This window comes from Aquamicrobium terrae, assembly GCF_052978165.1.
This window is the reverse complement of record NZ_JBRKLZ010000002.1, coordinates 1-53,850: the sequence shown is the minus strand read 5'-3', so window position 1 is coordinate 53,850 and position 53,850 is coordinate 1. Positions and strand designations below refer to the sequence as shown.

Here is a 53,850-nt window from a genome sequence, read left to right as displayed (position 1 = left end):
TGGACGGTGAGGGCAGGGCGCTGAGCCTCAGGAAGGAAGCCGTCGGCGATGCGCTGTTGGTCGTGAATTTCAATTTCACCACCTGCGAAACCATCTGCCCGGTCGGCAACGTGGTCATGAAAGCCATAGACGACAGGGCGAGGACCGAGGTCCCCATGCCTGTGCGGCTGCTCTCCATCACCATCGATCCGGCGCGCGACACGCCCCGGAAGATGCGCGAGGCGGCCAGGGAGGCCGGCGCCAGCGCACAGTGGCTGTGGTTGACCGGCGCACCGGCCGACATCGACCTGCTGCTCGGCCGCTTCGATGCCAGGGCGGCGGACATCCAGTTCCACGATCCGATGTTCTTGATCGGGGATGCGCGAAGCGGGCGGTTCCGCCGCATTGTCGGTCTGCCGAAGCCCGAGCGGGTTCTGGAGGAATTGCGCGGGTTCGCCTCTTGAGGTGTGCCTTCGCTGCGCTCGGCTTCTTCGCGGCATGCGGCGCGGCGACCGCAAACGAGGTCGACGCCGGCCGCGCCATCTTCGAAACGGGCGTCGGCGTCACCGCCAGGATCATGGGAATGGATCTTCCCGGCACGGGCTTCGCCTGTCGCCGGTGCCACGGGCTTGACGGGGCGGGTGGACGGGAAGGGGCGACTGTCATGCCAGCCATCGGCTGGGACAAGCTCGCAGCGCCTGTGGCCAGCCGGCCAGCCTACACACCGGAACTCTTTCGCAAGGCGCTGGAGACGGGCATTTCCCCATCTGGCAGAGCCCTGGATGCGGCAATGCCCCGTTATCGCCTCGATGGCGCACAGGCAGATGCCCTAATGGCCTATCTCATGGCGCTTCCCGCTATCGAACGCCGCGGTATCGAGGCGGATGCCGTCCATCTCGGCGTGCTTTCCACGCCGCGCTCGCAAGCGCTCGCCTCCGCTTATGCTGGCGCGCTTGAACAGGCGCTTGCCGAGCGCATACCAGCGCACGGCATCTTCGGCCGCACGGTCAAGGTGCGGCCGGTCGGGGTCGCGGCCGGCACGGACCTGAAGACTGCGGTGGAACGCAGCCCGGTCGTCGCCATGATCGGCCTTGCGCCGGCCGACTCCGGTCTCATCGCGGACCTGCTCGGCGACGGGATGCCGGTATTGTTCCCGCTTTTCCCACTCGCGGGCACCGAGGACCGGGATCTCGCACACGGCCTGATGGCCGACTGGCCGGCTGTGGCCGACGCAATCGCGCTCAGGATCAAGGCCGACGGCCGGAGCGATCTTATTCTCGCGGCGGGCGATGCCGGCGACGGGCGTCTGGCCGCGCTCGCCGCAGCGCTGACGAGGGCGGGGGTATCCTACCGGCTGGGGGATGATCTGTCGGTTGGCATGGCGAGCGCCGTGCTGCTGCTGCCAAGACCCGGCGCTGCCGGCGCATGGATTACGCGGCTGCGGCGCGATGCTGTCCTCTACGGCATGGCAGAGGATTTTGTCGCCTTGCGCGTCCGGCTCAATGGGGCCGGAATCCGTTACAGGCTGGCGGTGCAAGGCACCAGCGTCGCATCGATGGCAGCAACGGCGCAACTGGGCGCACTTGAAGCCCACGCCCTCATGGCGGCCGACCTCTTGCACGGGCTTCTCCTGTCGGCGGGCCGCGACCTGCGCCGAGCCACCTTGCTGGCAGGATTCCGCAACTTGCGCCGTCAAGCGGCCCCTAACCTCCTACTTGACTATGCCACCCATCCGGGCAGCGGAACGGCGGCGGTGGAGTTTATCGTGGAATAATTTGATGTAATCCGTTGCCCGGCGGCGATACAGTCAGCGGACAGCGATCCCTCATGCCGACCAACCCCACTTGCGCCTAGTGCGGAGAGGATCGGGCTGAATTCGTTGTTCTGACTATCTGACGTCATCTGTTCTTCCTGTTTTCATCAGAAATTCGGCTCTCACGCACATTTGCTGACATGCGGCTCCTACGATGTGCCGATCAGTCGTGCTTGCAGCAGATCGAGTTTTGCTCTCCCGTAGATCTGGCATTTAATGAGCTTCAAGCGTGTGATCTGGCCATTTGACCACGGTGAGATGATTGCGTTTCTTACAGCGTCGAGGTCCTTTTCCACGCCGCTGGCAAACGATCCGACCAGGCTATTCTGGGCAGCTTCCAGCCCCTCGTCGAGCCTTCGTGCTGTCTTCGAGCGGATCATGGACTGGAAGTCACCAATGGCCATGCGGGCGACAACCACTTCAGGGACGTTCACCTCGATTGCCGCCACCAGTATTGCTTCGGATTTTGCAAGCTCAACGCGTGCGGTGGTCATGAGCCGGGCGATGATTCGCGCCGATGGTGTTCTAGCGAGCCCACTCTGATTGGCCTTTTCCGCAAGGCGTCGGCGTTGAGCCCATTGCGAGATGACGTCGCTCTAGCCTGAAAAACCCTTCGCCTTGATCTCGCGCCAGAGTGCCAGGGCGTTCCGCGCCCCTTCCGCCCAGCGACTGTCGAGCCACGGCGCCATGGACGCCTGTTGGTCGTGAAAATCGACACTATCCAGCCTGATCTCACCTATGATCCTGCCGTGAACCTCGATTACCCAAGCATGACAATGATCAATCAGCCTTTGGACCCAACGAGCCGCACTGTCTCTTGTTGAGGCTTACCGTGCTTCGGCAAACATTTCGATTACTTCGGCATGATTACCTAAGGAAATTCGAGCTTCCACGTCGTCGACGGAAGCCTGTCGCAGCTTAAGATATTTTCCTTTCAATAAGCTCGTCATGGTTTCGCTCCAGGGGCATCATTCATCCCGTTTCGTGAAAAGGCGCAGAAGGTGACCGCTTGAGAATGACGTGCTCGCGAGCATTTTCAGCTCCAGCGCCTTCGGCAGATCGAGGAATAAGGGTTTTCCGCCGCCATATGCGACGGGATTTGTGATGATTGCGAATTCGTCGATGAGATTGGCCCTCACGAGTGATTGAGCGAAGCTGGCGCCTCCCCACGCAATAATCTCGCCATCGTGCTTGCGTCGCAAAGACGCGACCTCGCTGGCCAAATCGCCACTCGCGATCGTGCTTTCTGGCCAGTCGGCAACCTTTAGCGTCTTGGAGAAAACGACCTTCGGAATATCGTTCATCGGAGCGGCGTAAGGGTCTTTCGATGTTGGCCAGACCGTCTTCATTTCCTGATAGACAACCCGCCCCATGATATGTGTGCTTGCATGCGAAATCCGGTCGAGTTTCCAACGCTTCAACTCTGGAGGTTCCGGCATCGCGCCGACGGCCATGCCATCCGGCTTTACAACATATCCGTCGAGCGATGCTGTCATGATCAACGTGACCTTTGACATTTGAACCTCCCTTTGGTGTCTGTAGTGACAAGACGAATGACAACCACGCTCTTCGACATAAGACTGGAATTTTGTCCGCGATGGTCTTTCCTCAACCTCGCGCCGCCCAGATGGTGATCAGCGCGATAGGGCCAAAGATGACCCACTGGATGAGGTCCCACGGATTGCCGAACCAGGCGAAGCTGAAGCCAAGGCAGAGCAGGGCGAGGGCAAGGTAGTGCCCGCCGATGAACCAGGCCAACGGCATACGCCAGGCCGGGCGATAGGCGGCGACCAGCATTCCGATGGCGCCGATCGCGGCCAGCAGTGCGATATCGTACCAGACGATGTCGAGCACCGCAGTGACTTCAGGGGGCAGGTCAGCAGCGTAAAGCGGCACCATCACCTCGGTGTTGCCACTGACGAAATGATAGACCACCGCCGATCCGCTCAGGGCAGCGCCCAGCAGCAGGCCATAGCGCCGCATCGGGGCGACTGACGTGGGGGTTGGCGTGTCGATGTCCGTTCGGATGGCCATGATCTGCCCCTATTCAATACGGTGCCGTATGGTACGTGAATAGTTGCGCTGAGTCCATACTTATGCGTATGGAAGTCGAAAATGACGCAGGAAACCCATGGCCAGACGCAATACGCTGCAGCCGAAAGACTGGATCATCGGGGCGACCCGCGCTTTGGCCGCGGGCGGAGTGGACGCGGTGTCGGTCGAAGGCATCGCCAAACAACTCGGTGCATCCAAGGGGTCGTTCTACTGGCATTTCGCCGACCGGCCGGCGCTACTTCAAGCGGTGTTCGATCTGTGGGAACGCGAAGGGACGGCCGATCTGATCGAGCGGGCCGAGGCCGTCGCTGACCCGGCCGAGGGCCTGCGAGTGCTGGCGAGAGATACCCTGGATGCCGAAACCAACGGTATCGATGTGGCGCGAACCGAAGCAGCGATCCGCGCCTGGGCCTCGCGCGACCCCGCTATAGGCAGACGCTTTGCCCGCATCGAGGACAACCGCACGGCGTTTCTTGCCCAGCAGATCCGTGCACTGGGTTATGACGAAGTAACGGCTCTGCGACTGAGCAAGGTGGTGCATCTGGCCGTGGTGGGGCTGTTTGCCGCCCGTGCATCGGGGTCAGCGCTGGCCGAGGACGAGACGCTGACCTTCATGGTTGAGTGGCTGATCGCCGATGCGCCGGGCAAGGGGCGTCGAAAGTAGCACTGCGATCGCATCGCATCATGAGCATGGTCGCCGCTGTCGTGGCCCATGCCGAGGCAATTCCCGCCAGATCGTCGGCCAGAGAACGGCTGGACGTGAGTGGAAGAACGAACCCGCTCGCGCAGGATGGGCGGCAATGTTGAAATCCCGACGATATGGCATGGCGGCTCCCCGTTGACTCCCTGCCGCTCTTTTCGTTGACTAGACTGATGAAAGACAAGCCCTTTCATAAACCAGTAGTCGTCTCCCCGCGCTTCGGACACCTCCGCCAGATTCGGACGGTTGCCGAAGCGGGCAGGGTGCTTTTGCACGAATGGCCGGAAGGCTTAAACCCGAAGAAAAACAACCAGGCTGCCAAGATCATCATTGAAACCCTCCGGGGAAATCGGAAACCGTCCGAAGCGCGAAAAGCATTGATCGATGCGGCTCAGGCAGCCGGCATCCTGATCGACGATGGCCAAAATGACGGCCATCAGATCGCGGCCGAGTAGCAGATCTCAGCCTCCGGAGTTGACGCAGTCCATTTCGATTTCGACCAGCCAATCAGGATCGATGAACCGGGAGACTTGCACGAACGTGCAGACGGGTCGGATCTCACTGAAGACTTCGCCGTGCGCACGGGCCGCTTCGCGCCACTGATCGATTTCTGTCAGCATGAGGCGGGTTCGGATTACTTGGTCCAAATGTCCGCCGGCCTCCGTGATGGCCTTAGCTGCAATCTCCAGACATAATTTCGTTTGGGCGTAGACATTTCCCTTGTGTTCGGCCTTGCCATCCGGTCCGATTGGTGCAGTTCCTGCCACTGCAATGTGAGGCCCAACTCTTACGGCACGGCTGAAGCCGATCTCCGGTTCAAGCGGCGATCCCGAAGAGACAAGTTTGCGCTGTTCCATCTTCCAACCTCCTCCCTACCTCTATGCCGACCGCACGATCCCAGATGTAACATCCAGTTCCGCAACCCCTGTGTCGAGATCAGGCGGTTCCTCGGGAAAGACGACGACCCCACGCTCGACGACCTGGTACGCGTTGGCCTCTACATCAAGGGCGAGGGTGACTTCACGCCGGGCTTCGAGGAATGGATGAAGCGGGCCGGCGGGATCAGGAATCCGCCCACGGTCAGCGCCATCCGTGTGCTCGGCCTCGAGATCGAAGCGACGGCGGTGCTGAAATGATCAAGTCACCAAGCGACAAAAGGCTGACCTGCAAGCAGCAGCCGATGCCGCAATTCGTGCGCGAGGTCCTTGAGGCGTGCGAGCTCGTCGTCAAATACAGCGCGCGGCCGAGGATGTGATAATTAAGCAACTCTTAGAGCCTCGCCTGGTTGCGGTACTGGAGCTCATGTCGGAGCGAAGGAAATCTGCCTGCGCTCGGTAGTGTTACCGAACCTTTGTCGCGGCGAGTTTCTTTCTCCGCTATCGTTTCCGGCTCGCGTGCTTCAGGCCGTTGCCGCCTTGCGGTTGCGCTTTGCGGGTGCCGGCTTCTCCGCTTCTTTAGGCTTGCGGCCAAGGCCCATTGTCTTGGCCAGTGCCGAGCGGGCAGCCGCATAGTTCGGTGCAACCATCGGATAGTCAGCGGGCAGACCCCATTTTGCCCGGTACTCCTCCGGCGTCAGCCCGTAATGCGTGCTCAGATGACGTTTCAGCGACTTGAACTGCTTTCCGTCCTCGAGGCAGACGATGTAGTCCGGTGTGACCGACTTTTTGACCGGCACGGCAGGCTTGGGTGGTTCAGGTGCTTCTTCAACCGCTCCATTGATCCGGCTCTTTAGCGCCGTATGGACCTGATCGATCAGGGTAGGGAGGTCCGCGACTGGAACCGGATTGTTCGAGACATAGGCCGACACGACGTCGGCGGTGAGTTCGATGAGATTGTCCGGTTGGTTTTGATTGTTCTGGGACATGAAGGCTCCATGGAATTGACCCGACCTACGAGGTCCGGTCTCTATACATAGAGATAAGTGAAAGCAAAAGTCTTATAATCAGCCAGGCATCGACAGGTCTGCACTTTTGTCGATGGCAACGCAATCCGCCGTTGTGCGCACATTGATGCGTTTGTCCTTGGCATAGCCTTGCGCCGCAATCGCCACCAGGTCATCCCCGGCGCGGATGGGCCGCTACCACCAGCCATCGCGTAGCGACCATCCCGCCCTAATCGCGATCTCCGCATCCAGGCTGTCGGGGCGCAGGTTTGCAACCTTGTGCCCGGTGTGTGCATCGGGTGAGCACCTGATCAGATGATTGCGCGCCTCGATGAGTGCTGCCTGTCTGGTACCGGCAAGGATGAGCTGATGGAAATAGTGAAGGGAACGCCGGTGCGGCGTGATATATGCGATCCTGACCTGAAAAGCCGCCACGCCTGTTCCGATCTCCTCCAGCATCTGTTCTGAAGATCGAACACGAATGCAGAATAGCAAGGGCCCGGTCTGAGCTTCGCCCGTACCGCGCTGTTTGCCATGAGCCAGCCCGACGAGGTGGACAACAACGAAATCCTGTTCCACCCAACCGCACACGCGATGTGATCGGCTGGAAGGCAGCCAAAGCCACCTATCCACCAGCATTATCGAACTCAAGGAGCTCGCGGAAATCCAGGGCCTGTGTCAAGAGAAGGGACCTTGTGTTTCGGCCATCAGTTCTCCACCTGAAGGTTCCCTATCCGCTCAACCTGCCTGGGCAGGTCTGCCTTGATATGCTCCGGCAGGTCCTCGGCCTGAGAAAAGCTAGCAATTCTGTCCAGAAGGGCAGTTGCCTCGGCAGCACGCTCAGCTAGCATTTGCGCTTCTGCTAGGATGAGCCAACGATACAGGTGGAATATTCGCGCGTGCGGATCATCAGGGGCAGGGCCATCGGCTCCGCCGAGGCGTTCGATGACCATCTGCAAGGCCCGCTTACTGGCAGAAGCACCGCGAACGATCTTGCCGGCAAGGCTGATCTGCATGCCCTCATCGTCGCCAAACTTATCTGCGACAGCGGAATAAAAGGCCAATGCGTCTGCCTCCCGATCCGAAAGACTGCTCAGAACATCGAGCTTGAGCAGAATGAATTGCCTGTCGTTGACGACTGAGGGCGTTTCATGTTCGGCATTGTCGATGATGGCTTGTGCACTCGCAAGGTCGCGGATCACCATGGCTTCGGTCAGTTCGCGGACGGTCTTTAAAATCCGGTTATATTCTGGGGTGTTCGTCTCGGCCCATTGCTTGCGTGCAGTCTGAACGTCCCAGCGGCCTGCACGGATGTCGGAAAGAACCTCCTTGATGGCGGATGGATCGCCTATCCAGGCGACAGTGCTGTTCTCATCAACGATAAAGCCGGCCGGAACGCCTTGCTGGCCGCTCGCCTCCAGCCAGTTTCGTGTCACCGACCCGCGGGATAGTACCGAAGGTTGAGTTGGCTGCTCTTCCAGAGCCAGAATAGCCGACGTGGCCAGTTCGTGCGCTGCTTTTTCTGTACGATCCACATCACGGGTGTACACCGCCACGCCATAGCACGGGACATCGATTGCGTTCGTGAACTCTGCGGTCTCGCTGAGAAGAGGCAGGCAGCCGGCACAGCCTGCGTTCCACAGGATGACCACGCTCAGGCGGTCGAACCTCACGCTGAAGATGGGCTCGTGGTTGAACACACGATCGAGTTTCAGTTCGGGAGTACGATCCCCGGGGAGCAGGCGTGTCGTTGTTCCGGTGGCTTTTCCCCACATTCCGCCTGTCTGATGCATATCGTCCTGCCTCTCTTTGCAATTGCACCTGGTTGCTGGCATCTTCTTGCGCGTCGCGAGCCAAAGACCCGCTCAGCGAGCTTTCTACAAGTTAGGGTAGCATTCACGTCGGGATTGCCAAGGCGTGATCATACTACCCGATCATGGCTGATCGCACCCCAAGAGAACCTCATTTCGTGGCCGATGTTGACGATCTGCTTTGCGATAAAGCCACCTCAACAAGCTGCGCCAATGCAACCTTCAGACGAGATCACTCGGCCACCTTCAGATGGACTTTGGCCCCAGTGTCCCCGATGACCCTCCTTAGCGATGATAAAAATGGGGGCGGTTCATCTCGGCCGTTGTTTCGATGGTTGGCGCAAAAATAGCAATGGCCTTGGGGTGGACCTTGAAATGGGCGAGGGTCGCGGTCACGATCTCCCCGGCCGCGCTTTGTAGGTGCGGACTTTTCCACTTCCCTAGGCTTACGGCCAAGGCCCATGGTCCTGTCTAGTGCTGAGCGGGCAGCGGCGTAGTTCGGCGCAACCATCGGATAGGTGGCAAGAAGCAAATTTTTGCAAGCTTCTGAAGGTTGGCGCACCGTACCTTTCCAGGGACAGCAGGCTGCCTTAATCGACGATCCGTTCCAGCGCCTGTACGTCGGTTATCCACATTGACCGCCCCTGACGGCAGATCACGCCTGCCTTCTCAAACCGCGCCAACAGTTGCGCCACGGCCTGGCGGGTGGAGCCAACCATCATTGCAAGCCGCTCCTGCGAATGGTTGCTGCGTATCTCGATAACCTTAGCCCCCGGCGCGTTGGCATGATCGGCAAGGCTCAGCAGCAGGAGCGCAAGGCGGCCCGCGACCGGCGTCGTGCCGACGACCTGGGCGATCTTGGCGTAGAGCACGGCCTTGTAGCAGAGCCCGTCGATCAGCCCGAGCGCGAGGTTAGGCATCCGTGCGATTAGATTCTGGAGCACGTCCGGCGTCAAGAAAAGTGTCATCGAGTTCTGTTCGGCCACCGACGTCCACATGTTGTCGCCGCCGCCAAGAACCTGCGGCGCGCCGATGAAATGTCCTGGCGTCCAGTAGGCTAGCGTGAACTCTTTGCCGCCAGGGGATGTGTAGAGGGACCGGATCTTACCAGACTTGATGATGTGTATCCCCCTGTGCGGCTCGCCCTGGTGGAACAGGAATTCGCCCTTCCGGAAGCTGCGGATTGCAGCAGTCTTGAACAGTGCGCTCTTCTCGTTGCCGTCGAGCCTGTTTGTAATGTCAGGATTGCCTGCGACCTCGGCATTCGGGTCGACAAGGAACTCGGGCGTGCTCTGGAGATCATCACTTGCCATGGCCTCTCACTCCCACAATCCCGAACATGAAACCACCGGAGTTAACGTCGAAGTCGTCACGATACTACGCCAGACGAACCAGGTAGAAAATTCCGCAGCCGAGCATTGTGAAGGATATCAACGGACGCAGCGCCGAAACGTTCAGGCGTTGCGCGTAAAGTGCGCCGCAGAGCGAGCCGACGATCACCAGCACGGTGATCGGCACCGCAAGACGGTAGTCGATAGCACCGATCGTCATGTTGCCGAAAGCGGCGAAGCCGCCGATCGGCAGTTGGATAGCCTGCGCCATTCCCACCGATCGTTTCGATCCGAACCCAATATAGGACAGTATGGGAATGAGGATGAGCGGCCCACCAGTCCCCGAAAGGGCAGAGCCAAGTCCAGTCGCCGCCCCGATCAATGCAAGCGTCCGGCGCGACAGGCGCGGATCGATCTCCGCCGGACGTTGTATCTCGACCGCCTGGAAGGAGAGGAGGAATGCCCCGATGCAGAAGATGGCGATCAGGAATTCCACCGCCTTCGACGGTATGAACGGCAGAAGATAGGTTCCCACAAGTGCTGTCAGCCCGGCTGGAAGCGCGATTATAGCCACGTCGCGCAAACTGACATGGCCCTTCCTTCCGAAGACGAGGCTTCCGATGACGCCCGAGAAGAACGTGGCCATCAGTGAGACAGGAATCACCTGGTGGACCGTATAGTTGCCGACCACAACCAGGGTCGGCACGAGTAGCAACCCCCCGATCGCCGTGGCCCCGATGAGGAAGGCGATTGTGAAGACACCAAGGCTGATTAGAAGCGAAAGTTCCATCGAGGCAGACTAATAAGGGTGGCGAATGGGTCGATGAGATTGCGACCGCGGGGCGAGGGCTCCGCCCGACGCGGAGCCACAGACGATGCAGAATGAGCGGACAGCATGCTGTCCGCCTCCAGGATTCGCCAATGGCTTCAGGAAGAACGGCCAGCGTTCACGGCTTGTCTTCCCTGCTCCGCAGCCTGTCCGTGGCCAGCGCGACAAGCAATGTTGCAACGATGATCACGGTCGTCAAAGCGTTCATTTCCGGCGTCACCACGAATTCAATCTGTTCCAGAATGAATGTCTGCACCGTGCTCACCCCACCGCCGATCACGAAGATGGTCGAGTTGATCTCGTCAAACGACACCGAGAACGTAACCAGCAGGCTGGCGACAAGTCCCGGCATGATGGCAGGCACCACGACACGGCGGAAAGCCGAGATGCGCGATGCGCCCAGGTCGAGTGCCGCCTCCAGCAGGCTCGGGCGAACCGAGAGAAAGGCGGTTGCCATGATTATCGCAGCGAAAGGAAAGCCGCGCACCACGTGGGCGATGGTGACGCTTAGATAGCCCAGCCTCATACCGATAAGATTGAAGAAGATCAGCAGCGATACACCGATGATCATCGGCGCCATGACGAGTGGAAGGTTGCCGAAAGACCTCAGCACCGTGACCCATGCCGCACGGCGCTGATGTAGGCCAAAGGCAAAGGCCGTTGCCAAGCTGGTCGACACAAGCGCAGCGGTGACGCCCACGCCCAGACTGGTCAGGACGGAGGAAAGCGCGCGGGGATTAGCCAACATCCCCGTATACCACTGAAGCGTATAGCCCGGTGGCGGAAACTCGGTCACCCGACCCGAACTGAACGAAACGAGCACAAGCGTCGCGAGAGGCAAGTAGAAGAAGATCAGCACCGCGAAAAAGAACGCGCCCTGTAGCCGATAATTTGTCGATTTAGGCGGCGTCATACCCGTGACCTCCCGACAAAGGACAAGCCCGCAACGCCAATCAGAAGCGCCACGCTGACAAGCGCGCCAAGCGCAGCTCCAAGCGGCCAGTTCGCCAGTTGCTTGAACTGGATTTCGATCAGGTTGCCGATCAGCACCTCGCTCGACCCACCCAGAATGCGGGGCGTGAGAAATGCGCCCAGCACCGGAAGCGCAACCAGGATCAGGCCGGTCGAAATGCCAGGCATGGTCAGCGGAAGCACGACGCGACGGAATGCGGAGAACGGCGTGGCGCCGAGATCCCGCGCAGCCGATATAAGCGACAGGTCTAGGGCCTTCAGCGATGCGTGAACGCCGAGGATCATGAAAGGCATATATATATGAACCAAGCCGATGATCACGGCGGTTCGCGAATAAAGCAAATCAAGGGGCTGACTGGTGATGCCGATCCCAGTCAGCGCCCAATCGATCAGCCCATTCGGTCGCAGCACCGCTATCCATGAGAAGGAACGGATTAGCAGACTGGTCCATTGCGGCAGGATAACAAGCAGCAGAAGCAGGGCCTGCCATCGCGGGGGTGCCTGCACGGCAATGAAGTAGGCGACAGGGTAGCCGACGAGCAGGCAGATGACCGAGACGGTCACCATGACCTCCAGGCTGTTGAAGATGCTGTTGTAGTAGAGCGGATCGGTAAAGATCAGCCGGTAGTTATCGAAGGTGAAGTCGGCAATCGGCAGCCCGGTCAAAACGTCTTGCGAATAGAAACTGTACGCGATCATGACCGTCATCGGCACAACAAGGAACGCCGCGAGGAAGAGTATCGGAATCGAAAGCAGCACGAGCCGACCGTCGCCCGCAGCCCGCGCACGGGCTGGTTTCAGTTTAGGGCCGAGAGATGTCGCAACCGCCATGTCAGACATCCTCCAGTAGCACGGCATCGGCGATGTCCCAGCCGACCTTGATCCGGTCGCCGGAAGCCGCACCCGAGGCAGTGGCAGGACCGGAGGCGCGAAGCATCTTGCCTTTCTCCAGCTGGAGGGCGTATTCAACGACCGGTCCTCTAAATGTCACGGTTTCGACGCGGGCGTCGAAGGTGTTTGCGCCGCCCTCGCCGATCCGCACCTTCTCCGGCCGAACAGAAACGCAGCAGCGCTGGCCTGCAGCCATTGCAGGCCGGTTGTCCGCAACCACGCGGATCGGCCCGCTCGGCGTATCGACCTGCACCAGACCGCTGCCGGCGTCTGCCGATGCCACGACCCCATCCAGAAGAGTTGTTTCACCTATGAAGTCGGCAACGAAACGGTTCGCCGGCCGATCGTAGATCGCGCGAGCTCCCCCGATCTGCTGTATCTCCCCACCCTTCATGACCACGATGCGATCCGACATGGTCAGCGCTTCTTCCTGGTCGTGTGTGACATAGATGAACGTGATGCCAAGGCGCTGCTGGAAGCTTCTGAGCTCAAGCTGCATCGCCTTGCGCAGCTTCAGATCCAACGCGCCAAGCGGTTCGTCGAGCAGCAGGATGCGCGGGCGCACCGCAAGCGATCGTGCCAGCGCCACGCGCTGCTTCTGCCCGCCGCTGAGTTGCCCCGGCTTGCGGTCAGCAAAGTCGCCAAGCCGAACCATGTCAAGCATCTCGGCCACGCGGGCAGCAATCTCGGTCTTGGCCATCTTGCGCTCGACCAGGCCGAAGGCAACGTTCTCGGCCACCGTCATATGCGGGAAGAGCGAGTAGTCCTGGAAGACCGTCGACACGTCCCGCTTGTTGGGGGGCAGGCTTGTGATCTCCTGCCCCCCAAGAATAACAACGCCGGCATCCGGGCGCTCAAAGCCGGCTATGATGCGCAGCGTCGTGGTCTTGCCACACCCAGATGGCCCGAGCAGCGACAGGAACTCCCCGTCGAAGGCCTCCAGACGGAGGGACTTGAGTATCTGGAAGGTGCCGTAGGCCTTCCTGATGCTTTCGAGACTGAGGATCGTCTGCGGTTTCTGTTCGTCCATCCGCTTACGCTCCTTGTTCTGGTGTGGGTCCAGGACAGTCATGTTCATGCCAGCTTCACCTCTGTCCAAAGCCGCTCGAGGCGCTGCGACACCTCCGGCGTGGTGAAGCGCCGCCAGTGATACTTCCAGGACGGCTCGATAACAAAGGACGCCTTCTTCTCACCCGGGATCAGCGCATTGGCCTTGTCGCTCATGACCACGGCGCCGTGGATGTCGGGAATTTTGACCATTTGTTCCGGCCGGAGAATGAAGTTGATAAACTCGTAGGCCATGTCCTTGTTCGGCGCGTCCTTGAGGATCGCCATCGTGTCGATGACCGCCGGCACGCCCTGCGGCGGAACGGCAATGCCGATCGGATTGCCGGACGAAGCCTGTTGCCGGGCGCGACCATCGACCCAAACGCCGGCGACCGCCTGCTCGGTCAATAGCATTTCAGCCATTTCCTCGTGGTTGCTCCAGTACTTGCGCACGAGCTTCTTCTGCTCCAGCAACGAGGCTTTCAAAGCGTCGTACTGGGTAGGCGTCCATGCACCTATGTCCTCGGTCGGAATATCCAACCGCGCTGCTGCCGTGAGGATCGGGATGATTGCCTCGTCCTTGGTCGACAGCCGGCCGGCAAAGCTCGGGTCCCACATCACATCCCAATTGGCTTCCGCCTTCGCCTTCTCCACGGCGTTTGTGTTGTAAGCCAAGGCGTTGATCGTGAGTGCGAATGGCAGGCCGTAGACCTGGCCGTTGACGGTGAGTTCCTTTTCGACAGCGCTCTTGCCGCTGTCGGAAAGGTTATCGAAATTCGGAATCCGCTTGAGGTCGAGAGGCTCCACCCGTTCGGCAAGCGCTGCACGCGTCATCCAGTCCATGCTCGGCAGGAACACGTCCCATTTCTCGCCGGCGATCATTTGTGACCACCATACGGGATTGCCGCTGTAGCTGCCGATGAAATTGACCTGTGCGCCGGTTTCCGCCGCAAAGTCCTTCATGATTGCCTGCATCGGATTCGTAAACCAGGAATAGACGAGCAGTTCACGAGCCTGCGCCCGCGCGCTACCCCATATGGCTGGCGTGGCCAGCGCAGCGGCAGTTCCCACTAGCATTGTTCTGCGTGATATTCTGTAAGATCGGTTATCGGACATTGCCTTGCTCCCTTTGGCTCCATGACCGGATACCCCTCGCACCCGGATCAGGTAGAACTGGACGGCCGCGGTGCGGCATATACGTAAACTGATATCAACTCCCTTGCGATGCACGACGTGATTGCTGTTTCAGTCTCGTCCCGTCTGCATCGGCTTATGCTGCCACGCCCATCCCCGGGCCGTCAGAAACCCAGCCGCGCCCAGACCCTTTTCCCGGCGGCATTGACCTCTTTTACTGCTGCGGCGACATCGATCGTTTTGACATTGCCCTTCTCGACTACCGTCTTGCCGTCGACCAGAACCATGTCCACGTCCTCGCCATTGGCCGCGTGAACGAGAAACTTGAACGGGTCGTAGACCGGAGCAGCCTTGGGTGTATCTGTCCTGACTATGACGATATCGGCCTTGCAGCCGGCCTTGAGCCTGCCCAGATCCGCGCGGCCCAGCGCATCGGCTCCGCCAACGGTCGCCATGTAGAAGACGTCTTCGGCACGACCTGCCGTCGCGCTGCTCTCGACGATCTTGCAGACCGTGGACGCCATCCGCATGTCGTTGAACATGTCGAAAGGATAGGTATCTGTGCCCAGGCATTGCCGGATGCCCAGTTCCTTGTATTTCTCGATCGAATTTATCACGCCGCCGCGCCGCGCCTTCACCCATGGCAGATGGCAGACTGTAGTGAGGCTGTCGCGTAGAGCTTCAATTTCGTGCCGTGCCATCGAAGCATGATTGCCGTCGCCGCTCATGATCTGGCCATGACCGATGATGAAATCAGGTCCGAGCAGCCCTGTGTCCATCATGTATTCGACGGTTGTCATGTTCATCGTCTCGCGGATCCGGTCGTATTCATGGATCGACTGTCCGCCATGGATCTGGATCGGCAGTCCGTGCTCATCCGCAAGGCGCCGCGTTTCTCGCAACATTTCAGGGCTGCAAGTGTCTATTTGGCCTGGCGCGAGCAGCGTACGCAGGCGATCGTCGTAGCGGCCATTCCAGTTCACGCAGAAATCTGCGCAGGCTTCGAAACGCGCCTGCCCCTTTGCACCATAGTCACCGTAATAGGTCGCGCCTTGACCGTCTCCCCAATAGTAGGATGAGCGGTAACGTGGCCCCGAGTAACAACGCAGCCCTGAGGCTCCCGCCGCTTCCGCGACGCGCTCCGTGATCGCGATGTCCCCATCGCCACCGATCTCGAAATCGTACCCCAACTCCACGACCGTTGTGGACCCCGTTCTGGCCAGGTCCGCGAAAACGCAATGCGCCGCCGCAAGCTGCGCATCGAGATCGGAAGCCTTCCGGACGGCCGGCAGCACCGTGTAGAGCGTGTGATAGTTCGGGGCGACCTTTGTCTCCGCCGGCGCCTGCGTCTCTTCCAGGTATCCCTTGGTGAAAAGCGTGTCGGTAACGTGCAGATGACTGTTTACAAATCCGGGAATTACCAGGCGACCGGTTGCATCGATTATTTCATCGACAGGTTCTCCCTCGTACAGCGAACCGACAAAGGTGATCAGATCGTCCTCGAAAACCACCGTGCCAGCCTCAATCGCCTGATGGCGAGACCCGTCCCAGGCAAGGATAGTTCCGTTGACGATGGCTTTCTTCATGGTAGACGCCTTCCTGTACTACGGGCTCCGAGGATGTGGCAGGCCACTGAACGGGCCTGCTCCGACAACTACACTGAAGGAGCCGTCAGGAAGCGAACAGCAAATATTTGCGCAGACTGATATTCCGTGACGTGGCCAGACAGGATCAGCAACGCTGGGGCGATTGTCACATCAGGCAAGCTTTGGGAAAGTGACGGGACAACAACGACATCGCGTTGTTAATTGTGCGTCCCGCTTCGAGCGCATGGCTAGCACATTGCGGGTCGAGAAGCTTGAGTGAATTCGGGCCACGCCTGGCAGCTTGGACAGTATCTCCTTGTGGATGAGTTCAAATTCGCCCGCATTGGCGACTTCCGCGCGCAGGAGATAGTTGGAGCCGCCGGTCATCAGGAAGCATTCGTGGATCTCAGGATATTTGCGCACCGCCGCCTCGAACCTGTCGATGTGATCTTCCGTCTGGCGCTCAAGCGTGATGTTGATGATCACCGCAATGGTCGCATCGTTGTTTCCGGTTCCCAGCAAGGTGGTATAGCCATGAAGCGCACACCGCGATTGGCCTCATCAAAGCTGCGGCTTCGATTCGGAAACTCAAGTCCCAAAAGATGGCTCCTCGCAGCTGGTGTCTGGGCAGCTAATGTCTGGAATGAGGGCCGCGGGAATTGCGGCTTTCAGTATCGATGATGAAACCGCAGTTCACACACTCCAGTTGAACATGTTTCCGGACCCAGGCGACGCGCTTCTTCTCTTCATGCCCGCATGCGGGACAGATCACGCCGATCTCGGCATTCTCGGACGGATTGTCCTTTCCCATCCAGATGTCTCCGCAGCCTTTCGGGAGGCCAGGCATTTGCTTGTTCAGCCGCTGCGTTCCCGGCGCTCTCCTGTTCGGACCGGTGCACGATCCTCCGGCTGGTTATTCAGACCAGCCGGTTGCGTTCCTTGATTTCGAGGGCACGGCGTCGGGTGCCCACCGTATCGTTGACGATGCGCCGACGGGCTTCCTTGCGTTCCTTCCCGCTTTCCGGTTTCCGGCGAGACTGCTTGCCCCCGGCAATGTCGGGTTCAAGCGTAGCGGGAATGACAGGAGCGTCGATTTCAAAACCTCTGGTACCTGCCTCCCGAAGAAGGGCAAGTTGCAAGTCGCAGTCGCTGACACCGAGGTCTGGAGACATGCTGCGAATGGCTTCCAGCGCCTGATGGCTCGCAAAGGGACGGGCTTCCGTTTGGCAGGCTTTCAGCAAAGTCTCGATTGCGACCCTCACGTCGCGGGGCAGGGCAGTTGGCAAATGAATGCTGGTCATTGGATCCTCCTTCCAGAAGGCGGGATAAGGAGCCTTCGAATGAAGGCTCAAGCTCGCGTTCATCCGTCCATGGCGACAACAGATAATGTAGGTCGGTTCCAGCCCGGCGGATCACTCGCCTATACGAGACATAGCCGGAGCCGGTTCCTTGCGTATGAACGGATCGTGCTTCTTGTAGCGCGAGAGCTTATACGTTTGCAGAATATTTACAATCGGACGCCCGATGAAATACGTCCCAGCGAGACTGTGATCGTTGAAAAATATCGAGAAGCCAGATTGTTTTCGGAAAGCCTTGCAACGAACACAATTAGACGATAGGTATTTGTCCATCGATCTTGCTGACGAACTTTGTTTCCGCGCTTCGGCGTTCTGACGATCTTCTCCTCTCAATTTCGAAAGACTACGGCGTTTGGCACTCGGCCAAGCGGCGACAATCTATGCCGATTTGAAAGGAAATCGCCATGAACACCGGTACAGTCAAATGGTTCAACTCCACCAAGGGCTTCGGGTTCATCCAGCCTGATAATGGCGGAGCCGATGCGTTCGTCCATATCTCTGCCGTGGAACGTGCGGGAATGCGCGAACTCGTCGAAGGCCAGAAGATTGGCTTCGAACTGGAGCGCGACAGGAAGTCCGGCAAAATGTCGGCTTGCAACCTTCAGGCTGCCTGACGGGATATCGCCTCTGGTCCTTGACCACGGATGTACTGGCACTGGCCATTGAGGCGAAGCGGAGAAGGTCGGGAATTTCCCGGCCTTTTTCATTTGTGCACCCGGCCTTTTTTCGTTTGTGCAAAGGAGTAGCGAAATGGACCACGACGCAGTCAATGCTGTTTTTGTACCGAAGCTCACCCGCATGGAAACCAAGGCGGACATATCGGCCCGCGTCGCCCGCGAGATCATGGACACGGAAGTCGCGCGGCGAAACGCCAAGACGGCGCGCCTGAGAGCTGCCCGTCTCGAAAGAGAGGCAGAAAACGCGGCGAATGGGACGACTTCTGCTGCTCTGCCGAAGTGGAAGAAAACTCTTCGGAAGTCTTAACCGGGGAAGCAAAAAGCTGCAGTCCTGGCGTCGATGGTCGCAGTTTCCCGATTATCCTCGCTCCACCCACCGAGTGTGGTAGTTTGACTGATCGGCAGTTTATTGAGGGCAGGAATACCCTATCTGTGTTTTTGCAGAGCATCAGGTTTTGGGCTGCCAACTGAAACGAACGATCTCGGAGCATTGATGAGCAACGTTGTTACCCTGCATGGCGATAAGCGCTGGAAGGCAGTTATCGAGTATCGCACCGATGAAGGCCCGAAATCTGTCGAGCATTATTTCGAGGAGATATCGGATCTCCACCTCATCATCGAACACGGACCGGACTGGAATGTCCTGATCCGCTGCACGGTCACTCTAAACCGCTCTGACGATGGCGAAGAACAAAACAGCGTCGAGAAAGCGCTGCGTGATGAGCGTATCAATTAACGAACTCTCCTGCCTTGTGCATCCGGCTGGATGAACCCAATACCTAGGTGAGTCCCAGCTTCTTCTTGAGATCGGCGTTTTCCTTGCGCAGATGGTCGGCCAGTTGTTTCTTCAGGCGCTCATTCTCTTTTTCGAGAGCCAGCAGGTCCTGCAGATCTCCGCCAGTCGATACCGGCGTCGGGGAAGCGGCCTTCTTCCAATGGTAATAGGTCTGCTCGGAGATACCAGCCTGCTTGACGGCGTTCCTGATGCTTTCGCCGCGGCCGACCGACCGATCGATCTGAGTCAGCTTCTGTGAGCGTTCCTTTTCGGAATAGGTCTTGCGCTTGCCCTTCACCGCGGCCGGAGCCTCGACCGCGTTCGCAGCCTGTTTGGCGCTGCTCTTGCGGGCCGGCTTCTCGGAAGCTGCCGTCTTCACCTTGTCAGCCTTGGCCTTCTTCTGGCGAGGGGCTTTCTGTTGCTCTTTAGGTGTCTCCACCTTGGCAGGCGCTTCGGCGACGGCCGGGACTACTTGAACTTCCTGAGGGTCTTCCATTAGATGCTCCGTTTGCGTTTGAATTCCTTCACCAGCATCGTTGTGTACCCGATCCGTGTCAACATGCCGTAAACCTTGATGTTGCGGCGTTTCAGCTTCGGCTGTTCTTCCACTGAAAGCTGCCAGGTCGACATCGCTCCACAGGGAGCGTCGTGTTTCCTGATTGTTGCCGCGCTTGCGTTTGATTTCGACAACAAATGATTGGATCTTGCGCCGCATAATCCTTCTCTGTTCTCTTTGTCTCACATTAAGGGAAGATCGCCTGCTCATGACGTTGGATGGCAACCGAACTTCAAGGTTGCTTATCGCATCAATGCACAATTTGCCAGTCTGGCACAGCGGGCCTCGCGAGACTGAAGACCTGCCAGAGCGTCAGAAAGCGTTCTTGTCCGTTTGAGTTGACTAGAGAAGCGGTGGGCATACAAGCTGGAGGATCGAATGGATCGACGGTTATTCCGGACGGGATTGCTGGGTCTTCCGGGAATTGCCAGCAAGTCTGCCTCCTGCAACTGGCTGGAATTGCAAAGCTCGACCGTCCGCTCCATGCGATTCTTTTGGACTGGCCGCAGAATAATATGTGCTACGGCCGTTCTACATCCGACAGCAATTTGAACAGGCAGTCTCCGGGGTTTGTGAGGGCGGGGAAGCGGCGGCAGGCGACGAGGCCGGGTCTGGTGAAGTTTATGGCTTGTGGGGGCCGATGCGGGCCGTCGATGGGATGGATGGCGCCCGCGCACTGGCCTGGGTGAACGCTGTCACCGATCTCGACGCAGGGCTCGAAGATGCCGCGACAGGGCGCGTATTCCCGAAGCACCCAATGTGAGGGCAGTTTCGACCGCAAAAGTTGCTGGCCTGCTTGGTCGATCAGGTGTTGTTCCGAGCGTTTTTTTGCCTCACTCATTGATCTTTCGTCCGATAGCTTGACGATTACGACTTAAGCACAAAGAGCAGCGGCGAAAGCAGCGCGCAGGTTGAAGCGATATCGGTCCTAAAGTCGATCATGGGTTGTGCGTGCTCTATGTGTCGGAGATTAGGGTGAGGTCTTTCAGATGCGCGTCGATGGCGTCCGCGACCGGCCTGGCGATCGGCAGCGCCTTCTTCGCTTCTGGCCATTCGTCGCGGAAGCGGAAGACGGTTTCCTTTGCGGTATCGACGACGAGCTTTTCAGACAGACGCGCCTTTGCAGCGAGATAGCGCAGTTCATCAAGCGAAAGCTCGCGCATCCGCTTCGTGCGGGCGTATTTGATGGCGGCGAACTCGTCGGGGATATACGGGATCGTCGATACGAAATCATAAGCGGGCGCAAGCGCCGCCGTGCGCCGGTCGGGATAGATCAGCGACCAGTTCTTGAGGTGCATGTCGGCGTTGCCGATCAGCGTGTTGAAGACGAGGCGGCGGATGAATTCGGCGGCGGCTTCGTCACCCGCCTCGACGCCGATCACGGCCGCGATATTGCGCGCGCTCGCCCGCTTGTATTTGTCATCGGGCCAGACGCCGAACACCTGCGCGAAATCCTCGATATGCACCGGGCCGCCTTCCGCGCGGTCGAAACGCCGGATGGCAAGCGCCCGGCCTTTGAGCCTGCCGATCCCTTCGGGCAGGCCGCCGATCGCGTCACTGTCGAGGAGCTGGAGCTCTGGCACGTCCATGCCGAGCCGGGCCGCAAGGCTCATCATCGAGAATTCGTTCTCGGGAACGCCGTCATAGAGCTGCGAGGGCAGCTTGACGATCCACGAGCCGCCGACGCCGTCCGCCGGGATCGTGAGACCGCCGCCTTTCCCCGCGTTCTTCACCGCCGAGAATTTCAGTTGCACACCCCCGAGCGAAAACCGCAGGGCGTTGGTCCGGCGCTTGCGGCGATTTTCCTCGTCGCCCTTATCCTTGAGGTCGGGCCACGCTTCGCCGTCCGCAGGAACGATGGTGAGCGCGCCGGGAAGATCGCGGCCGAGAACCCATAGGAGAAAGAACTCGCGCTTCTCGTTCACGCCAGCCTGCTCGGCGAGATAGGCGCGCAGCGGCCCCTCGGGCAGGAGGTTGGCGAAGAAGGGCGGCACCCTGACATTGACCGGCTTGAACTCTGTCAGGAGCTGCCCGAACTGATCCTTGAAGGACAGGCTCAGCGTCGGCCGCTCGGGATTGTCGATATACGCCTTGTCGAAGGCAAATAGCGTGCGGTCGCCCGGAATGAGAGTGAGCGTGCCGATCTTATCGCCATAGAGGCGCACATCGAGGATGGAAACGTCAGGCATCGTCCTCCTCCTCGTCGAGCTCATAGGCGGGGCGCGGCGCTTCCGGCAGCGCATGGGCGATCCTGTTGCGAAGCTCCCTTAATTGACGGGAGGCGCGCTCAGCGGCCGGGAGCGCGGCCGGGCCGGTGGGCAGTTTCAGGAGCTTGTCGGTAACGGCGCGCAGCGTATCGAGATCGGCTTTACCAAGCTGGAAATTCGCAAGCTCGCGCAGCGTCTGGTCAAGGCGCTTGAATTCGGTCGCCTCGGGATAGGCGCGGTTCAGCTTTGCGAGGGCGACCTGGGCGCGGTTGAGCACGGTCGCGCGCTGGCGGGCTTCCCCGGAAAGAGTCGTGGACGTGCCGCCGACCATAGCCTCGACGGCGGGCAGCAGCTTGCGCGGCACGAGCACCAGCTCGTAATTGAGCGCGCGCGCAAGCTCGACCAGGCTCGAAAGCCGGAGATCGGTCCCCCCGCTCTCGATTTTCGAGATATGGCTCTGCGGCACGCCGATGCGGGCGCTAAGGTCGCGCTGACTCAGGCCCGTCTGCTCGCGGGCGGTGCGGAGGGTCTGGAGAATGTCGTCGGTTGCGTAGGGCATGATATGTCTTTACATATCTAGAAATTAAATTGATATGTTTTACCATATCATAATTTCAGCATAATAGCAACCCTGATAGATATGTTTCTGCATATCTAAGAACGTCCCTGATCTACCAATACATATCAGTGTCAGCGGCCACAAATGCAACCATCCGGTAGCCGGGACAAATGCCTGAGGGCCATGCGTCCCCGGCCGAATGTCCAGCATGTGGCCTGGATCGGGCAACGCCCGGCGCAGATCATCTCATCGGTGATATGCTGGATTTAGGTGGTTTAGGATGAGGAAGGCTGAAGAAGCATACTGGATCAAAGACGGCTTCAAGGCTGAGCTGTACGAACAAGGTTTGCCGCGCCGAAGCCCATACTCTCCTCAATCATTCCGCAATTTACACGCCTCAGGGTAGCAGGATTCGGGCGCGTCATGAACGACGAAGCTGAAGGACAAGCTCGATGCCGAAATCGAAGGGGAAGAAGCCCGCAATAATGCTGCCGGATATAAAGCCCGGTAACTGGCGCGGTGAAATTCTCGGTAGCCGCACTGTAAATTTCGGGCAGGTTGTTCAGCCCGGCCCGCCGCGGCAATCCGTCGAGTTCACGTACATGATAATGCCTGCGGCCATTACCATGCCGGAGGCGCGCTTCACGTGGCTGGGCGTCATCATGATTATGACGCCAACTCCAATGAAGACCGAATTCCCCGATGCAGGCTGCCTTTTCAAGGCCAAGCATCTTCCTCCGCTGCACCTATCGCTTGAAGTCACACGCGGGCAATTTTCGGACATGCTACGGATGCTGGAAACGAAGCGCCTGAGGAATTTTTACTTCACTTTGGAGGATGAGCCGACGGTTCATGGCCGATCTACAGTTGGGGCATGTCAGCCACCCTTGCCGATGCGGCCGGGTAAACTATTCTCGGGCGATTTTAGAAAATAGGAATCGTCCATCCTACCCCTGTTTCCCGCGAGCTCTTCCCTATGCCTGTCGAACTCCATGAGCGCCTATCTGAATTTTCTTATGGATACGGAGTTACGAGGGAAGTCGAGCGGCGGCTGCGGCAACAAGGGCTGAGGGCAACACCGTTCCTGCCAAGTCTACTTCACGAAGCAAGCCTGGGCTTCGACGTGGCCTTCGATCGGCCGGGAACGCCGCTTCTGCTCCAGTTCAAGCTTGGCCAGGCCATGCGCCGGTTTGTGCCGGGGCCGCGTCCGACTCTCGGGCAACCGTTCTGGCGATACCATATCGACACGGCCGAACCGGACGGCCAGTTCGAGCTTCTTCTTAAGGCCGAACAGGACGGGGCCGACGTTTTCTATCTCGCCCCGAAATTTCACGATTGGGAAATTTATCTCGATGCCTTTGAAAACCGGCGTGTTGTCCGATCATCGCTGATCGTGAGCCCCGGCGAGATTCGGCGCGCTTTGGACGCCCATAGCGTGCCGGATGGCGCGCACAAGATCGTCTATGACGCGCGCAGCGCCTACCTGTGTTCGGAGCCGCTGGAACTCGCGTCGATACGCCCCTCCGATCTCGCGGGAAAGCTGCGCGCTCATGTGGAGAGCCGGGAGACTCCCATTGGCGAGGTTTTGGAGGGGGTGTTTGCAGGCTTTGAAAATCGCTCTGCCATCCGGCCGCCTCGTGCTTCTGAGGACCGCGATGATCCCGACCGCGTTGCTATGAGATTCCATCCGATCAGGGGCGTCAGCCCAAGCTGCGCCGCGAGCGTCTGGAGCGTATTCTCGGCACCGGCCGCAGCCGGGAGGAAGCGGTTGCGCTCGCGGTAGGGGCGGAGGCGTGGTCTTCCGGCGCGCAATTGATCTTCGTCACCGAGCCGCCCGCCAAATGACTCAGGGGGTGTGCGTGGCTAAGAATCGATAGACGTTACAATGACATACACGTTCCCAGTTTCATCCTCTCCGGCGCGTCTTATCCGTCCGCGACTGGCTGGCCGGCCCAAACACGATCTCACCACATGGACCGTGACCGACGACTGGCCTGATCCCGTTCCGGTCACGGAAGCCGAGATCGAGGTGTTCGAGCGTTGGTTCGGCGACCTGTTCGACGAACTTTTTGGCCCCGACACCGGACCGCCGATACCGGGGCCAAGATCGACCTTGAAAACGGTACTAAAAAATGATACTGAATACTCTATGAAAAAGCGTCACAGAGCCACGCTGGAACTGATCTTCGCCCGCCCTGTCAACGGTTCGATCCGCTGGGCCCACATAGAGGCATTATTTGTAAGCCTCGGGGCGGAAGTCAGCGAGCGGGAAGGTTCGCGCGTCGGCGTGTTCCTGTTCGGTGAAGTGCGCGTCTTTCATCGTCCGCATCCGTCACCGGATACGGACAAAGGTGCGGTTGCCAGCATCCGTAAATGGCTGGACGAACACGGAGTAAAGTCATGAACAATGTCGTGGAAATCAATGGTGAGAAGGCGGTCATCGCTTTCGACCCCGAGATTCAGATGCTACGCGGCGAGTTTGTCGGCCTGAATGGAGGGGCCGACTTCTATGCCGAGAGCGTCCACGATCTGATCGAGGAAGGTCGCAAGTCGCTGGCCGTTTATCTCGAAATATGCCGGGAGAAGGGCATCGAGCCGCGCCGGAAGTTCTCTGGAAAGTTCAATGTCCGCCTCACGCCTGACGACCATGCCGCAGCAGTCATTGCCGCAGCAGCATCGGGCAAGAGCCTGAATGAATGGATCGTCGGGGCGATCCGGGAGGCCGCTGAATAGCGGCCCCGTTCGGTTCGACCGGATTGAAAGGAGATATCGCCATGACCGCTTCCACCGTACCGCTGCGCGCGGCCCTTTACCTGCGCGTTTCGACGGCGCGGCAGGCCGAGTATGATGTTTCCATTCCCGATCAGAAGCGGCAGGGCGAAGCCTACTGCGAGACACGCGGCCTGAAACTGATGGAAACCTTCATGAACCCGGCGCATCGGCGACCAACGACCGCCGCCTAGAGTGCCAGCGCATGATCGAGGCTGGAACGTCGAAACCCGCGCCCTTCGACGTGGTCGTGGTTCATTCGTTCAGCCGGTTCTTTCGCGATCACTTCGAGCTTGAGTTCTATGTTCGCAAGCTGGCGAAGAACGGCGTAAAGCTGGTTTCCATCACACACAAGATGCAACTGGCGCCATAAAACGAATGTTCTGCTTGGGCTTCTGCTCGGTGGCGAAGGCGAGGATGCCAATAAGCTCTCCGCGCAACTCGGCATGGACCTCGCCGCGCTTCGGGCCGGGGGTCAGCACGATCTCACCAATGAGTGAACGCAGCGCCTCGGCTGCCTGCCTGCCGCCATCGGGATCGTTGAGGGCTTCCGTGAACCGCTCCACGTTCCGGCGATAGATGCTGGCGATGTTGGGATGCACATCGGGCACATCGGCGGGGGCCTGTGCCATGCGGGCGGCGATCTCGGCCTTGTCGCGTTCAAGCTCGTTCATCCGCGCCTTCATGGAAGGCTGATACAGCCCATCCTCGATTGCCGCCATGATCCCGGCAATGGCCTTGTCGATCTTCTGGAGCGCCTTCTGGTCCGCGTCCGCCTGCACCCGCCGGTCACGGTTCAGCCGATTGGTTTCCTTGGCATAGGCGCGCACGGCCTCCGCGACCGCCTCGGACGATACCAGCTTCTCTTTCAATCCCGCCAGCACGCGCGCGCCTCGATCTCGTCGCGGCGGATGGTGCGGGCATTGTCGCAGATGCCCTTGCGCAGATGGTTGCGGCAGGCATAGCGGTCGGTCATGACCATGCTGATCCTGCCACCGCAGCACCCGCAGGTGAGCAGGCCGGAAAGCAGGGTGACGGGCCTGTTTGTCAGATGCAACCGCTTGGCCCGACCTTCGCGTGTGTTGGCGAGGTTGGGGGCGAACATCGCGGAAATGCCGCGCCTGCGTTCGCGCACAGCCTGCCAGAGCGCATCGTCCACGATCCGCAGATGCGGAACCTCGCTCCTGATCCATTCGCTTTCGGGGTTCACGCGCGATATGCAAGTCTCTGTCTCGGGGTTCTTGATGAACCTCTGGCGGTTCCATGCCAGCACGCCCGCATAAAGCTCGTTGTTGAGGATGCCGGTGCCGTCGGCGGGATTGCCCCGGATCATTGCGTCGATCCACGGGCGTTTCTTGGGACCGAGGACGCCCTCCCGGTTCAACTGGAATGCGATCTCCTTCGGGCTTCTGCCGGAAGCGTATTCGCGGAAAATGCGGCGAACGATCTCGGCTTCGTCCTCGACAATGGCCCGCTCGCCACGGATCGGTTCGCCAGCAGCGTCGAGCTGGTGGACGACACGATAGCCATAAGCTGCCTTGCCGCTGCCTGCCTTTCCTGCCTCCACGCGCCCGCGCTGGCCGCGATGGGTCTTGATGGCGAGGTCTTTGATGAACAGGGCGTTCATCGTGCCTTTCAGGCCGACATGAAGCTCGTTGATCTCGCCTTCGGAGAGTGATGATGGGGACGCCGGTGAAACGCAGGCGCTTGAACACGGCGGCCACGTCTTCCTGATCGCGGCTGATGCGGTCCAGCGCCTCGGACAGCACCATGTCGAAGCGCCCCGCTTGCGCGTCGGCCATAAGCGCCTGAATGCCCGCCCGGATCATGGAAGAACCGGAGATGGCGCGGTCGGAACAGGTCTCCACCACCGTCCAGCCCTCGCGCGCCGCACGCTCGCGGCACTGGCGCAACTAATCCTCAATGGACGCATCGCGCTGGTTCTCGGACGAATAGCGGGCGTAAAGAGCAATGCGAAGCATGGCGGTCTCCCTAGATTTGAAGCAATGCCTTGAGCTTGGCGCGAACATCGGCCAGCACGGCGGCAGTTACCTCGCCTTTGCGTCTGGCCTTGCGAGCGCGCCAATCAAGGTTCTTGATCTGATCGGCCAGAATGGCGCTTGGCGGGTTCTGGCTGATGACGACTTCGAAGGGATAACCTTTGAGCTTCGTCGTCAGCAGGCAGCACAACATCATGCCCCGCATCCCGTTGTAGCGGGCGGGCGACAGCACCAGAGCGGGGCGATGGCCGGCCTGCTCGTGCCCGGCCTGTGGATCGAAGTTGACCCACACGATGTCGCCGCTGTCAGGCACCCATGCGGCCATCACCAGACTTCCTTGCCGACCGGAGCGCCGAAATCAACCTCGTCATGGAAGGTGTCGGGCGTCATCCCGGCCAACAGCTTGTCCAGATCATAGGAAAGGCTCTGGACGGGTTCGATGACGATCCGGCCATCTTCCTCGCGCACCTCCACCGCCTGATCGACATGCAGGTTGGCGGCGGTCATCACCGAATGCGGAATCCGAACAGAGGCGCTATTGCCCCATTTCTTGATGTTCACTTGCATGGCCTTGCCTCCTGTATCTATAGTGTCGATACAGTAGTGCGCCGCGCGATGGGTGTCAACAGCGTTGATACATCATCCGGCCCTGATGGGAGCGAGCGCGAGGCATCATGTTCTTTCTTCCTCCGATGGCGCGTCATTGTCGTTGGCGGCGCGCATGGCCTTCTCGAAGTCCTCGCGCGCCATCCGCCTGCCGATCAGGCGGGCGATGGTCAGCACTACCGCGTCTAGCCGTTCGGCGGCATCGGCCTCGCTCCCGGCATCTCGTCCATCGGGCGGGCGGTTGTCTCCGCGACCACCTTCGCGCGCTCGCGCAGCGCGTCGAGGTCGCGGAGGGCGAGGTTCGTATCATGGGATCGAAGTCCCGGTTGCTACAGACGCTTGTGGCGGGAAGTGGCGTAAACTCAGTGCCCACTCAGGAACTGAAGTGGCGGCATGTGGCCGATCATCTTCCCGACCTCGATTGTCCTGTGCGTGTTCGTCTACAGCAAGATGAAGAGCATCGGATGGATCGCGTTTATAGTGGTTGTGACGCTCATCCTGCTCATTCCATCGACCGTTTATTTCTGGGCACGGATGGAAAACCGGAGAATTCTCAGCTCGTAGTTCGTTGCCCCCGGATCGAAAGGCGTGGTGGTTTTGTGGGCTGACTGACCGCTAATCGCCGCAGTCCCACAGCCGCTTCCATTCATCCGTGGAAGCCGAGGTTCTTGCTCAGCATGCGCGCGTGCTTGCAGACCTCGGTAATGATCCTGTCGCGGTCGATGTGAAATCGGCTGGAGACGGCCGCGACGTCCAGGGCGGCGATGATCTTGCCTGAGGCGTCGGTAACGGGTGCGGCGACGCCGGAGCCGCCTATGTCCATTTCCTGATCCGACACGGCATAGCCGTCCTGGCCCGCCTGCACGATCATCTGTTTCAGCATTCCCTTGTCGATCACGGTATGGGGGGTATGGGCTATGATGCGTTCGCCCGCGAGATAGCGATCGACCTCCCGTGCCGGCCGGGCGGCCAGCATCATCCTTCCCATGGCGGTGCAATAGGAAGGTATGCTGCCGGAAAGGGGAGAGTCGTAGCGGACGGCCTGTTTGCCGACGCAGGTGGCGATGGTGCGCAGCCGAAGATCCCGGTTGAGCACGCCGAGCATGACCGTCTCGCCGCTACGGTCGCGGAGCATGCCGAGAACCGGGGTGGCGACTTCTATCAGGTGCGCATGCGGCCCCGTCACCCAGCCCGGACCGTTGCGGTGAGCCGGGTTGAGCTGGAACCTGTCGTTCTCGTCGCGCACCGCGTAACCGCGTGCCACCAGCGTTCCCATGAGCATATGCGCGCTGCTCTTCGGGTAGCCGAGCTCATCGGTGACGTTCTTGAGCGAAACGGGCCTGGTCGCCCTCCCCAGCAGTTCGAGCAGTTCCAGAATCCTGGCTGCGCTTTTGACCTGATTGTCCATATATGTGAACCAATTTCATATTGATGGACTTGTAGCATCGCTCATAATGCCGGGCAACGCTTTCGAGACAAATACAGGTCCATGCAAGCTCCAGTTCCAGAACACAGCCGCCATGCGCGCCAGGCGTCCAGCTCGCTGGACGGGATCGAGATCGAGCTGATCCGCAGCAGTCTCCAGTCGATCTGCGAGGAAATGGCCGAGGCGCTGGTGCGTTCGAGCCACTCGCCCAACATCAAGGAGCGGCGGGACTGTTCGTGCTGCCTTTACAGTCGTGACGGGGAAATGGCCGTTCAGGCCGAGCATATTCCCATCCACCTCGGGGTCATGGCGAATGCGCTGTCTCACATATTGCAGGACTTCCCAGCGCAGGACGCGCGCCCCGGCGATGTGTTTCTGGTCAACGACCCTTATCACGGGGCCAACCATCTCCCGGATTTTATCGTCGCCGGGCCGCTTTTTGCTGGTGGCGAGCTTGTCGGATTCGCGGCCAGCATGGCCCATCACACGGATGTCGGCGGCATGGCGCCGCGCAGCATGCCGGCAAACGCGACCGAGATATTCCACGAAGGGCTACGCATTCCCCCCGTCAAGCTGGTGGACGGCGGCGTCCTGCAATCCGGCGTCGAGCGGATCATCCGTGCGAATTCCCGTCTTCCGGAAGAGAGGCAGGCGGACCTCGGCGCGCAGGTGGCGTCCGTCGTCGTCGCCCAGAACCGGCTCGACGAGCTTTCCCGGAAGCACAGCGTTGGCGATCTGGATTTTGCGATTTCCCGGATCATCGAGCTTTCGCAAACCGCCTTCAGAAAACGCGTCGAGGCGCTTCCCGACCGTTTGTGGGAAGGCGAGTCGCTGGCGGATTTCGGCGGCGAAGGCATTCCTATCCGTGTGACGGTCCGCAAGCGCGACGGCAGGCTGCTGGTGAATTTTACCGGCACCGGAGCCCAGACTCTCAGTCCGTTCAATTCCTGCCTGGCCAACACGCTTGCCTGTGTCTACATGGCGGTGCGCATCACCATTGCCGAAGGCATAGCCGCCAATGCGGGCATGTATCGCGACATCGATGTCGTCATACCCGAAGGCAGCATCGTGAATCCGCGCTTTCCCTGTGCTATTTCCGCCGCGACGCAGGTCTCCTACCACACCTTCGATGCGCTCATGTCCGCGCTGGCGGATATCGTCCCGGAGAAGGTCCTTGCCGGGACGGGCGGCGGGGGCGTGTTCTCTTTCGGCGGCGTTCATCCGGCAACCCACAGGCTGTTCGCCTATGGCGAAGCCCTGGGCGGCGGCTCCGGCGCCAGTTCGGTCGCCGATGGCGAGAGCGGCATGATCCCGCCGGTCGCCAACTTGCACGACACACCGGTCGAGGTGCTGGAAACGAGCCTTCCCGTTCGTATAGAGCGCTACGAGTTGGTCGAGGGCTCGGCTGGCGCGGGCCGGTATCGCGGCGGTTTCGGCCTGCGACGCGCCTTCCGCATGCTTTCCCCGGTGCGCTGCTCTTTCCAGATCAGCATGCCGGCCAATGGACCGAACGGCCTTTATGGCGGCCACCGCGGAAAGCCGACCACGGCAACGATCGACTATGCGGATGGGCAGTGTCAGACGGTTATGCGTTTCACGGAGGCTTCCGTTCCGGCCGAGGCGCTCGTCACCATCGAAACCGCCGGCGGCGGTGGCTATGGCGATCCGTCCTTGCGCCCCGACAGCGAAGGGGCGCTGGACGAAGTCCTCGGTTACGGCATGAGGGCGCAGAGCGAGCCTCTGGCCGCACTCATGGAAGAACGGAGTTGAGCATGCCGCATCTTCTGGCAGCCGCGGATGTCGGCGGAACGTTCATCGATATCGTGCTGGCCGATCCGGAAACCGGCCGCACGCGCATCGGCAAGGTCCTGCACAGGAAAGGCAGGCAGGGCGAGGACATTTTCGCCGCCCTGCGCCAGCTCGTGCAGGAGATGGACCGGCAGCTTTCCGACATCGCCTCGCTGGTGATCGGAACGACGGTCGTCACCAATGCCTTGCTTGAGGGACAGTTGGCGAAGACCGCCCTTTTTACGACCGAGGGTTTCCGGGATGTGATCGAGATTGCGCGCATGACCCGGCCGTCGTCCTACGATCTGCACAAGCGCAGGGCGCCGGTGGTTGCGCCGCGTAACCTGCGCTTCGATATTCCCGAGCGGCTGGACCATACCGGAGCGGTGCTGAAGCCCCTCGACCTGGAATATCTGGAACGCTGCATCGAGGAGGTGCGGAGCGCCGGGGTGGAGGCGATCGCCGTCAGCTTCCTCTATTCCTATGTCGATTCCGAGCATGAGGCCGCGGCACGCGAGCGGCTGACGGAACTCGGCGTTCCGGTCTCCATCTCGTCCGAGGTACTGCCGGTATTCCGCGAATATGAGCGCACGGCGGCGACGGCACTCAATGCGGCTTCCATTCCGGTGATGTCCCGCTTTCTCGACGGTCTCGGCAAGGTCAATGACGGCGGCATAGCCAGGACCTACATCATGGGATCGGCTGGCGGATGCCTCACATTTTCCGAGGCTGCCCGCTTCCCGATCAAATGCGCCATGTCCGGCCCCGCGGGCGGTGTGGTCGGCACGCGCGATCTCGCCCGCCAGCACGGGTTCGAATCCGTCCTGACCCTCGATGTCGGCGGCACCAGCTCGGATCTCGCTGTCCTGCATAACGCCGAGATCACCGTGACCGACGAGCGCGTGATCGGCGGCTATCCGGTGGCGATCGCCTCGGCCGAGATCGAGACGATCGGGGCCGGGGGCGGCTCCATCGCGCATATGGACGCGACCGGCCTGCTCAAGGTCGGCCCCCGCAGCTCGGGCTCCGATCCTGGTCCGGTGTCCTATGGCCGGGGCGGGACCCAGCCCACCGTCACGGACGCTCATGTCGCGCTCAACCGCCTGGGCGAGCGCAGCATGCTGGGCGGCGAGTTCCGGCTGGACCGTCCCGCCGCGATCGCCGCAATCGAGAAGGAACTCGCCGCGCCGCTGGCGACGAGCTGGCAACGCGCCGCGCATGGCATCCTGCGAGTCACCACGGCCAACATCGTCAAGGCAGTGCGAGCCATTTCCACCGAAAGAGGCGACGATCCGCGCAATATGCTGCTCGTGGCCTTCGGCGGCGCCGGCCCGCTGCACGCGATCGAGGTGGCCCGGTCGCTGGAGATGTCCAGGGTCCTGATCCCCTATTATTGCGGCGTGTTTTCCGCCCATGGCATCGCCGCGGTCGACATTGCCTATGATGCGCAGCGCACATGGTTGAAGCCGCTGGCGCAGGTGGACGCGGACGATCTGGCCGACATCACCGGCGAGCTTGCCGGCCAGTTGATGTCGCGTGTCGCCGGGGACGGGTTCGAAGGTGACGAGCTGGATACGCGCTGGCTGGTCGATCTGCGTTATGTGGGGCAGTCGCACGCCCTGACGGTGTCCCTGTCCAGCCCCGATCTCCAGGGGCTCGAGGCTAGCCGCAAGCTGTTCGTCGCCGAGCATCTGAAGCGCTATGGCCATGCTTCCGACAGCGCGCCCGTGGAACTGGTCAATCTGCGCCTCAAGATCAGCAGGCCGAGAGCTTCCTTCGGAGGCCAGGAACAGGCCTCGGCGGAAGCCGAAATCGCGCCGGTCGGGTTCCGAGCCATCTGGCTGGACGAGAACGAGGAGGTCGAGTGCCCGGTCTACCGGCGTCAGGACCTGCCGGTGGGATGGCAGGGCACGGGGCCGCTGGTCATCGAGCAGTTCGATTCCGCGACCGTGATCGGTCGCGGCGACAGGATCGAGGTGTTGCCCGCTTCAAGGGCCATGATTGTCTCGATCGACTTCGATAGCAGGAAAACAATGACAACCAATGGGAGGAAGGAAAATGAGCTTTCGACTTCGTAATCTCGCGGGACTCGCAGGCGCATGCCTGCTAGCGGCCTTCTCGTTCGCGCCCGCTCAGGCGCAGGAGAAGTTCACATCGCTGACCGTCGGCGCGGACCCGCATTTCCGCCCGATCTCGTTCGTCGATGAAAGCGGCCTGATCGTCGGCTTCGACGTTGACTTCGCCAATGCGCTTGGAAAGCATCTGGACATTCCCGTCAAATATGAGGGCATGGCCTGGGATGGCATTATTCCGGCGTTGCAGGCGAAGAAGATTGACGCCATCACCAATATGGTGATCACCGAGGAACGGCAGCAGATCGTCAATTTCTCCGATCCCATCATGCAGCAAACCATCGTGGCGGTGGTGAAAACCGGAGCCGAAAAACAGGCGGTCACGCTCGACGATCTCAAGAGCCTGCGCACCGGCGTGATGGTCAGCACTGCCGCGGCCACGCTTCTGGAGAAGGCCGAAGGAGTCGAGCCGGTTACCTACAACACCGTGGTGGACGCCTACAACGACCTGATGCTCGGCAGGCTGGATGTGGTGGTGGTCGAGAGCGTCAATGGCTCCTTCATTGCCGCTCACCAATTCAAGGACAAGCTCCATATCGTCGAAAAGCCCTTGAGCGACGACGTGAAGCTGAACGGCATAGCGTTGCGGAAGGATGAGACTGAGGGCCTGCGCCAGATCAACGAGGCGATTGCCGCCATGAAGGCGGACGGTTCCCTGGAGGCCATTGCCGTCAAATGGTTCGGAAACGCCTCCAGCATACCGCAATGAGCGCGTATGACCGGCGCGGCAGGTAAGAAAGGTCTTCCCGTTGCACGACACCAGTGAAAACCGTCCGGTGCTGCGCATCCGTGGGCTTGGCAAGTCCTATGGCAACGTCGAGGTGCTGAAGGACATCGATCTCGATGTGGAGCGCGGGCAGACCGTCGCCATCATCGGTCCCAGCGGCTCGGGAAAGACCACGCTGCTGCGCTGCGTCAACTTCCTCGTCCCGTACGACCGGGGCGAGGTCATCGTCGACGGCGACCTCGTCGGCTACCGCAAGACGGCAGCGGGATTGAAGCTGCAAAGCGATGCGGAAATCAGCCTCAAGCGCCAGAAGACCGGAATGGTCTTCCAGCGCTTTGCCTTGTTTCCGCATAAATCCGTGCTGGAAAACCTGATCGAGGGGCCGGTGCAGGTGCTGCGCCAGCCGCGCCAGGTCGCGACCGAGCGCGCCATGGCGGTTCTGGGTTCCGTGGGTATGAGCGCCAAGGCGGATGCCTATCCGGCGGAGCTTTCCGGAGGCCAGCAGCAGCGGGTCGGCATAGCACGGGCGCTCTGCATGGAACCTTTGCTGCTGCTGTTCGACGAGGCGACTTCCGCGCTGGACCCCGAACTGGTCGGCGAGGTGCTGGCAGTGATGCGGCGGCTGTCGGATGAAAAGAGAACGATGCTGGTGGTCACGCACGAGCTGAGGTTCGCGCGCGAGGCGGCCGACCGCATCGTGTTCATGGAGACCGGCAGAATTGTCGCCGACCTTCCGACATCCGTTTTCTTCGAGGAGCCGCCCACCCCGAGGATTGCGGCATTCATCGCAGCGAGCCTGGGAAAATGATCGATTTCGCCATCGCATATTTGCCCTTGTACCTGAAGGGCGCACTGGTGGGCCTTGCGCTGACGGTGGCCGCCATGACGGGAGCGCTGGTCATTGGCGTCGCCGTGGCGATGGGCCGGCTGTCGCAGAACCCCGTCCTCAGATACCTGACCATCAGCTACGTCGCGGTCTTCAGGGCCGTGCCGCCGCTGGTCCTGCTCTACATCGTCTATTTCGGTCTGCCTGCATGGGCGGTGGCGATGGAGAGCGACGTGCTGATCGCGATCTTTTCGCCGCTGGACAATCGACTGCTGGCGGCCACGCTCGCCTTCTCCGTCAATGCCGGCGCCTATGTGGCAGAGATCGTGCGTGCCTCGATCCTGTCGATACCCGCCGACCAGATGGAAGCGGCCCGGTCCATCGGTATGACCTATCCGAAGGCCATGCGCCGCATCATCCTGCCGCAGGCCTTCCGCACGGCGTTTCCAACGCTTTGCAACGAATTCATCATCATCCTGAAGGGCACGTCGCTGGCATCGGTGATCGGCGTCACCGAACTGATGCGCAACGCCCAGATGGTGGCATCCGCGACCTTCCGCAACCTCGAGGCCTATGTGCTTGCCGCACTTCTCTATGTGGTGCTCGTGATCCTGCTCCAACTCGCCTCCACCCGCATTGAGCGCTGGATGGGCGGGCGCGGGAGTGCCGCACGAGCATCAGGTTGAGCTGTGCTGCCGACCGGGTCTCGTAGCTGGTCCTGGCGGTATTGAATCCGGTTGGCTGCACCTCACCGGTTTCGTCGGCATTCTTGGTGGTTGACATTCGAAACCTGCGAGTGGGACAGACTGGGTCTGTGCAGCCTTTCGAAAGCCGGACCCGTGAGGAAACGATTCAGGAAAAAGCGCAGGGGAAACAAATCTGTAATCTATTGAGCTTGGCGGTGTTTTCCTTGAGGGCTTCAAGGATCTGTCCGCACTGATGGCTGCAAGCAGCGATCGTGCTTTATCGAGTTTCACAAGGCCGAACGTTGCATTGACTCGAAGCAGGCTCTTTGGCCCATCCAGTAACCTTCGCATTGCTGCCTAGCCCGACAAGCGGAGATCACGGCCCAGCGAAGGACAGCAGATCGCGGTGGTTGCGATTGAGCGAAGCGTTGCCGGGTTTATTAAGCCGCGAAGAGATTTTTCCTTTCCTCCTCCCTTTCCCGAAACCTTGATCTCATTGAGCACAATGCTATCATTGTGCTCAATGAGATCAAGGAGAACCAGATGGCCGGGAATCTGCACGTTCGTAATCTGGACGACGACTTAATTGCCAAGCTCAAAACTCGGGCCGCGCGACATGGGCGTTCGGCTGAAGCTGAACATCGCGAGATTCTCAGGCAGGCATTGGAAACGGAAATCGAGCCTTCTTTCGATGAACTGGCGGCACAGTTGCGGCGGTTGAGCGCCCGGCGGAAGCAGACGCCCTCAGAAGTCCTTCAGCGCGAAGGACGTGACGAGCGGTGACTGAAACAATCATAATTGATGCCAGCATCGCGATAAAATGGGTTGTCGAGGAAGAAGGAACCCCTTTCGCCCTTGGCTTACGGCGGGACTATCGCTTCGCAGCACCCGAGCTGCTCACAGTGGAATGCGCAAACATCCTCTGGAGGAAAGTTCAGCGGAGTGAGCTCAACCACGAAGAGGCAAAGCTTGCTGCCAAGCTATTAGAACAAAGTGACATTGAACTATTCGGCATGCGTGGATTACTCGCAACCGCAACCGTTCTGGCAGTAGATATAGATCATCCGGCCTACGACTGCATTTACGTCAGTCTGGCGGCAGCCCGGAAGTGGCGGTTCGTCACCGCCGACAAGCGACTAATCAGGGTGCTTAGTCAAAAGGCGTCCCCGGAAGTCGCCAACCTCTGCGTGACCCTCGAGCAGTTGGCATCCGGTTCACACTGAATTTCCGATCACGAGATCTCGCCTGCTCACAGGTGTTCAAGGGTTGTTCGCATTAAGAGTCCGTACCGAAACTGCTCATGAGTTTCGGGCGATGCGCTTGACGAGGATCATGACGGCTGCGGCGTAGAGGAATGCGGTGGCGGATCCGATGGTGGCCTCGGCGTCCTTCCAGAAGCGTCGGTTGCGACTGATCCAGGCGAAGAAGCGTTCGACATGCGCTGATCGCGACCCGGCGGCAGGCGAATTTCATTGAGGCTGACGAAGGGGGCACGATGCGGTCAGATGACTGCGTCAACTTTTGAGACGGAGGAATAGCATGCCCCACTACGCTGCACTTGACGTTTCGAACAGCGAAACGGCCATCCACATCATTGACGAAACAGGCGCCACAGTCTGGCGCGGCAAGCGGGCAAGTGATCCCGAAGTGCTGACCACTACGCTTCGCCGCCATGCCCCCGATCTGGTTCGCGTTGGATTGGAAACTGGACCTCTGACGCCCTGGCTCTGTCGTACTTGCAAAGCTCTTGGCCTTCCCATCGTATGCTTGGACGCGCGCCATGCTCGTGCCGCTACAGCCTTGCAGCGGAACAAAACAGATGCCCGAGATGCCGAGACCTTGGCGCAGCTGGTGCGCACCGGCTGGTATCGCGAGGCACGTGTCAAGAGTTTCGCCGCTCACGCCGTTCGCCATCTCGTCGGGGCTCGTGCGCAGCTGATGGGTGTATCTATCGATCTCTCCAATCGGATCCGAAGCACGCTAAAAACCTTCGGCCCGATGGCCGGTAAGGGAATGGTTCGTACATTCGAGAACCGTGTGCCGTCGTGCAGCCGCCGACGAAGACCAGGCGCGCGCGTAGCTCATCGCCGAGCGTCTCGGCGACGTCCTTCAACATTGCCTTCAACTGACCCTGAACTGTCATCCCAGCCTCTGTGCGAGCAGGTCAGCGGCGTGCATGCTTTCGCGCTGAGACCTTCGCCTTTCTGGGCTTCATCCACTATTGTGGGCGGACCCGGGACGGCCGGTTCATCGTGAAGCACAAAACGGAAGGGAAACTCCTGACGCGTAAGCTGACGGTGTTGCGCAAGGAGGCTTGGCGGTTCATGCACGCGCCACTGGCCATGCAACACGAGTGGTTCGCCGCCGTTCTGCGTGGACACTACGGCTACTACGGCAGGCCGCACAACTACCCTGCGCTCAAAGGATTCTACCGGGAAGTGCGCCGAATATGGCTACGCTGTCTGAGACGGCGAAGCCAAAAGAGTAGGCGCATGGGCTGGCCGGAGTTCGAGACCCTGACGGCACGCTTCCGCCTGCCCACTCCGCGCATCACTCGCACTTGGGCGCAGGCACGGATATGACGCGGGTTACTCTCGGGAAGAGCCGGGTGCGGGAAATCCGCCCGCCCGGATCTGTGAGGGCGAAAGCCAAATGGCTGAGCTACTCGACCGCGACCGTAAAATCCCTCAATCCCGGATCAGCTCTCGGCGGAAATCAACAGTGATTGTTCAAGCCAAGTGACAGGACGGCTCAAAAAGATACAAGCAAGACGGCAGCATCACGCCGACGGCAACGCTTGCCTGCTTGGGAGCGATCATGCCTTGCCGACACCCAGCATCCTTGCCAGCATGCGGTGCTGGTGATCCTGACCGCCGAAGAATATAGCCAGAACCCTGATGAGGCTCTTGTCTTCCAAGACTTCGAAATAGATGACGGCCCGATGTTTTGTGACGTTGCGAATGCCTGCTCCAAGTTCAGGACGAAGTGTGCCCTGAAACGGTGCATCTGCTATTCGCCCCATGGCTCGCTCGATCTCGCCAACACGATTTGATGCGTGCTCAAAGGCCGTCTCTCGATCCTCGCCAAAATCGAGCCCGGCAGTGATGAGAAAATCGAAAATCAGCTCCAGATCGGCCGATGCAGCTTCAGACCGTTCAATCCGAAAGACCATACTCGGCCTTTTTCCTGTCGATCATCGCCAAAGTCCGTCGGCGACCTTCTTCCAGGCTCACGAATTTGCCAGCTCGCCGCTCGGCGAGCAGCATTTTCAATGCTTCAGTGTGCGATCGTCGCGCTTCCGTTTCATCACGCAACATCTCCAGTCCATGCTGGATCGCTGCGCTCACGCTGGAAAACCGTCCCTCGGCCACAAGACTGCGAACAAAGGCGTCCTGGGATTCCGTTAACGAGATTGATGCTTTGACACTCATCGCGGATCTCCTTCGGACTCACGATATACTACTCAGTAGTATCGCGCAAGTGATCATGACTGTCTCGTTGGCCGGCTCATGCGCTGTCCGTCCTGGCATGCCTGCTGCTGGGACAGTGCGCAGTGCCTAGCCGCTTGATCCCAGGCTCACATGACGATACTGGGGTAAAGGGGGCGTTGGAGCGGCATCGTGTTCCACGGTGGAATGCGCGAATATCCTCTGGAAGAAAGTTCAGCGGAGTGAGCTCAACCACGAAGAGGCAAAGCTTGCTGCCAAGCTATTAGGGTCCGGACCCAATAACGGGGTTCCCCCTGCCAGCCAGATCGTGATTCACTGCCTCATCGAGGAGGCGGTTATATGGGTGATTTCTTTTGGTTTTCCGATACGCAGTGGGCTCGGATCGAGCCGCTGCTTCCGACCGACGTGCGCGGCAAGCCTCGCGTAGATGATCGCCGTGTGCTGAGTGGCATCGTCCATGCTCTGCGCTGCGGCGGCCGTTGGGCCGACTGCGCCGATGTCTATGGACCGAAGAAGACGCTTTATAACCGGTTCGTTCGCTGGTCCGAACGCGGCATATGGGAGGGCATATTCAGCGCGCTGGCGGGAGCAGCAGATGCGCCGGACCGGTTGTTTATCGATAGCTCCTGCATCAAGGTCCACCGCTGTGCGGGTGGCGGAAAAGGGGGGCCTTGGCCCATGGTATCGGCCGCACGAAAGGCGGACGAAACACCAAGCTCCATGCCGTCTGTGACGAGAAGGGCCGCCCCTGCGTCCTGCTCCTGACGCCCGCAAACGTGCACGATTGCAAGGTCGCACAGCTTTGTATCGAGGCGATGCCGCCGTCCGCCGAACTCGTCGCTGACAAAGGATATGATAGCCAGGCGCTACGGGAATGGCTGGTCGAGCGTGGCACCGAGCCCGTCATTCCGCCCCGCAAGAACCGTAAGGTCCAGTACGACTATGACCGCGCTGTCTACAAGCAGCGCAACATTGTCGAGCGCATGTTCTGCCGCTTCAAAGACTGGCGACGCATCGCAACCCGTTTCGACCGCAACGTCAAAAACTTCATGGGCGCTATCAGCCTCGCCGCCGCCGTCATATGGTGGCTGTAGTGAGTCCGGACCCTAGAACAAAGTGACATTGAACTATTCGGCATGCGTGGATTACTCGCAACCGCAACCGTTCTGGCAGTAGATATAGATCATCCGGCCTACGACTGCATTTACGTCAGTCTGGCGGCAGCCCGGAAGTGGCGGTTCGTCACCGCCGACAAGCGACTAATCAGGGTGCTTAGTCAAAAGGCGTCCCCGGAAGTCGCCAACCTCTGCGTGACCCTCGAGCAGTTGGCATCCGGTTCACACTGAATTTCCGATCACGAGATCTCGCCTGCTCACAGGTGTTCAAGGGTTGTTCGCCATTAAGCTGCTTGTACGGCTTGCTATGTTCAGATTTTGCAGCGTTTCGACATGTTCGCAACAGATTGCTTCAACAGTTTCCAGCAAGCCTTCGGTGCGTTCTACGAGCCATGTCAATGCTTCGGCCGATATCTTGAAGTGCTTTGAATAACGGGCTTTTTACAGAATCCTCGTTTAATCCACTTCGAATATTATTTATGCACCAACGAAACGCGCCCGACAAATTTCTTTCAAGGATGGCTTGACAATCGTCCGGTATGCCGGCTGTATTCCTTCTTACCGGAAAAGAGTCTGGTATAATGGATAAGCATAGGGAGGCTTTCCATATTGGAATGGCGGTATGCCGGTCGTAAATTTCATATCCAGACGGTCGTCGATGGATCTTGCACGCTCGGAAATTCGAGCCAAATTGAAAGGGAGGATTTGAATGAACAGGATTGGCAACGTTAATCGCAGAACACTGCTTGGTATGTGCGGAGCGGGCCTCGTGGTGCCCTACATCATCCGTCCTCAACCAAGCTGGGCAGCCAGCAGTGTCCTGAACATCATGACTTACGACAAATTCCTGCCGCAGGAGTTCATCGACAAGTTCCAGAAGGATACAGGTATCGAGGTCCGTATCCGCCTGACCGACGACCAGGGCAAGCAGTACAACCTGCTGACTGCCGAAGGCGCCAATCCTTCCACAGACATCGTCACCGTCGCCGGTCATCGCTATTCGCAGTTTATTGGGTCGAAGTTGGTTCAGCCGCTCGACACCGGCAAGCTTGCTAATTGGAACAACCTCAACAAGGCTTATCAGGACGCGCCTTGGACCCGTATCGACGGCAATCTGTGGGGGCTGCCAATTCTTGCGGGTTATGAAGGCCTCGCCCGCAATGTGGATTATGTGAAGGACGCGCCAAGCTGGGAGGTCATGTTCGATCCACAATACAAGGGACTGACATCCTACATCATCAGTGATTTTCTCCAGATTGTTATGCTGTATCAGGGCAATGATGGCGACTTTGTCAGCTATGCCGACAAGCCGGATGCTGCTCAGAAGGCAACCAACCAGGCGCGTGACTTCCTGATCAAGAATAAGGACATGGTACGCAAATACTATGACGCCGGTTCGGAAGTGCAGCAGATGTTCATCAACGAGGACATTTATCTCGCCCATTCGTGGTCGGGGCCTGCCGCCAAGCTCATCATGGACGGTCATCCGATCCAGCTTTCAGTTCCCAAGGAAGGAACCTACGGCTTCTGCTACACGCTCAACGTCGTCAACAACGCGCCGAACACGGAGAACGCCTACAAGCTGTTCGACGCCATCCTGGCTAACCCCGAAGTGGGTGCCGCAATGACCCGCCAGTCGGGCTTCAGTTCGACCATGAACGGTGTCGGCGATCTACTCACGGAGCGCGAACGACTGGCTTCAACGCTGCCGCAAGAAGAGATTGACCGCATTATCTTCTTCTCCACGTTCAATCGTGACATGAAGAATGAGATGATTGATCGCGCGACCGCAGAGGTCAAAGCGGCCTGACCGAGGCAAACCTCGCATCGCTGATGCCTGTCCCGGAGCGCTCGCACTCCGGGGCAGGCAGGTTCTCGCTGTTACAGCTAACAGCGCACTATCGAACTGCGGGCAGCCGCTGCGCGCCGGTAGATTTACGCTAACCGAGATCGTTTCAAGATGAGCAGAAATATGACAGCCGCATACGGCACGGCGCGTGATACGCCCATGCCAAAGTATTCGACCGGCATTGCCAAGGTGGTCAACTCCGCGCTTTACCGGCATACGCTAGGTGCTGCGGTGGAGACACGGATCGGTCGCATCGTTCTTCTGGCTGGTGTGCCGCTGATCTGGCTGGTCATGCTGCACGTGGGGCCGATCTATCAGATGCTGAAGATCAGTCTCCTTTCGCACTACCCGGTTCAGCCAGGTGTGGAGTCGCGCTACACCTTGGCCAATTATGCGGTCTTTTTCAGTGAATCGCTTTATTTCACGCCGTTGATCAGAAGCTTCATTTTCGCCGCAGTGTCGACGGCGATCACCCTCGTGGTCGTTTATCCCGTTGCCTACTATGTGGCCAAGATCGTCAAGCCGCAGGGCCGATCCAAGGCGCTGCTCCTGTTGCTTGTGCCGTTCTGGGCGGGTGAACTGATCCGAACGTTCTCGGTCATCATGCTCCTTGCCAATCGCGGCGCTATCAATGTGCTGCTGCGTGAGATCGGCATGATCGATAGGCCTATCCCGATGCTCTACACACCATTCTCGCTAGGCTTTGGCATGATCTACCTGGTTTGCCTCTACATGCTGTTGCCGCTTTATTCGGCGATCGAAAAGATTCCGTCGCCCTTGCTCGATGCCGCGGCCGATCTCGGCGCTGGCCCGTTCACACGTTTCCGTCGGGTCATTCTGCCGCTGTCGCGTGACGGGATCGTCTCGGGCTGCTGCCTGGTCTTCCTCACCTGCATTGGCGTTTTTGCAACACCCTTGCTGCTCGGCGGCCCCACCACGGCCTTGTTCCCTGAAACAATCAGCAGTTTCTTTCATGGCTCCAGTGACAAGTGGCCTGTCGGAGCCGCCTTCTCGATGCTCATGTTGGTGACCTCACTTTTCACGGCCGCTGTCTTCATGCGAATTGTCGGCGGAAGCAAAAGGAGAGCAATCTGATGCGTGGCCTATTTTCCGATCTCCCACGCTCGTTGCTGAGCGCGCTCTACTGGGCTTTTATTCTCTATCTCTTCCTGCCGTTGATGGTGATGATGGCCATGAGTTTCAAGGACGCCAATTTTATCGCCTTCCCGATCGGCGAGTGGACCTTCAACTGGTATGTGACGGTGATGCAGGACAAGCAGTTCCTGGACGCTGTCGTCTACTCGGTCATGATCGCGGCAGCGACAACAATGGCTGCCACGGTGCTCGGCGTCTGGATCGCCATGCTGATCGTTGCCGAGGGCATCCGCGGCCAACTTATCATCTTTGCGCTGGCCGTGTTGCCGGCTGTCGTGCCGGGCATGATCTCGGCTATCTCCCTGCGCATCTTCGTTTCGACCATCGACCTGCCGACAGGGACGGCTGCAATCATTTTAGGCCACACCGTGCACGCCGTTCCCTTCGTCGTCGTCATGGCACTTACCCGCTTGCGCTCGATGCCCGGCACTCTCGTCGATGCGGCGCGCGACCTCGGCGCTGACAGCATCGTTGCCTTCTATCGTGTAACGCTTCCTTATCTCGGGCCGGCGCTGATGGGCGGTATGATCTTCTGCGTTCTGCTGTCGATCGACGATTTCGTGCGCACCTTCTTCCTGGGTGGCTATCGTCCGACCCTGCCCATGCTGATCTACGCCAAGGTGCAGAGCGGCATGTCTCCTGAAATCAACGCAATGGCGACGATCGTTTTGGTGGTTACCGCCGCCGTCGGACTGTACGCCGAATATCTCACCCGCCGCGCGAGGACACGCTGATGGAACCGGTTGTTCAGTTCGACAATGTCAAGAAATGCTATGGCAGCCATGTCGCCGTCGACAATTTGAACCTGAGCATCGAGTCCGGCAAGTTCGTCACCTTGCTCGGTCCATCGGGATGCGGAAAGTCAACCACGCTCCGTATGCTGGGCGGTTTCGACCTGCCGACCTCCGGCCGCATCCTGCTCAGTGGCAAGGATGTGACGCGGGTTCCGCCCAACAAGCGCAACGTAAATATTGTCTTCCAGGATTATGCACTGTTTCCGCATCTTACCATTGCCAAGAACGTCGCCTTCGGCCTCGAATTGAAGGGCGTTGACAATGCGGCCATCCATCGCAGGGTGTCAGAACTTCTGGAACTGGTTCAACTGCAGGATTACGCCAAGCGCCTGCCGTCCGAACTGTCCGGCGGCCAGCGCCAGCGCGTTGCGCTCATGCGGGCGCTCGCACCCGACCCGGATGTATTGCTTCTCGATGAGCCGCTGTCCGCGCTGGACGCCAAGCTGCGCCAGCAGATGCAGATCGAGCTCAAGGCGATACAGGAAAAGACCGGCAAGACCTTCATGTTTGTGACACATGACCAGGAGGAAGCACTGACCATGTCTGACACGATCGTCGTGATGAACAATGGCCGCATCGAACAGATGGGCGATCCCCATACGCTATATGGGCGGCCGGGCTCGGTTTTCGTCGCCAATTTCATTGGAGAGACTAACCTGTTGCGCAGTACCGTCACCGGTGCCGAAGGCGATGTCACGGTGCTCGACTGGAATGGTGCCACCATCAGGGCCAATCCGGGCGGCCTTGCGCCGAAAGCAGGCGACCATCTCTATGTGGTCCTGCGCCCGGAGGCAATTCGGTGTTCGGCGGCAGAGCCGACCAGTGGAAATCGGGTCAAGGGCAAGGTCCGCCAGCGGGTGTTCAAGGGCAACCACACCTCCCTGATGGTCGAAGTCGCCGATGGCGCCGTGCTGAATGCGTTGATGCATCCCGGTGAAGCCGCCCAGCTTGAAGGCGAGAAGGATATCTGGGTCGGGTGGAGCCACGAAACCACGACAGTTATTCCCAACCGGCAGGTCTATTCCTAACCGGGACGCGGCCTGCATCCCCATCGATGCTAACGACAAGCAGGCGACCAATGCGACCAGCTCCATAGGGTGAGGGTATTTAACCATGACCAATAGTGCAGCGGCAGTGACTCCTTCATTGGCAAAAAGCCTGTCGGATCTGGAGCAGCGCGTGAAGGACGATCTTTCCTGCCTGTGCTATCCGCCGGCCGACTGGGTCGTGCCCGTCACGTCGGAAGGGCACGTGCATGATGTCGTCGTCATCGGCGGCGGCATGTGCGGTCTGGTCGCCAGCTTTGCTCTGATCGGCGGCGGCATCCGTAATATTCGAATCTTCGATCGGAGCGAGCCGGGCTTCGAAGGGCCGTGGCTCACCTATGCGCGCATGGAAACTCTGCGGTCGCCCAAGCAACTGATCGGACCGGCCTATGGCATGGCTTCGCTCACCTTCCGTGCCTGGTTTGTGGCCCAGTTCGGCGATGAAGCGTGGACTGCGCTTGACAAGATTCCGCGTCCGATGTGGATGGAGTATCTGCGCTGGTATCGCAAGGTGCTCGACCTGCCGGTGGAAAACGGCGTCGAGGTTAAGGCGATCTTGCCCGAAGGCGATCTGATGCGGCTGACGCTCACCGGCAAGGAATCCCGGCAAGAGTCGGTGCTCGCCCGAAAGGTGGTGATGGCGACCGGCCGTGATGGCCTTGGCCTTCCCCAGATCCCCGACTTCGTTAACGGTCTGCCGCGGAAGTTCTGGGCGCACTCCTCGGATGAGATCGACTTTGCCGCGCTGCGCGGCAAGCGTGTTGTCGTTATCGGGGTCGGGGCTTCGGCCGTTGATAACGCCGCGGAGGCTTTGGAGGCAGGAGCAGCCGAGGTCCGCCACCTCATCCGGCGCAAGGAGATGCCCTGCATCAACAAGCTGATGGGCATCGGTTCGTATGGCTTCACTGCCGGTTTCTCGAAACTGGGTGATGCTAGGCGCTGGCAGGTTATGAACTATTCGCTGCGCACCCAGACACCGGCGCCGCGGGGTTCGACGATGCGCGTCAGTCGGCATCCGAACGCCTATTTCCACTTCGACGCTGCAGTCGAGAAGGTCGAGCTCGACGGTAACGGGATCGTCATCATGACATCGCAGGGCAAGCCGGTGCGGGCGGATTTCCTCATCCTGGGCACTGGCTTCACGGTCGATCCACTGGCGCGCAAGGAGCTCGACGGATATGCCGATAAGATTCTCTTGTGGCGGGATCGCTTCACGCCGCCGGCCGGCCAGGAGAATACCGATCTCGGCAAGTTCCCCTATCTCGCCGACGATTTCAGCTTTCTGGAACGCGAGCCGGGCCAGGCACCCTGGCTTGCCAATATCCACAGCTTCAATTCGAGCGCGGCCGCGAGCCTCGGTAAGGTGAGCGGCGATATTCCGGGCATCAGCGAAGGTGCGGCATGGCTGGCGCGGGAGATCGCCGCCAAGCTCTACGTGGAGAATTTCGATCAGTACTGGCAGCAGTTGCTTGACTACGACATGCCGGAACTGTGTGGCGATGAGTGGACCGCATCGCCCCTACCGGACGAGGCGCGGGTTTAGGAGCAGGAGCCAATGGCCGAAGCAAGAAACGTAATCGTGGAGATTGTCGGCATCATGCCTGGAAGTGAACTGGCCGCAGTGGTGGCGAGCCGCGCGGATATCATGGAATTCACACAACAGACCCATGACGCCGCACTGACGCCTGAAGTGACTGGTGGGCTGAGCCATGCTGAGCGTGCCGCGCTCGCCTGCCGCATCGCCAAGATCAATGACGACAAGGATTTCGAAGTGCATTTCGGGGCCTTGATGGATAAGGCGGGCGCTTCCGGTAAGACCGCCCAGATCGCGGATATCTGGTTCGACGGCGGTTCTGATGCGCGGCTTGTGGCGCTCATTCGCCATGTTGATCTGGTTGCGCATGCGCCCAAGGATGCGACAGGCAGTGATATTGAGAGGCTGCGCGAGGCAGGCATCGCCGAGCCCGACATTGTCCGGCTTTCGGAACTCGTCGCCTTCGTCAGCTACCAGATCAGGGTTGCCGCCGGGCTGCGCTTGTTGCGAGGACTTTCATGACCAAAGTTGTCCACGAATTCACGACCGAGATTCCAATCTGGAAGCCTTATGTGACGCCGCTTGACCTGGCAGATGCTAGCCAAGAGCAGCTTGATGCGCTCAAAGTCACGCCCTCAAACACAAAGGTATCAGAGTATGTACTCGTGCTGGCGCATGATGCCGAGACGCTGAAGCACCGCTCACCACTGTTCAATGGGGTCATGTACAACAGAGGCGGCCTGTCGCGCGCCGAGCGCGAGATTGGGGCTATTGGCGCCTCTATCGTCAACCGCTGCATCTATTGTGCGGCTGTCCACGCCAGTCGCTATAGTCATCTGACCAAGCAGCCTGAAGTGATAGAGGCGATCTTCATCGCCGGCGCCGATGCTAAGATCGAGCCGCGCCTGAAGGCGATCCTCCGTTTCGCGATCAATCTTTCGAAATGTCCGTCCGAAACCGACGCCGTCGACATGGCGGCGCTGGTCGAGGCCGGTCTGAACAAGGAGGAAATCCTCGACCTCATCCTGTCTACGTCGCTGTTCAGTTGGGCCAACCGGCTCATGCACACGCTCGGCGAGCCGATCGAGGCGTGACGGGAGATGCATGCTCTAGAGGCAAGGAGGAAATAATCATGGATCTTGTCAACCCACCCGAAATTGGGCCGCGTTTGCAAAAATATCGAAAAGAGCTGAAGCTGACGCTGGCGGATCTGGCTGCTCTGTCAGGCGTTTCACGCTCCATGCTGTCGGAAATCGAGCGCGGCAACGCCAATCCGACATACGGTACCCTGTGGCACCTGACGCGCGCACTCAAGATCGACCTCAACAGGCTGGTGAGCGGCGCCAGCGAAGAGCGCGGCCCTCCTAGCATCGACCTGCAGCCGGAAAACCTGACACCGACCATCCGCAGTGCTGACGGAACCTGCACCCTGCAAATCCTGTCGCCGGCCAACATGGTGTCGCTGATCGAATGGTATCTGCTGACCTTCGAGACAGAGGGCAAGCTGGTCAGCGATCCACACGGAGCCGGAACTGTCGAGCATCTGCACTGCACCAAGGGCGAGATTGTGGTGTGGAGCGCGGACAATACAATGAGCGTACGCGCTGGCGAGACGGCGCGCTACGCGGCCGACGTGCCCCATTCGTTGACCAGTGTTGGCCCGGTCGGGGCGCGAGCTTTCCTGGTGGTTGCCTCCGCCGATATCGGACCAGGCTTGCCGCGGGCGCGATAGGCTAAAAACAGTACCGGCCGGCTGGTCGCATTCATGATTGATCAGAAAAGGAATAATCATGCGAGTAGGAATTGTTGGAGCAGGTTCTATCGCCTATGGAACGGCGGCGCTTGTCGAGCAGCAGGGACACAAGGTGACTTTATGGTCGCCTTCGGGCGAACGCACCCGGGCCCTGGCCACCGGTGAGGCGCTTGTCGCGCAGGGCGCCATCGTGGGCTCCTTCCATCCCGCCGTGGCAACCAGTGGCAAAGACCTCGCCGCCAACACCGAGGTACTGGTCATCGCACTGCCGGCCTACGGCCATAAAGCGGTCCTGGACGCGATTGCCCCGCATATCACACCGGAGCAGATCGTCATCTTCAGCTCGCATGCTTCGTTTGGTGCGCTCTATCTGTCGCGCCTGCTGGCCACGCGTGGTGTTGTCATTCCGATTGTGGCATGGGGCACGACAGCGGTTACGGGAAGACAGCTGAGCCCGACATCTGTCAATGTGAACACGGTGCGCAAGCAGGTCGACCTTGCGACGGTGCCGGTTTCGCAAAGTGAAAGGGGACTTGCCGTCTGTAAGGATCTGTTCGGCGACCGTTTCCTCGACCGTGGTGACCTGATGGCCATTGCGCTCTCCAACCTCAACCCGCAGAATCATATGGGCATCGCCTTGGGCAACATGACCCGCATGGAGCGTGGCGAAACCTGGAGTCAGGGCCAGAACGTGACCCCGAAAGTCGGTCGTCTGCTCGAACGGCTTGACCAGGAGCGGATCGCCATTGCAACCAAGCTCGGTCTTGATGTGCGCAACATCTTTCAACATTTCCATCTCTCGTTTCATGTGCCAATCAGCTCCATCTCGCAGATGAATCAGGAGATGCATGCGGCTGGAAATGGCGGCAGCGGTCCGAGCACCGCTGACACGCGCTACGTGACGGAAGACGTTCCTTTTGGCCTGGTCATGACGGCGAAGATCGGGCGTCTCGCTGGCTGCCCGGCGGAACTGCATGAGTCCGGCATTCGCATCTTCTCAGCTATGTATGACCGCGACTTCACTGCTGAGAACGATCTTCTCAATACGCTTGATCTCGACGCGATGTCGCTGGACGAGCTCATGACATTGTGCCGCAATGGGTATGCCGTCGCTGCCTGACCGCAGAGGTGTCGCCGGCCTTTTTCCCACCCGTTTGGGTATCTCCAGAAGGGTGGGAGGCCGGCGATACCGTTGCCCCGGGTTCTCCAATGCTGCCTCGCGAAGCGCGACGGCGGCTTAGATGAGGTCGTTTTCTTATGAGCAAAGCATTCCTAACCCACCTCTCACAGGAGTTGGAAGCGCTGAGGGTTGCCGGCCTCTACAAGTCCGAACGGGTGATTACCTCCATGCAGTCGGCCAATATCGAGGTGACCGGCGGGCAGAAGGTACTGAATTTCTGCGCCAACAATTATCTCGGCCTCGCCGATAATTTAGAAGTCCGCGAGGCCGCCCGGAAGGCGCTCGATCGCTATGGCTACGGCATGGCTTCGGTACGCTTTATCTGTGGCACCCAGGAGGAGCATAAGCAGCTCGAGGCGAGGATTTCAAGTTTCCTAGGACTGGAGGATACGATCCTCTACAGCTCTTGTTTCGACGCCAATGCCGGCCTGTTCGAAACGCTGCTGGGTGAAGAAGACGCAGTGATCTCTGACGCGCTGAACCACGCCTCCATCATCGACGGCGTACGCCTCTCCAAGGCCAAGCGCTTCCGCTATGCCAACAACGACATGGCGGCGCTCGAAGAAGAGCTGAAGAAAGCCGAAGGCAGCCGCTTCAAGCTGGTCGCCACTGACGGCGTCTTTTCAATGGACGGCATCATCGCCAACCTGCAGGGCGTTTGCGATCTCGCTGAGAAATATGGCGCCATGGTCATGGTCGATGATAGCCACGCGGTTGGTTTTGTCGGCAGGCATGGCCGCGGTTCGCCAGAATATTGCGGCGTTGAGGGCAGGGTGGACATTGTCACGGGCACGCTCGGCAAAGCGCTAGGCGGCGCATCGGGTGGCTATACTTCGGGCCGGAAGGAAATCGTGGACTGGTTGCGCCAGCGCTCGCGGCCCTATCTGTTCTCCAACACACTGATGCCGGCCATTGCGGCTGCCTCACTGAAAGTGTTCGACATTGTCGAAAAAGGAGATGGGCTACGGTCACGCCTCTATGCCAACGCCAACCTGTTCCGAATTGAAATGACGAAGCTCGGCTTCAGGCTTGCGGGGGATAGACATCCGATCATCCCGGTCATGCTGGGCGATGCGGTGCTTGCACAGGAAATAGCCGCGCGCATGCTTCAGAAGGGTATCTATGTGACTGGCTTCTCGTTCCCCGTCGTTCCCAAAGGGCAGGCTCGCATCCGTACGCAGATGTCGGCGGCCCACAGCGAATCGGATGTGCGCCGTGTCATTGCCGCCTTTGAAGAGGTCGGCCGCGATCTTGGCGTTATATGAGGGAATAGCCTATGTCGAACATGATGAAGGCGCTTGTCAAAGCCAGGGCTGAACCGGGTATCTGGATGGAGCGCGTGCCGATACCGGAGATTGGCCCGAATGATGTGCTCATCAAGGTTGGGAAATCGGCTATCTGCGGAACCGACGTGCATATCTACAATTGGGACGAGTGGGCGCAGAAGACCGTGCCCGTGCCGATGGTGATCGGCCATGAATTTGTCGGTACGGTGGCCGAGGTTGGCGCTGCGGTGACGGAATATGGACCCGGACAACGTGTCGCCGGTGAGGGCCACATCGTCTGCGGTCATTGCCGTAACTGCCGCGCGGGCAGGGGGCACCTGTGCCGCAACACACTGGGCGTCGGTGTCAACCGCCCCGGCTCCTTTGCCGAATATGTGGCGATCCCGCAACACAATGTCGTGCCGATCCCCGATGATGTACCGGATGAGGTGGCCGCCATCTTCGATCCGCTCGGTAATGCCGTTCATACTGCGCTGTCATTTGGTTTAGTTGGCGAGGACGTTCTGGTTACCGGCGCCGGCCCGATCGGCATCATGGGCGCGCTAGTGGCGCAATGCGTCGGCGCGCGAAAGGTCGTCATCACCGACATCAATCAGATGCGCCTTGACCTCGCGCGCAAGATGGGAGTGCAGTATACCGTCGACGCCTCGAAAGAAAAACTACGCGACATCATGGATAGCATCGGCATGACCGAGGGGTTTGACGTGGGGCTTGAAATGTCGGGCGCCGCGCTTGCCTTCCGCGACATGATCGACGTTATGAATAATGGGGGCAAGATCGCCATCCTGGGCATTGCGCCGACTGGTTTCTCGATCGATTGGAACAAGGTCATCTTCAAAATGCTGCATCTCAAGGGCATCTACGGCCGCGAGATGTTCGAAACCTGGTACAAGATGATTGCGCTGGTGCAGGGCCCGCTCGATGTCAGCGGCCTAATAACCCACCGCATCGGCATTGATGATTTCCAGACGGGGTTTGACGCCATGCGCACGGGCAATGCCGGCAAGGTGGTGATGGACTGGTAAGACCAGCATCCAAGCACCGGGTGTGGTCAGACACAGTTCGTTTCAACAGGGCTTCCACGGGCAATGAATCTTTTGACGCCGGCGCAAATGCATGAAAACTGGAACCGCCGGATGCTTACGCTGGCGCTCCCCATCATCCTTGCAAATCTGGCCCAGCCAGTATTGTCGCTGGTCGATACGATGGTGGCCGGGCATTTGCCGGGCTCGTGGTATCTCGGTGGCGTGGCGTTGAGCGGCGTGCTGTTCAATTTCCTGTTCTGGAGCTTCAGTTTCCTGCGCATGGCGACGACCGGGCTGGTTGCACAAGCCTGGGGCGGCGGCGATGTCCTGCTCATGCGCACGCATCTTATGCGTGCTCTTCTTATCGCCGTAACCAGCGGTGTGCTCATTATCATGCTGCAGAGGCCCATCATCGAAATCGGACTTTTGCTCCTCGGGGGTAGCGAAGCAGTCTATGACAGCGCCGTTGCCTACGCCTCAGCCCGGATTTGGTCGGCTCCAGCTGCGCTCGGCAACTTTGTAGTACTAGGCTATCTTCTGGGCCAGCAGCGGGTGGTGATTTCGCTGGCTCTTCAGCTGGGGCTCAATGTAGTCAACTTGGTTGCCACGGTGATATTGGTTTTCGGATTCGATTGGGGCGTCGCCGGTATCGGCGCTGGCACAGCCATTGCCGAATGGGCTGCCTTTGTTGCCGGACTACTGTTCATTCGACAGCATGGAGCGGGTCCGCTCCTGGCGCTGCGCGATCTTCTTGACAAGACCGCATTCCGAAACCTGATTGCCGTCAATCGCGACATATTCCTGCGCAGCTTCTTTCTGCTGGTGAGCTTCGGCTGGTTTGCCCGCAGCGGCGCGGGGGAAGGCGATGCGATCCTGGCGGCCAACGCAGTCCTGCTCAACCTGCATGGCATCACGTCCTATGGCCTCGATGGCTTTGCGCATGCAACCGAAACCCTTGTCGGCCAGGCTATCGGAGCACGTCGCAGGGAAGCGTTGAAGCGTGTAATCAAGGCGGCCTTCCTGTGGTCCGGGCTGGTCGCGCTTCTGTTCACCCTGTGCTACGCGCTGATGGGTTCGGCGATCGTTTCCCTGTTGACCAATCAAGAGGAGGTTCGCGCCGTGGCGATCCGCTTCCTTCCTTATGTCGTCGCTCTGCCGCTGATCTCGGTGACGAGCTTTATGCTGGATGGGGTGTTCATTGGCGCTATGCGCACACGGGAACTGCGCAATAGCATGTTCATCTCCACGGTTGTTTTTCTTGTCACGGCATTTGTCTTTCAGCAGGTCTGGGGTAATCATGGGCTCTGGATTGCCATGGTGGTGCTGATGCTGACCCGCACGGGGACCTTGGGGCTCAAACTTCATCGCATATTTGCCGGGCTATGAAGCCGTTATCGGGTAAGAGCCGCGGCCGCTGGACGACCTGGCACTCTCGCAGCCGGAAGCCTGCAGGGCCATGGTTAGCGTGTCGGTGACATCTTCCGCCTTCATTGTGGTTCATAGTTGCCAGGCAATAATGTAGCGCGAGAAGTCGTCAGGCACCGTCGATGGATAGACGAGTTAACTGCGCAAGGCAAACTCGACATAACCGCAATCCGCCCGATCGCTCGCATGGGATATTTACGACTACACAGTCGTCTCGGAAATCTTTGAGATGAGCATCCCACATGCGTCGGGAGCGGAGGCAGACGGTTTGGAAGGTCGATTTGGATAGAGCGGCGACAAAATGGGATCTGTTTGTGAGTGTCCTACGTCTGCACCTTTGTCCAAGATTTGGGGTTATGATTTAAAGAGGGCTTGGTCTCGCCGTTATGCAGGGGACCAAGATGGGTTGTGTTGAAAATTTCCTGAAAGGGGGAGGGTAAAGCTTCTTATTCCCGGCTCCTTTCCAGGGTCAGCAACCATGGGAGCCGGCGGGCTCCACGACAACTACGGATCCGCGCTCGCAGCGCAACCGGGCAAGTCGAAGGGGCGGCCAGATAACAACTCGAACTCTCAGTTCATCAGGTACTTCGGCCTGCCCGCCATGCGTGCTCCCGACACCCCAATCCCGGTAGGTGGACGGTATTCGATCCATCCATGCAGGGGAATGCGGATTGGTACGTCGCGCCTATACATGCCTGATAACAACCGCATCGAGCAGGATTATCGAGGCATCAAGCGCCAGATCCGACCCATGCTCGGCTTTAAGTCAGCCGCCTCCGCCGCGACAATCCTGTCCGGCATCGAGATGGTTCACATGATGCGCAAACGACAGGCAAGGTTCGTCTGCAATCCGGCACCGTCACTCGCCGAGCAGTTCGATATCCTCACTGCATAACGGCGTCGGGCATTGGGCTAATCCGTCTTAAAGATGAGTTTGCGACAGAACCTGATGCGCGTCGGCCACTTCAAACCCGTGCATGTAAAGAGCCGGGCATCTCAAATGGTGCTCTTGATCGACCGCCGCCAGTTTATGTCTGCAATGCTGCAAAATCAAGAATACGATCCACGGCCTGTTGCGGACGCAGGGGCTTAAGCTGGGTCGGTCCCTCGCTACAAA

General features: G+C 59.5%; 58 protein-coding genes and 8 pseudogenes (1 of these 66 only partly in view). 35 read left to right on the top strand and 31 right to left on the bottom strand.

Annotated features, from left to right (window positions below; all coding sequences use genetic code 11):
* Together ACVCNR_RS17515 and ACVCNR_RS17510 are read left to right on the top strand one after the other, a co-directional pair.
* Positions 1 to 443, top strand: partial view of an SCO family protein gene (locus tag ACVCNR_RS17515; protein WP_447075775.1) — the 3' portion only. 154 nt of this gene lie to the left of the window's left edge; only the last 443 of its 597 coding nucleotides appear in the window; its start codon lies beyond the left edge, outside the window; it ends in the stop codon at positions 441 to 443.
* Positions 440 to 1,753 (top strand): c-type cytochrome, encoded by a 1,314-nt coding sequence (locus tag ACVCNR_RS17510; protein ID WP_447075774.1) that lies wholly within the window; start codon positions 440 to 442, stop codon positions 1,751 to 1,753. Before ACVCNR_RS17515 ends, ACVCNR_RS17510 begins: the two co-directional genes overlap by 4 nt.
* A 188-nt stretch (positions 1,754 to 1,941) precedes the next feature.
* On the opposite strand, the gene ACVCNR_RS17505 is transcribed toward ACVCNR_RS17510, so the two are convergent.
* The 3 genes from ACVCNR_RS17505 to ACVCNR_RS17495 all read right to left on the bottom strand — a co-directional run bounded on the left by ACVCNR_RS17505 (position 1,942) and on the right by ACVCNR_RS17495 (position 3,826).
* On the bottom strand, positions 1,942 to 2,286 hold the full coding sequence (locus ACVCNR_RS17505) for a hypothetical protein (RefSeq protein ID WP_447075773.1): 345 nt from the start codon (positions 2,284 to 2,286) through the stop codon (positions 1,942 to 1,944).
* Positions 2,287 to 2,760: 474 nt separating this feature from the next.
* A complete protein-coding gene (locus ACVCNR_RS17500) occupies positions 2,761 to 3,309 on the bottom strand; it encodes a dihydrofolate reductase family protein (protein ID WP_447075772.1) in 549 nt (182 codons plus the stop codon).
* A 91-nt stretch (positions 3,310 to 3,400) separates the two neighbouring features.
* Entirely contained in the window at positions 3,401 to 3,826 is a 426-nt protein-coding gene (locus tag ACVCNR_RS17495) for a hypothetical protein (protein ID WP_447075771.1), read from the bottom strand.
* 97 nt (positions 3,827 to 3,923) lie between these two features.
* On the opposite strand from ACVCNR_RS17495, the gene ACVCNR_RS17490 reads away from it, so the two are divergent.
* Together ACVCNR_RS17490 and ACVCNR_RS17485 are read left to right on the top strand one after the other, a co-directional pair.
* Positions 3,924 to 4,511, top strand: coding sequence for a TetR/AcrR family transcriptional regulator (locus tag ACVCNR_RS17490; protein WP_447075770.1), 588 nt, complete (start codon positions 3,924 to 3,926; stop codon positions 4,509 to 4,511).
* A gap of 209 nt (positions 4,512 to 4,720) precedes the next feature.
* Positions 4,721 to 5,002: a DUF982 domain-containing protein gene (locus tag ACVCNR_RS17485; RefSeq protein WP_447075769.1), complete on the top strand. Its 282-nt coding sequence runs from the start codon at positions 4,721 to 4,723 to the stop codon at positions 5,000 to 5,002.
* A gap of 6 nt (positions 5,003 to 5,008) precedes the next feature.
* On the opposite strand, the gene ACVCNR_RS17480 is transcribed toward ACVCNR_RS17485, so the two are convergent.
* From ACVCNR_RS17480 to ACVCNR_RS17415, 14 genes and pseudogenes are all read right to left on the bottom strand, one after another.
* A complete protein-coding gene (locus ACVCNR_RS17480) occupies positions 5,009 to 5,404 on the bottom strand; it encodes a RidA family protein (protein WP_354199305.1) in 396 nt (131 codons plus the stop codon).
* A gap of 542 nt (positions 5,405 to 5,946) precedes the next feature.
* Positions 5,947 to 6,411: a Ros/MucR family transcriptional regulator gene (locus ACVCNR_RS17475; RefSeq protein ID WP_447075768.1), complete on the bottom strand. Its 465-nt coding sequence runs from the start codon at positions 6,409 to 6,411 to the stop codon at positions 5,947 to 5,949.
* A gap of 213 nt (positions 6,412 to 6,624) precedes the next feature.
* Positions 6,625 to 7,068: a hypothetical protein gene (locus ACVCNR_RS17470; RefSeq protein WP_447075767.1), complete on the bottom strand. Its 444-nt coding sequence runs from the start codon at positions 7,066 to 7,068 to the stop codon at positions 6,625 to 6,627.
* Between the two features lie 68 nt (positions 7,069 to 7,136).
* Complete coding sequence (locus ACVCNR_RS17465; protein WP_447075766.1) at positions 7,137 to 8,222, bottom strand: hypothetical protein; 1,086 nt, start codon at positions 8,220 to 8,222, stop codon at positions 7,137 to 7,139.
* A 421-nt stretch (positions 8,223 to 8,643) separates the two neighbouring features.
* Positions 8,644 to 8,769 (bottom strand): annotated as a pseudogene (locus ACVCNR_RS17460) (MucR family transcriptional regulator); the annotation flags it as partial.
* A 61-nt stretch (positions 8,770 to 8,830) separates the two neighbouring features.
* Positions 8,831 to 9,553: a Crp/Fnr family transcriptional regulator gene (locus tag ACVCNR_RS17455; protein ID WP_447075765.1), complete on the bottom strand. Its 723-nt coding sequence runs from the start codon at positions 9,551 to 9,553 to the stop codon at positions 8,831 to 8,833.
* A 64-nt stretch (positions 9,554 to 9,617) separates the two neighbouring features.
* Positions 9,618 to 10,361 carry a sulfite exporter TauE/SafE family protein gene (locus ACVCNR_RS17450; protein ID WP_447075764.1) on the bottom strand — a complete coding sequence of 248 codons (744 nt, stop codon included), beginning with the start codon at positions 10,359 to 10,361 and terminating at the stop codon, positions 9,618 to 9,620.
* A 157-nt stretch (positions 10,362 to 10,518) separates the two neighbouring features.
* Positions 10,519 to 11,313 (bottom strand): ABC transporter permease, encoded by a 795-nt coding sequence (locus ACVCNR_RS17445; protein WP_447075763.1) that lies wholly within the window; start codon positions 11,311 to 11,313, stop codon positions 10,519 to 10,521.
* Entirely contained in the window at positions 11,310 to 12,203 is an 894-nt protein-coding gene (locus ACVCNR_RS17440) for an ABC transporter permease (RefSeq protein ID WP_447075762.1), read from the bottom strand. Before ACVCNR_RS17440 ends, ACVCNR_RS17445 begins: the two co-directional genes overlap by 4 nt.
* 1 nt (position 12,204) lies before the next feature.
* Positions 12,205 to 13,341: an ABC transporter ATP-binding protein gene (locus tag ACVCNR_RS17435; RefSeq protein ID WP_447075761.1), complete on the bottom strand. Its 1,137-nt coding sequence runs from the start codon at positions 13,339 to 13,341 to the stop codon at positions 12,205 to 12,207.
* Entirely contained in the window at positions 13,338 to 14,381 is a 1,044-nt protein-coding gene (locus ACVCNR_RS17430; protein ID WP_447075760.1) for an ABC transporter substrate-binding protein, read from the bottom strand. Before ACVCNR_RS17430 ends, ACVCNR_RS17435 begins: the two co-directional genes overlap by 4 nt.
* 227 nt (positions 14,382 to 14,608) lie before the next feature.
* Positions 14,609 to 16,030 carry an amidohydrolase family protein gene (locus tag ACVCNR_RS17425; protein ID WP_447075759.1) on the bottom strand — a complete coding sequence of 474 codons (1,422 nt, stop codon included), beginning with the start codon at positions 16,028 to 16,030 and terminating at the stop codon, positions 14,609 to 14,611.
* Between the two features lie 171 nt (positions 16,031 to 16,201).
* Positions 16,202 to 16,570 (bottom strand): annotated as a pseudogene (locus tag ACVCNR_RS17420) (Lrp/AsnC ligand binding domain-containing protein); the annotation flags it as partial.
* 377 nt (positions 16,571 to 16,947) lie between these two features.
* Positions 16,948 to 17,331, bottom strand: coding sequence for a hypothetical protein (locus ACVCNR_RS17415; RefSeq protein WP_447075758.1), 384 nt, complete (start codon positions 17,329 to 17,331; stop codon positions 16,948 to 16,950).
* Between the two features lie 461 nt (positions 17,332 to 17,792).
* Between ACVCNR_RS17415 and ACVCNR_RS17410 the strand changes: the two genes are divergently transcribed.
* From ACVCNR_RS17410 to ACVCNR_RS17400, 3 genes are all read left to right on the top strand, one after another.
* Complete coding sequence (locus tag ACVCNR_RS17410) at positions 17,793 to 18,002, top strand: cold-shock protein (RefSeq protein WP_354199276.1); 210 nt, start codon at positions 17,793 to 17,795, stop codon at positions 18,000 to 18,002.
* 136 nt (positions 18,003 to 18,138) lie between these two features.
* Complete coding sequence (locus ACVCNR_RS17405) at positions 18,139 to 18,372, top strand: hypothetical protein (protein ID WP_447075757.1); 234 nt, start codon at positions 18,139 to 18,141, stop codon at positions 18,370 to 18,372.
* A 186-nt stretch (positions 18,373 to 18,558) separates the two neighbouring features.
* Complete coding sequence (locus tag ACVCNR_RS17400; protein ID WP_354199274.1) at positions 18,559 to 18,801, top strand: hypothetical protein; 243 nt, start codon at positions 18,559 to 18,561, stop codon at positions 18,799 to 18,801.
* A 43-nt stretch (positions 18,802 to 18,844) separates the two neighbouring features.
* On the opposite strand, the gene ACVCNR_RS17395 is transcribed toward ACVCNR_RS17400, so the two are convergent.
* The 4 genes from ACVCNR_RS17395 to relB all read right to left on the bottom strand — a co-directional run bounded on the left by ACVCNR_RS17395 (position 18,845) and on the right by relB (position 22,162).
* Entirely contained in the window at positions 18,845 to 19,555 is a 711-nt protein-coding gene (locus ACVCNR_RS17395; RefSeq protein ID WP_447075756.1) for a transposase, read from the bottom strand.
* Positions 19,556 to 19,916: 361 nt separating this feature from the next.
* Positions 19,917 to 20,237, bottom strand: coding sequence for a hypothetical protein (locus ACVCNR_RS17390; protein WP_447075755.1), 321 nt, complete (start codon positions 20,235 to 20,237; stop codon positions 19,917 to 19,919).
* A gap of 115 nt (positions 20,238 to 20,352) precedes the next feature.
* Positions 20,353 to 21,585 (bottom strand): type II toxin-antitoxin system HipA family toxin, encoded by a 1,233-nt coding sequence (locus tag ACVCNR_RS17385; protein WP_447075754.1) that lies wholly within the window; start codon positions 21,583 to 21,585, stop codon positions 20,353 to 20,355.
* On the bottom strand, positions 21,578 to 22,162 hold the full coding sequence (gene relB / locus ACVCNR_RS17380) for a type II toxin-antitoxin system RelB family anti-toxin (RefSeq protein ID WP_354199607.1): 585 nt from the start codon (positions 22,160 to 22,162) through the stop codon (positions 21,578 to 21,580). Before relB ends, ACVCNR_RS17385 begins: the two co-directional genes overlap by 8 nt.
* Before the next feature lie 452 nt (positions 22,163 to 22,614).
* Between relB and ACVCNR_RS17375 the strand changes: the two genes are divergently transcribed.
* From ACVCNR_RS17375 to ACVCNR_RS17355, 5 genes and pseudogenes are all read left to right on the top strand, one after another.
* Positions 22,615 to 23,097 carry a hypothetical protein gene (locus tag ACVCNR_RS17375; RefSeq protein WP_447075753.1) on the top strand — a complete coding sequence of 161 codons (483 nt, stop codon included), beginning with the start codon at positions 22,615 to 22,617 and terminating at the stop codon, positions 23,095 to 23,097.
* A gap of 41 nt (positions 23,098 to 23,138) precedes the next feature.
* Positions 23,139 to 23,945 carry a hypothetical protein gene (locus tag ACVCNR_RS17370; protein ID WP_447075752.1) on the top strand — a complete coding sequence of 269 codons (807 nt, stop codon included), beginning with the start codon at positions 23,139 to 23,141 and terminating at the stop codon, positions 23,943 to 23,945.
* A gap of 366 nt (positions 23,946 to 24,311) precedes the next feature.
* The gene (locus ACVCNR_RS17365; protein WP_447076647.1) at positions 24,312 to 24,566 is read left to right on the top strand and encodes a type II toxin-antitoxin system HicA family toxin; all 255 of its coding nucleotides are present in this window, start codon (positions 24,312 to 24,314) and stop codon (positions 24,564 to 24,566) included.
* Positions 24,563 to 24,895 (top strand): type II toxin-antitoxin system HicB family antitoxin, encoded by a 333-nt coding sequence (locus tag ACVCNR_RS17360; RefSeq protein WP_447075751.1) that lies wholly within the window; start codon positions 24,563 to 24,565, stop codon positions 24,893 to 24,895. Before ACVCNR_RS17365 ends, ACVCNR_RS17360 begins: the two co-directional genes overlap by 4 nt.
* Positions 24,896 to 24,936: 41 nt before the next feature.
* Positions 24,937 to 25,289: pseudogene (locus ACVCNR_RS17355) on the top strand (recombinase family protein); the annotation flags it as partial.
* On the opposite strand, the gene ACVCNR_RS17350 reads toward ACVCNR_RS17355, so the two are convergent.
* The 5 genes and pseudogenes from ACVCNR_RS17350 to ACVCNR_RS17330 form a co-directional block, all read right to left on the bottom strand.
* Entirely contained in the window at positions 25,276 to 25,815 is a 540-nt protein-coding gene (locus ACVCNR_RS17350) for a hypothetical protein (RefSeq protein WP_447076699.1), read from the bottom strand. The pseudogene ACVCNR_RS17355 and the gene ACVCNR_RS17350 overlap by 14 nt on opposite strands.
* A complete protein-coding gene (locus ACVCNR_RS17345) occupies positions 25,800 to 26,558 on the bottom strand; it encodes a recombinase family protein (RefSeq protein WP_447075750.1) in 759 nt (252 codons plus the stop codon). Before ACVCNR_RS17345 ends, ACVCNR_RS17350 begins: the two co-directional genes overlap by 16 nt.
* Positions 26,559 to 26,649: 91 nt before the next feature.
* A pseudogene (locus ACVCNR_RS17340) lies at positions 26,650 to 26,799 on the bottom strand (recombinase family protein); the annotation flags it as partial.
* 124 nt (positions 26,800 to 26,923) lie between these two features.
* The gene (gene mazF, locus ACVCNR_RS17335) at positions 26,924 to 27,256 is read right to left on the bottom strand and encodes an endoribonuclease MazF (RefSeq protein WP_447075749.1); all 333 of its coding nucleotides are present in this window, start codon (positions 27,254 to 27,256) and stop codon (positions 26,924 to 26,926) included.
* Positions 27,256 to 27,498, bottom strand: coding sequence for an AbrB/MazE/SpoVT family DNA-binding domain-containing protein (locus ACVCNR_RS17330; RefSeq protein WP_447075748.1), 243 nt, complete (start codon positions 27,496 to 27,498; stop codon positions 27,256 to 27,258). Before ACVCNR_RS17330 ends, mazF begins: the two co-directional genes overlap by 1 nt.
* Positions 27,499 to 27,930: 432 nt before the next feature.
* On the opposite strand from ACVCNR_RS17330, the gene ACVCNR_RS17325 reads away from it, so the two are divergent.
* Positions 27,931 to 28,101 (top strand): hypothetical protein, encoded by a 171-nt coding sequence (locus ACVCNR_RS17325; RefSeq protein ID WP_447075747.1) that lies wholly within the window; start codon positions 27,931 to 27,933, stop codon positions 28,099 to 28,101.
* 82 nt (positions 28,102 to 28,183) lie between these two features.
* Here the strand turns inward: ACVCNR_RS17325 and ACVCNR_RS17320 are convergent, their stop codons facing one another.
* Positions 28,184 to 28,945 carry an IclR family transcriptional regulator gene (locus ACVCNR_RS17320; RefSeq protein ID WP_354199616.1) on the bottom strand — a complete coding sequence of 254 codons (762 nt, stop codon included), beginning with the start codon at positions 28,943 to 28,945 and terminating at the stop codon, positions 28,184 to 28,186.
* 81 nt (positions 28,946 to 29,026) lie between these two features.
* On the opposite strand from ACVCNR_RS17320, the gene ACVCNR_RS17315 reads away from it, so the two are divergent.
* The 7 genes from ACVCNR_RS17315 (at position 29,027) to ACVCNR_RS17285 (ending at position 36,345) form a co-directional block, all read left to right on the top strand.
* Positions 29,027 to 30,733, top strand: a complete 1,707-nt coding sequence (locus ACVCNR_RS17315; protein ID WP_354199617.1) for a hydantoinase B/oxoprolinase family protein — start codon at positions 29,027 to 29,029, stop codon at positions 30,731 to 30,733.
* 2 nt (positions 30,734 to 30,735) lie between these two features.
* On the top strand, positions 30,736 to 32,829 hold the full coding sequence (locus ACVCNR_RS17310; protein ID WP_354199618.1) for a hydantoinase/oxoprolinase family protein: 2,094 nt from the start codon (positions 30,736 to 30,738) through the stop codon (positions 32,827 to 32,829).
* Complete coding sequence (locus ACVCNR_RS17305) at positions 32,810 to 33,592, top strand: substrate-binding periplasmic protein (protein ID WP_354199619.1); 783 nt, start codon at positions 32,810 to 32,812, stop codon at positions 33,590 to 33,592. Before ACVCNR_RS17310 ends, ACVCNR_RS17305 begins: the two co-directional genes overlap by 20 nt.
* 40 nt (positions 33,593 to 33,632) lie before the next feature.
* Entirely contained in the window at positions 33,633 to 34,418 is a 786-nt protein-coding gene (locus ACVCNR_RS17300) for an amino acid ABC transporter ATP-binding protein (RefSeq protein ID WP_447075746.1), read from the top strand.
* Positions 34,415 to 35,122, top strand: coding sequence for an amino acid ABC transporter permease (locus ACVCNR_RS17295; protein WP_447075745.1), 708 nt, complete (start codon positions 34,415 to 34,417; stop codon positions 35,120 to 35,122). Before ACVCNR_RS17300 ends, ACVCNR_RS17295 begins: the two co-directional genes overlap by 4 nt.
* A 543-nt stretch (positions 35,123 to 35,665) precedes the next feature.
* Positions 35,666 to 35,905, top strand: a complete 240-nt coding sequence (locus ACVCNR_RS17290) for a FitA-like ribbon-helix-helix domain-containing protein (protein ID WP_354199622.1) — start codon at positions 35,666 to 35,668, stop codon at positions 35,903 to 35,905.
* Complete coding sequence (locus ACVCNR_RS17285) at positions 35,902 to 36,345, top strand: type II toxin-antitoxin system VapC family toxin (protein ID WP_447075744.1); 444 nt, start codon at positions 35,902 to 35,904, stop codon at positions 36,343 to 36,345. The genes ACVCNR_RS17290 and ACVCNR_RS17285 overlap by 4 nt, the downstream gene beginning before the upstream one ends.
* A 75-nt stretch (positions 36,346 to 36,420) precedes the next feature.
* Here the strand turns inward: ACVCNR_RS17285 and ACVCNR_RS17280 are convergent.
* Positions 36,421 to 36,558, bottom strand: a pseudogene (locus ACVCNR_RS17280) (IS5/IS1182 family transposase); the annotation flags it as partial.
* A gap of 103 nt (positions 36,559 to 36,661) precedes the next feature.
* Between ACVCNR_RS17280 and ACVCNR_RS17275 the strand changes: the two are divergent.
* Positions 36,662 to 37,162, top strand: a pseudogene (locus ACVCNR_RS17275) (IS110 family transposase); the annotation flags it as partial.
* A 775-nt stretch (positions 37,163 to 37,937) separates the two neighbouring features.
* Here the strand turns inward: ACVCNR_RS17275 and ACVCNR_RS17270 are convergent.
* Together ACVCNR_RS17270 and ACVCNR_RS17265 are read right to left on the bottom strand one after the other, a co-directional pair.
* Positions 37,938 to 38,294 carry a type II toxin-antitoxin system RelE/ParE family toxin gene (locus ACVCNR_RS17270; RefSeq protein WP_354199657.1) on the bottom strand — a complete coding sequence of 119 codons (357 nt, stop codon included), beginning with the start codon at positions 38,292 to 38,294 and terminating at the stop codon, positions 37,938 to 37,940.
* Complete coding sequence (locus ACVCNR_RS17265; protein ID WP_447075743.1) at positions 38,278 to 38,553, bottom strand: ribbon-helix-helix domain-containing protein; 276 nt, start codon at positions 38,551 to 38,553, stop codon at positions 38,278 to 38,280. Before ACVCNR_RS17265 ends, ACVCNR_RS17270 begins: the two co-directional genes overlap by 17 nt.
* A 357-nt stretch (positions 38,554 to 38,910) precedes the next feature.
* On the opposite strand from ACVCNR_RS17265, the gene ACVCNR_RS17260 reads away from it, so the two are divergent.
* The 13 genes from ACVCNR_RS17260 to ACVCNR_RS17200 all read left to right on the top strand — a co-directional run bounded on the left by ACVCNR_RS17260 (position 38,911) and on the right by ACVCNR_RS17200 (position 52,694).
* Positions 38,911 to 39,665, top strand: a protein-coding gene (locus ACVCNR_RS17260) for an IS5 family transposase (protein WP_447073368.1) whose coding sequence is annotated in 2 segments (ribosomal slippage) — positions 38,911 to 39,243 and positions 39,246 to 39,665 — 753 coding nt in all. Because the reading frame shifts where the segments join, the coding sequence is not laid out codon by codon here.
* A gap of 730 nt (positions 39,666 to 40,395) precedes the next feature.
* On the top strand, positions 40,396 to 41,496 hold the full coding sequence (locus ACVCNR_RS17255) for an extracellular solute-binding protein (protein ID WP_447075742.1): 1,101 nt from the start codon (positions 40,396 to 40,398) through the stop codon (positions 41,494 to 41,496).
* 162 nt (positions 41,497 to 41,658) lie between these two features.
* Positions 41,659 to 42,630: an ABC transporter permease gene (locus ACVCNR_RS17250; protein ID WP_447075741.1), complete on the top strand. Its 972-nt coding sequence runs from the start codon at positions 41,659 to 41,661 to the stop codon at positions 42,628 to 42,630.
* A complete protein-coding gene (locus tag ACVCNR_RS17245) occupies positions 42,630 to 43,424 on the top strand; it encodes an ABC transporter permease (protein ID WP_447075740.1) in 795 nt (264 codons plus the stop codon). The genes ACVCNR_RS17250 and ACVCNR_RS17245 overlap by 1 nt, the downstream gene beginning before the upstream one ends.
* Positions 43,424 to 44,512: an ABC transporter ATP-binding protein gene (locus ACVCNR_RS17240; protein ID WP_447075739.1), complete on the top strand. Its 1,089-nt coding sequence runs from the start codon at positions 43,424 to 43,426 to the stop codon at positions 44,510 to 44,512. The genes ACVCNR_RS17245 and ACVCNR_RS17240 overlap by 1 nt, the downstream gene beginning before the upstream one ends.
* An 85-nt stretch (positions 44,513 to 44,597) precedes the next feature.
* Positions 44,598 to 46,073, top strand: coding sequence for an NAD(P)-binding domain-containing protein (locus ACVCNR_RS17235; protein ID WP_447075738.1), 1,476 nt, complete (start codon positions 44,598 to 44,600; stop codon positions 46,071 to 46,073).
* A 12-nt stretch (positions 46,074 to 46,085) separates the two neighbouring features.
* Positions 46,086 to 46,586 (top strand): CMD domain-containing protein, encoded by a 501-nt coding sequence (locus ACVCNR_RS17230; protein WP_447075736.1) that lies wholly within the window; start codon positions 46,086 to 46,088, stop codon positions 46,584 to 46,586.
* The gene (locus ACVCNR_RS17225; RefSeq protein WP_447075734.1) at positions 46,583 to 47,158 is read left to right on the top strand and encodes a peroxidase-related enzyme; all 576 of its coding nucleotides are present in this window, start codon (positions 46,583 to 46,585) and stop codon (positions 47,156 to 47,158) included. The genes ACVCNR_RS17230 and ACVCNR_RS17225 overlap by 4 nt, the downstream gene beginning before the upstream one ends.
* A 38-nt stretch (positions 47,159 to 47,196) precedes the next feature.
* Complete coding sequence (locus ACVCNR_RS17220) at positions 47,197 to 47,796, top strand: helix-turn-helix domain-containing protein (protein ID WP_447075733.1); 600 nt, start codon at positions 47,197 to 47,199, stop codon at positions 47,794 to 47,796.
* Between the two features lie 58 nt (positions 47,797 to 47,854).
* Positions 47,855 to 48,937: an NAD/NADP octopine/nopaline dehydrogenase family protein gene (locus ACVCNR_RS17215; RefSeq protein ID WP_447075732.1), complete on the top strand. Its 1,083-nt coding sequence runs from the start codon at positions 47,855 to 47,857 to the stop codon at positions 48,935 to 48,937.
* Between the two features lie 137 nt (positions 48,938 to 49,074).
* The gene (locus ACVCNR_RS17210; RefSeq protein WP_447075731.1) at positions 49,075 to 50,262 is read left to right on the top strand and encodes a glycine C-acetyltransferase; all 1,188 of its coding nucleotides are present in this window, start codon (positions 49,075 to 49,077) and stop codon (positions 50,260 to 50,262) included.
* 11 nt (positions 50,263 to 50,273) lie between these two features.
* The gene (gene tdh / locus ACVCNR_RS17205) at positions 50,274 to 51,308 is read left to right on the top strand and encodes an L-threonine 3-dehydrogenase (protein ID WP_447075730.1); all 1,035 of its coding nucleotides are present in this window, start codon (positions 50,274 to 50,276) and stop codon (positions 51,306 to 51,308) included.
* A 63-nt stretch (positions 51,309 to 51,371) separates the two neighbouring features.
* Positions 51,372 to 52,694 (top strand): MATE family efflux transporter, encoded by a 1,323-nt coding sequence (locus ACVCNR_RS17200; RefSeq protein WP_447075729.1) that lies wholly within the window; start codon positions 51,372 to 51,374, stop codon positions 52,692 to 52,694.
* Here ACVCNR_RS17200 and ACVCNR_RS17195 read toward each other — a convergent pair.
* Positions 52,672 to 52,865: pseudogene (locus ACVCNR_RS17195) on the bottom strand (IS3 family transposase); the annotation flags it as partial. The gene ACVCNR_RS17200 and the pseudogene ACVCNR_RS17195 sit on opposite strands and share 23 nt — an antisense overlap.
* A 568-nt stretch (positions 52,866 to 53,433) precedes the next feature.
* Between ACVCNR_RS17195 and ACVCNR_RS17190 the strand changes: the two are divergent.
* Positions 53,434 to 53,628 (top strand): annotated as a pseudogene (locus ACVCNR_RS17190) (DDE-type integrase/transposase/recombinase); the annotation flags it as partial.
* Positions 53,629 to 53,850 lie beyond the last annotated feature (222 nt).

Excerpts from the sequence above, each read along its gene's own strand:
- ACVCNR_RS17505 (WP_447075773.1), bottom strand. The coding sequence starts at position 2,286 with ATGACCACCGCACGCGTTGAGCTTGCAAAATCCGAAGCAATACTGGTG.
- ACVCNR_RS17500 (WP_447075772.1), bottom strand. The coding sequence starts at position 3,309 with ATGTCAAAGGTCACGTTGATCATGACAGCATCGCTCGACGGATATGTT.
- ACVCNR_RS17495 (WP_447075771.1), bottom strand. The coding sequence starts at position 3,826 with ATGGCCATCCGAACGGACATCGACACGCCAACCCCCACGTCAGTCGCC.
- ACVCNR_RS17490 (WP_447075770.1), top strand. The coding sequence starts at position 3,924 with ATGGCCAGACGCAATACGCTGCAGCCGAAAGACTGGATCATCGGGGCG.
- ACVCNR_RS17485 (WP_447075769.1), top strand. The coding sequence starts at position 4,721 with ATGAAAGACAAGCCCTTTCATAAACCAGTAGTCGTCTCCCCGCGCTTC.
- ACVCNR_RS17480 (WP_354199305.1), bottom strand. The coding sequence starts at position 5,404 with ATGGAACAGCGCAAACTTGTCTCTTCGGGATCGCCGCTTGAACCGGAG.
- ACVCNR_RS17475 (WP_447075768.1), bottom strand. The coding sequence starts at position 6,411 with ATGTCCCAGAACAATCAAAACCAACCGGACAATCTCATCGAACTCACC.
- ACVCNR_RS17470 (WP_447075767.1), bottom strand. The coding sequence starts at position 7,068 with ATGCTGGTGGATAGGTGGCTTTGGCTGCCTTCCAGCCGATCACATCGC.
- ACVCNR_RS17465 (WP_447075766.1), bottom strand. The coding sequence starts at position 8,222 with ATGCATCAGACAGGCGGAATGTGGGGAAAAGCCACCGGAACAACGACA.
- ACVCNR_RS17455 (WP_447075765.1), bottom strand. The coding sequence starts at position 9,553 with ATGGCAAGTGATGATCTCCAGAGCACGCCCGAGTTCCTTGTCGACCCG.
- ACVCNR_RS17450 (WP_447075764.1), bottom strand. The coding sequence starts at position 10,361 with ATGGAACTTTCGCTTCTAATCAGCCTTGGTGTCTTCACAATCGCCTTC.
- ACVCNR_RS17445 (WP_447075763.1), bottom strand. The coding sequence starts at position 11,313 with ATGACGCCGCCTAAATCGACAAATTATCGGCTACAGGGCGCGTTCTTT.
- ACVCNR_RS17440 (WP_447075762.1), bottom strand. The coding sequence starts at position 12,203 with ATGGCGGTTGCGACATCTCTCGGCCCTAAACTGAAACCAGCCCGTGCG.
- ACVCNR_RS17435 (WP_447075761.1), bottom strand. The coding sequence starts at position 13,341 with ATGAACATGACTGTCCTGGACCCACACCAGAACAAGGAGCGTAAGCGG.
- ACVCNR_RS17425 (WP_447075759.1), bottom strand. The coding sequence starts at position 16,030 with ATGAAGAAAGCCATCGTCAACGGAACTATCCTTGCCTGGGACGGGTCT.
- ACVCNR_RS17415 (WP_447075758.1), bottom strand. The coding sequence starts at position 17,331 with ATGACCAGCATTCATTTGCCAACTGCCCTGCCCCGCGACGTGAGGGTC.
- ACVCNR_RS17410 (WP_354199276.1), top strand. The coding sequence starts at position 17,793 with ATGAACACCGGTACAGTCAAATGGTTCAACTCCACCAAGGGCTTCGGG.
- ACVCNR_RS17405 (WP_447075757.1), top strand. The coding sequence starts at position 18,139 with ATGGACCACGACGCAGTCAATGCTGTTTTTGTACCGAAGCTCACCCGC.
- ACVCNR_RS17400 (WP_354199274.1), top strand. The coding sequence starts at position 18,559 with ATGAGCAACGTTGTTACCCTGCATGGCGATAAGCGCTGGAAGGCAGTT.
- ACVCNR_RS17395 (WP_447075756.1), bottom strand. The coding sequence starts at position 19,555 with ATGCGGCGCAAGATCCAATCATTTGTTGTCGAAATCAAACGCAAGCGC.
- ACVCNR_RS17390 (WP_447075755.1), bottom strand. The coding sequence starts at position 20,237 with ATGAGTGAGGCAAAAAAACGCTCGGAACAACACCTGATCGACCAAGCA.
- ACVCNR_RS17385 (WP_447075754.1), bottom strand. The coding sequence starts at position 21,585 with ATGCCTGACGTTTCCATCCTCGATGTGCGCCTCTATGGCGATAAGATC.
- relB (WP_354199607.1), bottom strand. The coding sequence starts at position 22,162 with ATGCCCTACGCAACCGACGACATTCTCCAGACCCTCCGCACCGCCCGC.
- ACVCNR_RS17375 (WP_447075753.1), top strand. The coding sequence starts at position 22,615 with ATGCCGAAATCGAAGGGGAAGAAGCCCGCAATAATGCTGCCGGATATA.
- ACVCNR_RS17370 (WP_447075752.1), top strand. The coding sequence starts at position 23,139 with ATGCCTGTCGAACTCCATGAGCGCCTATCTGAATTTTCTTATGGATAC.
- ACVCNR_RS17365 (WP_447076647.1), top strand. The coding sequence starts at position 24,312 with ATGAAAAAGCGTCACAGAGCCACGCTGGAACTGATCTTCGCCCGCCCT.
- ACVCNR_RS17360 (WP_447075751.1), top strand. The coding sequence starts at position 24,563 with ATGAACAATGTCGTGGAAATCAATGGTGAGAAGGCGGTCATCGCTTTC.
- ACVCNR_RS17345 (WP_447075750.1), bottom strand. The coding sequence starts at position 26,558 with ATGAACGCCCTGTTCATCAAAGACCTCGCCATCAAGACCCATCGCGGC.
- mazF (WP_447075749.1), bottom strand. The coding sequence starts at position 27,256 with ATGGCCGCATGGGTGCCTGACAGCGGCGACATCGTGTGGGTCAACTTC.
- ACVCNR_RS17330 (WP_447075748.1), bottom strand. The coding sequence starts at position 27,498 with ATGCAAGTGAACATCAAGAAATGGGGCAATAGCGCCTCTGTTCGGATT.
- ACVCNR_RS17325 (WP_447075747.1), top strand. The coding sequence starts at position 27,931 with ATGTGGCCGATCATCTTCCCGACCTCGATTGTCCTGTGCGTGTTCGTC.
- ACVCNR_RS17320 (WP_354199616.1), bottom strand. The coding sequence starts at position 28,945 with ATGGACAATCAGGTCAAAAGCGCAGCCAGGATTCTGGAACTGCTCGAA.
- ACVCNR_RS17315 (WP_354199617.1), top strand. The coding sequence starts at position 29,027 with ATGCAAGCTCCAGTTCCAGAACACAGCCGCCATGCGCGCCAGGCGTCC.
- ACVCNR_RS17310 (WP_354199618.1), top strand. The coding sequence starts at position 30,736 with ATGCCGCATCTTCTGGCAGCCGCGGATGTCGGCGGAACGTTCATCGAT.
- ACVCNR_RS17305 (WP_354199619.1), top strand. The coding sequence starts at position 32,810 with ATGAGCTTTCGACTTCGTAATCTCGCGGGACTCGCAGGCGCATGCCTG.
- ACVCNR_RS17295 (WP_447075745.1), top strand. The coding sequence starts at position 34,415 with ATGATCGATTTCGCCATCGCATATTTGCCCTTGTACCTGAAGGGCGCA.
- ACVCNR_RS17290 (WP_354199622.1), top strand. The coding sequence starts at position 35,666 with ATGGCCGGGAATCTGCACGTTCGTAATCTGGACGACGACTTAATTGCC.
- ACVCNR_RS17270 (WP_354199657.1), bottom strand. The coding sequence starts at position 38,294 with ATGGTCTTTCGGATTGAACGGTCTGAAGCTGCATCGGCCGATCTGGAG.
- ACVCNR_RS17265 (WP_447075743.1), bottom strand. The coding sequence starts at position 38,553 with ATGAGTGTCAAAGCATCAATCTCGTTAACGGAATCCCAGGACGCCTTT.
- ACVCNR_RS17255 (WP_447075742.1), top strand. The coding sequence starts at position 40,396 with ATGAACAGGATTGGCAACGTTAATCGCAGAACACTGCTTGGTATGTGC.
- ACVCNR_RS17250 (WP_447075741.1), top strand. The coding sequence starts at position 41,659 with ATGACAGCCGCATACGGCACGGCGCGTGATACGCCCATGCCAAAGTAT.
- ACVCNR_RS17245 (WP_447075740.1), top strand. The coding sequence starts at position 42,630 with ATGCGTGGCCTATTTTCCGATCTCCCACGCTCGTTGCTGAGCGCGCTC.
- ACVCNR_RS17240 (WP_447075739.1), top strand. The coding sequence starts at position 43,424 with ATGGAACCGGTTGTTCAGTTCGACAATGTCAAGAAATGCTATGGCAGC.
- ACVCNR_RS17235 (WP_447075738.1), top strand. The coding sequence starts at position 44,598 with ATGACCAATAGTGCAGCGGCAGTGACTCCTTCATTGGCAAAAAGCCTG.
- ACVCNR_RS17230 (WP_447075736.1), top strand. The coding sequence starts at position 46,086 with ATGGCCGAAGCAAGAAACGTAATCGTGGAGATTGTCGGCATCATGCCT.
- ACVCNR_RS17225 (WP_447075734.1), top strand. The coding sequence starts at position 46,583 with ATGACCAAAGTTGTCCACGAATTCACGACCGAGATTCCAATCTGGAAG.
- ACVCNR_RS17220 (WP_447075733.1), top strand. The coding sequence starts at position 47,197 with ATGGATCTTGTCAACCCACCCGAAATTGGGCCGCGTTTGCAAAAATAT.
- ACVCNR_RS17215 (WP_447075732.1), top strand. The coding sequence starts at position 47,855 with ATGCGAGTAGGAATTGTTGGAGCAGGTTCTATCGCCTATGGAACGGCG.
- ACVCNR_RS17210 (WP_447075731.1), top strand. The coding sequence starts at position 49,075 with ATGAGCAAAGCATTCCTAACCCACCTCTCACAGGAGTTGGAAGCGCTG.
- tdh (WP_447075730.1), top strand. The coding sequence starts at position 50,274 with ATGTCGAACATGATGAAGGCGCTTGTCAAAGCCAGGGCTGAACCGGGT.
- ACVCNR_RS17200 (WP_447075729.1), top strand. The coding sequence starts at position 51,372 with ATGAATCTTTTGACGCCGGCGCAAATGCATGAAAACTGGAACCGCCGG.